The 50,082-nt window shown below is 48.8% G+C and carries 43 protein-coding genes and 4 pseudogenes; 35 read left to right on the forward strand and 12 right to left on the reverse strand.

Annotated features, from left to right (window positions below):
• The first annotated feature begins 332 nt into the window (after positions 1 to 332).
• From BWI93_RS00515 to BWI93_RS00525, 3 genes are all read left to right on the forward strand, one after another.
• A complete protein-coding gene (locus BWI93_RS00515; RefSeq protein ID WP_094808229.1) occupies positions 333 to 1,211 on the forward strand; it encodes a bestrophin family protein in 879 nt (292 codons plus the stop codon).
• A 205-nt stretch (positions 1,212 to 1,416) separates the two neighbouring features.
• A complete protein-coding gene (locus tag BWI93_RS00520; RefSeq protein WP_094808263.1) occupies positions 1,417 to 2,631 on the forward strand; it encodes a pyridoxal phosphate-dependent aminotransferase in 1,215 nt (404 codons plus the stop codon).
• A 183-nt stretch (positions 2,632 to 2,814) separates the two neighbouring features.
• Positions 2,815 to 3,315 (forward strand): hypothetical protein, encoded by a 501-nt coding sequence (locus tag BWI93_RS00525; RefSeq protein ID WP_094808230.1) that lies wholly within the window; start codon positions 2,815 to 2,817, stop codon positions 3,313 to 3,315.
• Here the strand turns inward: BWI93_RS00525 and BWI93_RS00530 are convergent, their stop codons facing one another.
• The 4 genes from BWI93_RS00530 to BWI93_RS00545 form a co-directional block, all read right to left on the reverse strand.
• Positions 3,316 to 3,738: an EamA family transporter gene (locus BWI93_RS00530; RefSeq protein WP_094808231.1), complete on the reverse strand. Its 423-nt coding sequence runs from the start codon at positions 3,736 to 3,738 to the stop codon at positions 3,316 to 3,318.
• 71 nt (positions 3,739 to 3,809) lie between these two features.
• The gene (locus tag BWI93_RS00535; RefSeq protein WP_094808232.1) at positions 3,810 to 4,901 is read right to left on the reverse strand and encodes a mechanosensitive ion channel family protein; all 1,092 of its coding nucleotides are present in this window, start codon (positions 4,899 to 4,901) and stop codon (positions 3,810 to 3,812) included.
• Positions 4,902 to 4,971: 70 nt separating this feature from the next.
• Positions 4,972 to 6,318, reverse strand: a complete 1,347-nt coding sequence (locus tag BWI93_RS00540; RefSeq protein WP_094808233.1) for a M24 family metallopeptidase — start codon at positions 6,316 to 6,318, stop codon at positions 4,972 to 4,974.
• Between the two features lie 127 nt (positions 6,319 to 6,445).
• Positions 6,446 to 7,843, reverse strand: a complete 1,398-nt coding sequence (locus BWI93_RS00545; RefSeq protein ID WP_094808234.1) for an MFS transporter — start codon at positions 7,841 to 7,843, stop codon at positions 6,446 to 6,448.
• A 188-nt stretch (positions 7,844 to 8,031) separates the two neighbouring features.
• On the opposite strand from BWI93_RS00545, the gene BWI93_RS00550 reads away from it, so the two are divergent.
• The 4 genes from BWI93_RS00550 (at position 8,032) to BWI93_RS00565 (ending at position 11,295) form a co-directional block, all read left to right on the forward strand.
• Positions 8,032 to 8,337, forward strand: a complete 306-nt coding sequence (locus tag BWI93_RS00550; protein ID WP_094808235.1) for a putative quinol monooxygenase — start codon at positions 8,032 to 8,034, stop codon at positions 8,335 to 8,337.
• On the forward strand, positions 8,337 to 8,873 hold the full coding sequence (locus BWI93_RS00555; protein ID WP_094808236.1) for a DUF1697 domain-containing protein: 537 nt from the start codon (positions 8,337 to 8,339) through the stop codon (positions 8,871 to 8,873). The genes BWI93_RS00550 and BWI93_RS00555 overlap by 1 nt, the downstream gene beginning before the upstream one ends.
• A 100-nt stretch (positions 8,874 to 8,973) precedes the next feature.
• Positions 8,974 to 9,951 carry a YafY family protein gene (locus tag BWI93_RS00560; RefSeq protein ID WP_094808237.1) on the forward strand — a complete coding sequence of 326 codons (978 nt, stop codon included), beginning with the start codon at positions 8,974 to 8,976 and terminating at the stop codon, positions 9,949 to 9,951.
• A 138-nt stretch (positions 9,952 to 10,089) separates the two neighbouring features.
• Entirely contained in the window at positions 10,090 to 11,295 is a 1,206-nt protein-coding gene (locus tag BWI93_RS00565) for a L,D-transpeptidase family protein (RefSeq protein WP_158242751.1), read from the forward strand.
• Here BWI93_RS00565 and BWI93_RS00570 read toward each other — a convergent pair.
• On the reverse strand, positions 11,244 to 12,023 hold the full coding sequence (locus tag BWI93_RS00570; RefSeq protein WP_094808239.1) for a murein L,D-transpeptidase catalytic domain family protein: 780 nt from the start codon (positions 12,021 to 12,023) through the stop codon (positions 11,244 to 11,246). The two genes, BWI93_RS00565 and BWI93_RS00570, sit on opposite strands and share 52 nt — an antisense overlap.
• A 658-nt stretch (positions 12,024 to 12,681) precedes the next feature.
• Between BWI93_RS00570 and BWI93_RS29295 the strand changes: the two genes are divergently transcribed.
• The 9 genes from BWI93_RS29295 to BWI93_RS00605 all read left to right on the forward strand — a co-directional run bounded on the left by BWI93_RS29295 (position 12,682) and on the right by BWI93_RS00605 (position 19,773).
• A complete protein-coding gene (locus BWI93_RS29295; protein WP_369679066.1) occupies positions 12,682 to 12,807 on the forward strand; it encodes a twin-arginine translocation signal domain-containing protein in 126 nt (41 codons plus the stop codon).
• Between the two features lie 2 nt (positions 12,808 to 12,809).
• Positions 12,810 to 13,601: a hydroxypyruvate isomerase family protein gene (locus tag BWI93_RS00575; protein WP_369679067.1), complete on the forward strand. Its 792-nt coding sequence runs from the start codon at positions 12,810 to 12,812 to the stop codon at positions 13,599 to 13,601.
• 247 nt (positions 13,602 to 13,848) lie between these two features.
• Positions 13,849 to 15,141: a DNA polymerase IV gene (locus tag BWI93_RS00580; RefSeq protein WP_094808240.1), complete on the forward strand. Its 1,293-nt coding sequence runs from the start codon at positions 13,849 to 13,851 to the stop codon at positions 15,139 to 15,141.
• A gap of 108 nt (positions 15,142 to 15,249) precedes the next feature.
• On the forward strand, positions 15,250 to 16,221 hold the full coding sequence (locus BWI93_RS00585) for an aldo/keto reductase (protein ID WP_094808241.1): 972 nt from the start codon (positions 15,250 to 15,252) through the stop codon (positions 16,219 to 16,221).
• Positions 16,222 to 16,487: 266 nt separating this feature from the next.
• The gene (locus BWI93_RS29300) at positions 16,488 to 16,646 is read left to right on the forward strand and encodes a hypothetical protein (protein ID WP_369679068.1); all 159 of its coding nucleotides are present in this window, start codon (positions 16,488 to 16,490) and stop codon (positions 16,644 to 16,646) included.
• Positions 16,601 to 17,494 (forward strand): PfkB family carbohydrate kinase, encoded by an 894-nt coding sequence (locus tag BWI93_RS00590; protein ID WP_369679069.1) that lies wholly within the window; start codon positions 16,601 to 16,603, stop codon positions 17,492 to 17,494. Before BWI93_RS29300 ends, BWI93_RS00590 begins: the two co-directional genes overlap by 46 nt.
• A 190-nt stretch (positions 17,495 to 17,684) precedes the next feature.
• Positions 17,685 to 18,353 (forward strand): bifunctional 4-hydroxy-2-oxoglutarate aldolase/2-dehydro-3-deoxy-phosphogluconate aldolase, encoded by a 669-nt coding sequence (locus BWI93_RS00595; protein ID WP_094808242.1) that lies wholly within the window; start codon positions 17,685 to 17,687, stop codon positions 18,351 to 18,353.
• Between the two features lie 122 nt (positions 18,354 to 18,475).
• Positions 18,476 to 19,060 carry a LysE family translocator gene (locus tag BWI93_RS00600; protein ID WP_255157665.1) on the forward strand — a complete coding sequence of 195 codons (585 nt, stop codon included), beginning with the start codon at positions 18,476 to 18,478 and terminating at the stop codon, positions 19,058 to 19,060.
• 80 nt (positions 19,061 to 19,140) lie between these two features.
• On the forward strand, positions 19,141 to 19,773 hold the full coding sequence (locus BWI93_RS00605; RefSeq protein WP_094808244.1) for a LysE family translocator: 633 nt from the start codon (positions 19,141 to 19,143) through the stop codon (positions 19,771 to 19,773).
• Here BWI93_RS00605 and BWI93_RS00610 read toward each other — a convergent pair.
• Positions 19,770 to 21,551, reverse strand: coding sequence for an ABC transporter ATP-binding protein (locus BWI93_RS00610; RefSeq protein ID WP_094808245.1), 1,782 nt, complete (start codon positions 21,549 to 21,551; stop codon positions 19,770 to 19,772). The genes BWI93_RS00605 and BWI93_RS00610 overlap by 4 nt on opposite strands.
• 297 nt (positions 21,552 to 21,848) lie before the next feature.
• Between BWI93_RS00610 and kduI the strand changes: the two are divergent.
• Positions 21,849 to 22,678 (forward strand): annotated as a pseudogene (gene kduI / locus BWI93_RS00615) (5-dehydro-4-deoxy-D-glucuronate isomerase).
• 60 nt (positions 22,679 to 22,738) lie between these two features.
• Here kduI and BWI93_RS00620 read toward each other — a convergent pair.
• On the reverse strand, positions 22,739 to 24,070 hold the full coding sequence (locus BWI93_RS00620) for an Nramp family divalent metal transporter (protein WP_094808246.1): 1,332 nt from the start codon (positions 24,068 to 24,070) through the stop codon (positions 22,739 to 22,741).
• 206 nt (positions 24,071 to 24,276) lie between these two features.
• Between BWI93_RS00620 and BWI93_RS00625 the strand changes: the two genes are divergently transcribed.
• The 6 genes and pseudogenes from BWI93_RS00625 to BWI93_RS00640 all read left to right on the forward strand — a co-directional run bounded on the left by BWI93_RS00625 (position 24,277) and on the right by BWI93_RS00640 (position 30,066).
• Positions 24,277 to 24,939, forward strand: coding sequence for a metal-dependent transcriptional regulator (locus BWI93_RS00625; protein ID WP_094808247.1), 663 nt, complete (start codon positions 24,277 to 24,279; stop codon positions 24,937 to 24,939).
• A gap of 153 nt (positions 24,940 to 25,092) precedes the next feature.
• The gene (locus BWI93_RS00630; protein WP_094808248.1) at positions 25,093 to 26,172 is read left to right on the forward strand and encodes an LptF/LptG family permease; all 1,080 of its coding nucleotides are present in this window, start codon (positions 25,093 to 25,095) and stop codon (positions 26,170 to 26,172) included.
• Between the two features lie 115 nt (positions 26,173 to 26,287).
• Positions 26,288 to 26,380, forward strand: a pseudogene (locus BWI93_RS28395) (EamA family transporter); the annotation flags it as partial.
• A 473-nt stretch (positions 26,381 to 26,853) separates the two neighbouring features.
• Positions 26,854 to 27,198, forward strand: a complete 345-nt coding sequence (locus BWI93_RS28400) for an EamA family transporter (protein ID WP_255157666.1) — start codon at positions 26,854 to 26,856, stop codon at positions 27,196 to 27,198.
• A gap of 388 nt (positions 27,199 to 27,586) precedes the next feature.
• Positions 27,587 to 27,748, forward strand: coding sequence for a hypothetical protein (locus BWI93_RS29305; RefSeq protein ID WP_369679070.1), 162 nt, complete (start codon positions 27,587 to 27,589; stop codon positions 27,746 to 27,748).
• Complete coding sequence (locus BWI93_RS00640) at positions 27,742 to 30,066, forward strand: prolyl oligopeptidase family serine peptidase (RefSeq protein ID WP_369679071.1); 2,325 nt, start codon at positions 27,742 to 27,744, stop codon at positions 30,064 to 30,066. Before BWI93_RS29305 ends, BWI93_RS00640 begins: the two co-directional genes overlap by 7 nt.
• A gap of 285 nt (positions 30,067 to 30,351) precedes the next feature.
• On the opposite strand, the gene BWI93_RS00645 is transcribed toward BWI93_RS00640, so the two are convergent.
• On the reverse strand, positions 30,352 to 30,762 hold the full coding sequence (locus BWI93_RS00645; protein ID WP_094808249.1) for a phage holin family protein: 411 nt from the start codon (positions 30,760 to 30,762) through the stop codon (positions 30,352 to 30,354).
• Positions 30,763 to 30,978: 216 nt separating this feature from the next.
• Positions 30,979 to 31,230 (reverse strand): DUF6582 domain-containing protein, encoded by a 252-nt coding sequence (locus tag BWI93_RS00650; RefSeq protein WP_094808250.1) that lies wholly within the window; start codon positions 31,228 to 31,230, stop codon positions 30,979 to 30,981.
• 136 nt (positions 31,231 to 31,366) lie between these two features.
• Between BWI93_RS00650 and BWI93_RS00655 the strand changes: the two genes are divergently transcribed.
• The gene (locus BWI93_RS00655; protein WP_094808251.1) at positions 31,367 to 34,129 is read left to right on the forward strand and encodes a TonB-dependent receptor; all 2,763 of its coding nucleotides are present in this window, start codon (positions 31,367 to 31,369) and stop codon (positions 34,127 to 34,129) included.
• Positions 34,130 to 34,373: 244 nt separating this feature from the next.
• On the opposite strand, the gene BWI93_RS00660 is transcribed toward BWI93_RS00655, so the two are convergent.
• On the reverse strand, positions 34,374 to 35,147 hold the full coding sequence (locus tag BWI93_RS00660) for a hypothetical protein (RefSeq protein WP_141217301.1): 774 nt from the start codon (positions 35,145 to 35,147) through the stop codon (positions 34,374 to 34,376).
• Positions 35,148 to 35,531: 384 nt separating this feature from the next.
• On the opposite strand from BWI93_RS00660, the gene BWI93_RS00665 reads away from it, so the two are divergent.
• The 6 genes and pseudogenes from BWI93_RS00665 (at position 35,532) to BWI93_RS00685 (ending at position 43,204) form a co-directional block, all read left to right on the forward strand.
• Positions 35,532 to 36,725 (forward strand): glycosyltransferase family 87 protein, encoded by a 1,194-nt coding sequence (locus BWI93_RS00665; protein ID WP_094808253.1) that lies wholly within the window; start codon positions 35,532 to 35,534, stop codon positions 36,723 to 36,725.
• A 37-nt stretch (positions 36,726 to 36,762) separates the two neighbouring features.
• On the forward strand, positions 36,763 to 37,470 hold the full coding sequence (locus tag BWI93_RS00670; RefSeq protein WP_255157664.1) for a glycosyltransferase family 2 protein: 708 nt from the start codon (positions 36,763 to 36,765) through the stop codon (positions 37,468 to 37,470).
• 132 nt (positions 37,471 to 37,602) lie between these two features.
• A pseudogene (locus tag BWI93_RS28405) lies at positions 37,603 to 37,782 on the forward strand (polysaccharide deacetylase family protein); the annotation flags it as partial.
• Positions 37,780 to 38,226 carry a DUF3473 domain-containing protein gene (locus tag BWI93_RS28410; RefSeq protein WP_369679072.1) on the forward strand — a complete coding sequence of 149 codons (447 nt, stop codon included), beginning with the start codon at positions 37,780 to 37,782 and terminating at the stop codon, positions 38,224 to 38,226. The pseudogene BWI93_RS28405 and the gene BWI93_RS28410, both read left to right, overlap by 3 nt.
• Before the next feature lie 432 nt (positions 38,227 to 38,658).
• Positions 38,659 to 41,730 carry an amidohydrolase family protein gene (locus BWI93_RS00680; protein ID WP_094808256.1) on the forward strand — a complete coding sequence of 1,024 codons (3,072 nt, stop codon included), beginning with the start codon at positions 38,659 to 38,661 and terminating at the stop codon, positions 41,728 to 41,730.
• Positions 41,731 to 41,908: 178 nt separating this feature from the next.
• Entirely contained in the window at positions 41,909 to 43,204 is a 1,296-nt protein-coding gene (locus tag BWI93_RS00685; RefSeq protein ID WP_094808257.1) for an amidohydrolase family protein, read from the forward strand.
• Positions 43,205 to 43,553: 349 nt separating this feature from the next.
• On the opposite strand, the gene BWI93_RS00690 is transcribed toward BWI93_RS00685, so the two are convergent.
• Entirely contained in the window at positions 43,554 to 44,495 is a 942-nt protein-coding gene (locus BWI93_RS00690; RefSeq protein WP_094808258.1) for an NAD(P)-dependent alcohol dehydrogenase, read from the reverse strand.
• Between the two features lie 146 nt (positions 44,496 to 44,641).
• Between BWI93_RS00690 and BWI93_RS00695 the strand changes: the two genes are divergently transcribed.
• The 3 genes from BWI93_RS00695 (at position 44,642) to BWI93_RS00705 (ending at position 47,624) form a co-directional block, all read left to right on the forward strand.
• Positions 44,642 to 45,181 (forward strand): RNA polymerase sigma factor, encoded by a 540-nt coding sequence (locus BWI93_RS00695; protein WP_094808259.1) that lies wholly within the window; start codon positions 44,642 to 44,644, stop codon positions 45,179 to 45,181.
• A gap of 267 nt (positions 45,182 to 45,448) precedes the next feature.
• Positions 45,449 to 46,132, forward strand: coding sequence for a response regulator transcription factor (locus BWI93_RS00700; protein WP_094808264.1), 684 nt, complete (start codon positions 45,449 to 45,451; stop codon positions 46,130 to 46,132).
• 100 nt (positions 46,133 to 46,232) lie between these two features.
• Complete coding sequence (locus BWI93_RS00705) at positions 46,233 to 47,624, forward strand: HAMP domain-containing sensor histidine kinase (protein ID WP_094808260.1); 1,392 nt, start codon at positions 46,233 to 46,235, stop codon at positions 47,622 to 47,624.
• 76 nt (positions 47,625 to 47,700) lie between these two features.
• Here the strand turns inward: BWI93_RS00705 and BWI93_RS00710 are convergent, their stop codons facing one another.
• The gene (locus BWI93_RS00710; RefSeq protein ID WP_094808261.1) at positions 47,701 to 48,174 is read right to left on the reverse strand and encodes a DinB family protein; all 474 of its coding nucleotides are present in this window, start codon (positions 48,172 to 48,174) and stop codon (positions 47,701 to 47,703) included.
• A gap of 191 nt (positions 48,175 to 48,365) precedes the next feature.
• Here BWI93_RS00710 and BWI93_RS00715 point away from each other — a divergent pair.
• Positions 48,366 to 49,621, forward strand: a pseudogene (locus tag BWI93_RS00715) (sulfite oxidase).
• 36 nt (positions 49,622 to 49,657) lie between these two features.
• Positions 49,658 to 50,050: a hypothetical protein gene (locus tag BWI93_RS00720; protein ID WP_094808262.1), complete on the forward strand. Its 393-nt coding sequence runs from the start codon at positions 49,658 to 49,660 to the stop codon at positions 50,048 to 50,050.
• The last annotated feature ends 32 nt before the right edge of the window (positions 50,051 to 50,082 follow it).

Consider the following 50,082-nt stretch of genomic DNA (forward strand, 5'->3'; position numbering starts at 1 on the left):
CCCGCATTGCATACGGGGCTAATCACATTGAACTCCTTGGGAGTTAGGAAGTCGGTTGAGGAAGGAGCTGCACGTTTTTAAACTGTACCAAACAGAATAGTCTTCCTGTTTCAATCACGAAAAATGAAACAGGGTCATGTAAGGGGAACGGGTTGTTCGTAGCATTCGCTGCGGACGTAAAAGTTAGTAGGCTGTGCCTGCCGGCTTAGTCGGTCGACACGATTTTTTTAGTAGAAGAATGGTGCAGGATAATGTACAAATCCTGAAAAATGATTAGGCTAGACGAACCAATCATACTGCAACGACAATAATCCTAAAATCAAAACCCCTTCATGGTTGAATACAATTCCAAAGACTGGTTTAAGGCCGTCTTTCGCGTTCACAAGGCTGAAACCATTCACCGACTGGCTCCGCTTCTCGTTGGAATGACGGTATACACAACGATAGTAGCCGTGCTAGTACTGGAATTCTGGCATCCGGGGCCGGACTCTGATCTGAGAAGTATTGCTACGGCTCATTCATTACTGGGTTTTGTGATGTCGCTTTTACTGGTTTTTCGGACCAATTCGGCCTACGATCGCTGGTGGGAGGGGCGGAAGCTCTGGGGAAGTCTGGTCAATAATTCCCGAAATCTGGCGATAAAACTGGCCCATATTATTCCACAGGAGGATACCGACGACCGGGCTTTTTTCCGACACATGATTCCCAACTACGCCTTCTCGCTGAAAAACCATTTACGCGGCGTCTTTGTACCAGAAGACTTAAAAGCCGCTCCCGGTTTTAACCCCACTGATCTGAATCCGGAGCAACACGTACCTAACCAGATGGCGATGCGGATTTTCAGTAAGATGGATGAGTTGTACCAGAAAGGCGTCATTCGGCCCGAACATTTGCTGGTACTCAATCCCGAATTTCAGTCATTTACGGACATTCTCGGCGGTTGCGAACGGATCAAAAAAACGCCGATCCCGTTTTCGTATAGTTTGTTTCTCAAGAAATTCATCTCCATCTACTGTTTGTCACTGCCCTTTGGGTACGTACTTACGCTACATTACTCCGTCATTCCGATGGTACTTTTTATTTTTTACGTACTGTCCAGTCTGGAAGAAATTGCGGAAGAAATTGAAGACCCTTTTGGCAAGGATTACAATGATTTACCGACCGATGATATTTCGACAGGTATACGTAAGGCCGTTGGTGATTTATTATGAAGAAAGCATTGAGAGTTTCAGGTTCTTATTTTTTTCATTTTTTCAAGGGAAAGAATCTTTTTTTAGCGGTCTTGTAAATAATCTAACTTTCCATTAAAAATCAGCCAGTTCGTAGTGCGTTCTTGTGTTGAAAACACGTACCTTTGCCGCCGATTTCGCCCTGTGGCGATTACAGGATTATTCTAATCAAAAATTACGTATTCAAATGGCAGTGGCAGAACTGGAAGTGAGACTCGCCGACCGTATCAACGCGTTGGAAGAGTCATCGACGCTGGGCATGACGAAAAAAGCCCGCGAATTGGCCGCCCAAGGACACAAGGTCATCAGCCTTTCTGTGGGTGAACCCGATTTCAAAACCCCGCAACACATTTGCGAAGCCGCCAAGAAAGCCATCGACGATGGTTTCCACGGTTATTCGCCCGTTGCTGGCTATCCCGATTTGCGGAAAGCCATTGCCGATAAGCTGAAGCGTGATAATAATATTGACTGGAAACCCGAAAACATCGTGGTTTCTACCGGAGCCAAACACTCGCTGGCCAACGTGCTGCAAGTACTGGTAAACCCCGGTGATGAAGTCGTCATTTTCGCTCCGTACTGGGTGAGCTACTCCGAAATGGTGAAGCTTGCCGAAGGTACATCCGTAGTAATTGACGGAGCTTTTGAGAATAACTTCAAGGTTACGGCCGAGCAGTTCGAAGCCGCTATTACGCCTAAAACCAAGGTCGTCATGTTTGCATCGCCTAATAACCCGACGGGTTCCGTATACTCGGAAGCCGAATTGCGGGCAATTGGCGAGGTCGTGGCTCGTCACGAGAACGTGTTCGTGGTCGCCGACGAAATTTACGAATACATTAACTTCACGGCGGAAGGTCATTTCAGTATCGGCTCGATTCCTGAAATCAAGGATCGCGTCATTACAGTCAATGGAGTAGCCAAAGGCCACGCCATGACGGGCTGGCGGATCGGATTCATCGGAGCCACCAAGTGGATTGCCGATGGCGTAGAAAAACTACAAGGGCAGGTTACTTCGGGTACGAATTCAATCGCCCAGAAAGCGGCGGTAGCGGCCTTTAACGGTCCTCTGGATGATGCCAAGAAAATGAAGGAAGCTTATCAGCGTCGCCGCGAACTGGTGGTTGGAAAGCTGAAAGAAATTCCCGGATTTAAAGTCAATGTACCCGATGGAGCATTCTATGCCTTCCCCGACATCAGTGCGTATTTCGGAAAATCAGACGGTACTACGACGATTAACAACTCAGACGATTTCTGCAACTGGCTGCTCGATCAGGCTCACGTAGCCACGGTAGCGGGTTCTGGCTTTGGTGCTCCAAACTGCATGCGGATTTCAACGGCGGCTGCCGATGAGCAACTGGCCGAAGCTTGTGACCGTATCAAAGCAGCGGTAGCCCGACTGAGCTAAGATTTTTGGATTTTATTGCCTGTTTGCGTACAGCCTGCGAGGGAAACCTTGCAGGCTTTTTTTATGGTTTAAGCAAACGACATTCACGCCTGAGACTATTGGATTATACGTTTCTAATTTGTAAATGCCAAAACGTACCTTTAGTTTCAGCCCGGGTTCTAAACCCATAACCTTTCCGCTACCATGAAAAACTTCCGCTACCTTCTGCTCGCCCTGGTATTCTTTGCCTGTAAAAAAGATAAAGACCCAGAAATCGAAAAACCTGAGGAACCTAAAAAGATTTACTTTACTGGCATCACCAGAACTAATACTAGTGGTATCATTATCAGTACGGATTCAACCGACTGGAAATTCAACGATACCTGGGTGGAACAGGAGGAAAAGTTGTTTTCAACCACAAACGAAACCGTATGCACAACTCCGCATACGCACAACATATTCGCGTACCCTAATCCCAGCGATGGTATTTTTAGCCTTTATGTGAAGAAAGATTCCGCAACTCACGTACAGATTCGACTGGTCGATCAGGATTTTAAAGTAATTCTTTCCCGCGATACGGTTTTCACTGGTATTTCACTGATCAATGTAAAAGCTACGGCTCCTAAGGATACCATCCGGATGTACTATAAGTTTATCGATGGTACGTGTGTTCGTAAGGGCCACGGCGATCTGCTCATTCAGTAACTACTCGCGGGCGGTGGCAATCATAACGCCGCCAATGGCCATGAGTACAGCTCCGGCAATTACGACCCAATTGATTTTTTCTTTCAGGAAAACGATACCGAAAATCAGAGCCAGTACGAAGGAAAGATTCGTAATGGGCGAAACCTTTCCTGCCTCACCGAGCTTGAGAGCCCGAAAACTGAATAGCGAGGAAAGACAGGTAATGATACCGGCTAAAATCAGAAACACCCAAGTACGACGTTCAATGCGGGTCACCTGACTAAGGCTGCCCTGCCAGGCGACTACGCTCCAGGCTACAATAATGATGAGTACGGACTGAATAGCGAAGGCCAGATTTGAATCGACGTCCTTGACTCCAATCTTTGAGAAAATAACCACAATGGCGGCCGAGAGTGCCGCCAGCAAGGCGAATACGATCCACATACAAGTCAGAGGATAAGTGCAGACCTGCTTTCCAAAAAGGAGCGTTCCAGCCTGACGTATTAGCCATTGAATCAGAAGGGATTACTACTGGAGGTATCCGGCGATTCCAGGACAATCCGGGTACGGGCCAGCGTCTCGGGGTAGTTGTTCTGAATGAATGTAATCAGGTGTTCGCGTACGTAACAACGTAAATCAAAAGCATCGCCGGAGTTACGGCAGCTCATCAGACACCGAATCTGCATACTGCGTTCGGTAAAGTCGGTTACCTGCAATACGTCTACCTTACCATCCCAGAGCGAATTGCTGCGTAATAAGCGACTGAGTTCTTGGCGAACGGGTTCGATGGGAAGGGTGAAATCCGTATAGATAAATACGACGCCCAGAATTTCAGCGGTGGTACGGGTCCAGTTCTGAAAAGGCTTTTCGATGAAATACGTAATGGGCAGAATCAGACGGCGTTTATCCCAGATGTTGACGACGACGTACGTCAAGGTAATTTCCTCCACCTTTCCCCATTCGCCTTCCACAATGACTACATCATCAATCCGGATGGGTTGGGTGAATGCAATCTGAAAACCGGCTAACAGGTTACCCAGAGACTTTTGGGCAGCAAAACCGATGATAATACCGCCAATCCCCACGCCCGTCAATAACCCGGCTCCGATCTTCCGCATACTTTCAAAGTTGAGTAGTACGGCTGCCGAGCATAAAATGACAATAAGCGAAATGACGAATTTCCGGATGAACTGAATCTGCGTACGGAGCTTCCGTTCGCGGAGGTTATCAATTTTATTGGAATCGAAAAAATGGTACAGGTAGTCCTCCAGTACCCGAACCAGCTTGATCAGAATGACGGCGAAGGCAATGGTAATGCAAATTTCAAGGATTCGGTTGATAGTTACGCGGGAGGCCCGTTCCAAATGCATGAGCGGAAAGAGCGTATTGAACACGAGTAGCGGAATCAGAAAAATCAGAATGGACTTGAAATGCCGGATCGACGAACGGAAAATAGAGTAGGGCAGTTCACGGGCCGTGAGCTTGCGAATGACGGGTACGACCAGATATTTCAGGATGACGCCAATCAGGATCGAAAAGACAATGACGCACAGATTCCAGAGATAATCCGGCATGTATTGTGATAAGTTCTGCAGGAAGGCATTCATGGGAAAACAAGTAAAGTACTAGCCAAGGTAACACAATTCAGGCGTGGAGTGTTTTTTAGAAACCCTCCACTTACTTCAGGTGCGGAGCCCGGCGGGGAATGGTAAAAATTTCCGTTTGTCGTCCGTCGATGTACCGAAAACCCGCCGCATCATAGTAGCCGTCTTCTTCGAGCATAATCCGAACCGTTTTATTCCACTCCTCCACGCGTACGGCTACGTTCAGTTCAATCGAATACCCCGTTTGTTCAAAAAGCGGGTAATCGCCTGTACCTTTTACCTGCTTCTGGTTGTCCCACATGCCAATGGCGGGACCAGCCGCGTGGCCGTGAAAGCCAATCGGGTGCGAGTAAATGCTGCCCATGATTCCCTCGCTTTCGGCCTGTTTGAGGGCCTCTTCCAGTAGGCCATTACCCGTTTTTCCGGCTTTAAAGCGTTCCGTTAAAATATCCTGTAGCCGATTACCCTGCCGAAAAGCTTTTTTCAGAAATTCCGGGACGTCGGTTTCCCCCGGCTTTAGTACGTAGGCGTGTTGCTGCTGATCCGTGTTGAGCCGTAAATAGGTAATCCCGAAATCAACGTGCAACAGATCGCCCGGTAAAATGACTTGTGTACCGGGACGTTTGGAAAACGTTCGCAGGTGATCGAAGCGTTGATCATCAGCTCGCTGAATGTCCACGGTCGGATGAAACCAGGTATCCAGTCCCAGATCCGTTACGCGTTGCCGCAGGTACCAGACCACATCGTCGGTGGTCGTTACGCCCGGCTGAATTACTTTTTCCGAAAACGCTTCCGCAATCAATTCGTGCGAAAGCCGACAAATCATCGGATACAACACCATTTCCTTTTCAGTACGGGTTTCGAGCCAGCTAATGGCCAGCCGGTCGGCCGATTGAATGCGATTATGAAACGTTTTGGGTAGCTTTTTCATGAACTCGCCCTGTTCGGTGTACGTCAGGCCGTCAGCATGGCCGAAGTACTGCGAGAAGTTAAGCCCGATTTTCTTCGGATTCTTTTGCTGAATTACCTTCACCAACGCATCCCACTGGTCAGGATTGGCACTCAGATCCCATTCGCCTTTCAGCAGCGTGCCTACGTCATAGCGGGCAATGGCGAGTTTTTCTAGCGGTTTGTTCGCTCCCGGATCGTAGAAAACCATGATGGTACGGCGGCGGGCCGAAAGCCAGGTACTCGGCAACATGGTTCGCATGACCGGGTCTTCGTTGTATTCCCGCGAGATCAATACCCAGAGATCAATACCTTCCCGACGCATCAGACGCGGCAACAGGTTTTCCAGACGATCTTCCAGTACGTCATCGATTGTAGCCGCACGGGCCCGTTCATTGAGAATGACCGTTTGTGAATGAACAGAACATAGGGTGAATACTAGAAAAAGGCTAAGCAGATAGCGTTTCGGCATGGTTTGATGGGAAAAATGAAGTACTACGGCAATCCTAGTTGCCGCTTACGTTTAAAAGACGAAGAATGGAATCTGTACGTGATTTTTGCTCTGGAATGGTGACGGACTCAACCTGGATCAAATCACACTAGCCATCCGTTTCGGCGTTCAGCTTGGACGTATATTTGGTATCTTTCATAAAGACGTACACCAGCAGTGAAGTAAAAACGGCCCCGGTAATGTACCAGTAGAAGTAGGATTCGTGACCCAGGTTTTTAAAAAGCAAGGCAATGTATTCGGCGGTGCCACCGAATATAGCGACCGTCAGTGCGTAGGGTAAGCCCACGCCCAGAGCCCGAATTTCCGCGGGAAACAGCTCCGCCTTCACGACGGCGTTGATGCTCGTGTACCCACTGACAATGACTAGGGCTATCAGTAGAAGGACGAAAGCTTCCCATGGTCCCGAAGCATGACTTAAAGCTGTAAGCAACGGTACCGTACCGAGCGTACCCAGTATACCAAAACCTAACAGGAGTGGCCGACGACCTATGTGATCGGACAGCAGGCCAAAGAGGGGTTGGAGCAACGCAAAAATGGCTAGGGAGAGAAAAGAAATCAGCGTTGATTCACCCTTGCTCAAATGCACGGTATTGACCAGAAATTTCTGCATGTACGTGGTATAGGTGTAAAAAGCCAGCGTACCGCCCAGCGTGAGTCCAACGACGGTCAGGACCGCTTTGGGATGCCGCAGTAATTCGCCGATGCTCCCTTTTTTCCGTTGGGGCGACGCTTCTTCAAAAGCCCGGGTTTCATCCAGATGCCGCCGCAGGTACAGAGCAATAACTGAAAGCAGGGCTCCAATTACAAAGGGAATACGCCAGCCCCAGTCATGGATTTGTTCTTCCATGAGTAAAAGCTTTTGTAGAATCAACTGAATACCCAGAGCCATCAGTTGACCGCCAATCAGGGTAACGTACTGAAAACTGGAATAAAAGCCCCGTCGCTGGGCCGTAGCCATTTCGCTCAGGTAAGTCGCCGATACGCCATATTCGCCACCTACGCTAAGGCCCTGAAGCAAGCGGGCCAGGACGAGCAGAGCCGGAGCCAGCAGGCCGATTTGCCGGTAGGTCGGAGTGGCCGCAATGAGAAGCGAACCCAGCGACATCAGTAACACCGAAAGCGTCATGGAGCGTTTGCGTCCCACGCGATCGGCCAGCGTACCGAATAGCCAGCCGCCAATGGGCCGCATCAGAAAGCCAATGGCAAAAATTCCTGCTGTATTAAGCAGTTGGGCGGTAGGATCGTCGGAAGGGAAAAAGGACGATGAAAAGTAGAGGGCAAAAGCTGAATAGGTATACCAGTCATACCATTCCACCAAATTACCAACGGAACCGCCAAAGATGGCCTTGAGCCTGCGTTTTGAAATGGAAGTCAAGAGAGCGAAGGGATTAATGAACGAGTCGACTGGCCGGAAAATACGGGGATTCAGGCAGATATAAAAATGAAAGATGGCCAAACGCCGGACCAATACGAAGAGTAGTTCCATACAGAGCTTTGGCAAACAACTACATGTAGAACTTCGGATAGATGGGTGAAAAGAAAAGCACGGAATGGGTTAAGCAATTTTCTGCAACGTATAGACTTAAAAATTTAAACGTTCCGATAAAAACTGCTAATTATTTAAGTTATTTGTGCTAGTCACTATCATTAGTATAACACTATCGTCGATTTATTATGGTAAATGTTGCCTTGTTAGTACGCCTGGAAGCAAAGCCCGGAAAAGAGCAGGAAGTCGCTGAATTTATTCAGGCGGCTTTACATTTAGCGGAGGAAGAAACGGAAACCATTAGTTGGTACGCTATTCAAATTAGCCCTTCGACCTTTGGTATTTTTGATACGTTTCCGCACGAAAGAGGTCGCCAGGCACACTTATCGGGTGAGATTGCTGAGGCCTTGGTTGCCAACGCTGCCGAACTGCTGGCGGGTCCCCCGATCATTGAGCAGGTGAATGTACTGGCTGCTAAAATGCCCCATGCGTAATGTTTCTCTTTGTTTCGTTGCTCAGAGGAATTAATGTAAGCGGACAGAAGAAGATTCCGATGAAGGAATTAAAAGCTCTGTACGAAGAACTATCGCTGAGCGAAGTGCGAACGTACGTCCAAAGCGGAAACGTCATCTTTGAAACGCGTGAAACAAACCGTGATACCCTGATTGAGGGTATCCAGCAGAAGATTTCGGAGAAGTACGGTTTTCAGGTGTCGGTAATATTACGTACCCTGGAAGAAATGCAAGAGGTAATAGTCAGGAAGCCTTTCCCAGGTTCAGAAGCCTCGCCTTCCTGGTATGTAACGTTCCTGGCTAAGCAGCCTGATCCAGCCCGGATTGAAGCGTTACAGCAGCTTGACCTACGGCCGGAATGGTTCCAACTTCTAGATCGGGAGGTGTATCTGAGCTGCCCCAAAGGTTACGGCAATACGAAGCTATCGAATGCCTTTTTTGAAACGAAACTGAAAGTAACCGCTACCACCCGCAACTGGCGGACGATAAACGAACTCGTTCGGCTCATGCAGGAATAAAGGGTTTCTTCCAGCGGGATTCAGCGGAGGATAGTATCTTTGAGTAAAGGATTGGTTCATCGAATCAATCCTTTTTTTTCAGCCAAGCCCCTTTGTTGTCATGAACCGTATCGACCGTGTAACGGCCATTCTGATTCAGTTGCAATCCCGCCGCATTGTAAAAGCCCAGGACATTGCCGAACGTTTTGGTATTAGCCTCCGCACCGTTTACCGTGACATCAGTACCTTGTGCGAAGCGGGGGTACCCATCTTAGGCGAGGCGGGTGTGGGTTACTCCATCATGGATGGATACCGTCTGCCGCCAGTCATGTTTACGAAAGAGGAAGCCATGGCTTTCCTGACCGCCGAAAAGCTGGTTGATAAGCTGACGGACCAGTCCATTCGGGAGAGTTACCGATCGGCCATGTATAAGGTGCGGTCCGTACTGAAATCTGCCGAAAAGTCGCTGCTGGAACACATGGAGCAGCATATTGAAATTCGTCAGACGTCTTCGCCCTTTCTGGAAGAAACCGATAACGCTTTTCTAAGTCCTATCTTAAAAAGTATTACCGAGCAACGTTGCCTGCACGTACAGTACCAGGCTTTTGGTACAGAAGCCCCTACGCAACGAATCATCGAGCCCATTGGTATTTTCTTTGCCTATGACCACTGGCATGTCATCGCATTCTGTCGCTTACGGAATGATTACCGCGATTTCCGTGTCGATCGCCTCCTGTCCGTACAGCCCACTACGCTGCCCTTTAGTACCGAGCATCCGGTATTGAAAGAATATCTGAATAAAATTACCGCTCAGCGAAAGCTGCATACCATCGTAATTGAAGTAGACCGGGACGTATTGAAGTACATAGACCGACAAAAATTCGTGTACGGATTTGTTGAACAAATCGACCGGGGTGCATGGGTTGAAATGACCTTTGTTTCAGCCTGGCCTGATATGTTTGTCCGCTGGTTTCTACTGTTTGCTGAAAAAGCCCGGATTCTCAGTCCGGCTTCCTTGCAGGAGGAGCTTCGAACCCGCGTTACCCAACTCTATCACCAGATACATCCCGTATCGGTAGAATCCTGGAAATCGTTTTAGTAAGGGGTGTTGGGGAAAAAAATCTACGAAGATTAATTACTTTTTAGTGAAATAGCTCTGATTGTCAATAGACAAGGACGAGTAAGGGGCTAGCATAACTATTTCATAAACTTCTGTTGAACATTGTTTATGAGAGCTATGAAAAGACTGCTGCGAATTAGCCTACCCTTGATCATTTGCATCCTGATTTTAAACTTAGTTTCCTGTAAGAAAAAATACAATCAGGCCTCGGAACGTACTGATGAAGCCCTGAATCAAGAACTAAGTGATCAGGAAGTACACGATCAGATTCTGCAATATGCCCGGCAAAACGGTATCAAAACTGATGCCTTTGATTCACCCGAGAGTTCAACGTTCAGCTTACTGGCAGAAATCGGCTTTGGTCATAAACCCAAATATATCAAACACGTTGAGCAGGTACAGCCTATTGATTCAGCAGCCGTTCGTACGGCGGGCTGGAGCATTGTACAGGGCGTTGCTGTGGAAGATGCCCTGAAATCACTGGAGCCAGGTTATCCGGCTTACCAGCAGTTAAAAAAGGAATACACCCGATTAATGACCGAGCAAAGCAAGTCGGATAGTGCTCAGTTGGTGGCGGAATCTATGAACGCGTATCGCTGGATACATCGTCAGGCTAAAGACGCTTCCCGATTAGTGCTGGTTAACATTCGAGGGGCCTATCTGGTGGGAATGGATGCAAACGGTAAGGAAGCCCTGCAAATGCGGGTCGTAGCGGGTAAGAAGGACAAAGCAACGCCGCCCATGGACACGTACGCTACGCAGGTTATTACGCACCCGTACTGGAATGTACCCCGAAGCATTGCCGTGAAAGAAATGCTGCCCAAGATTCAGAACAACGTAGCCTTCCTGGATAACAACAATATCGAGGTTATTGATAAAAAAGGAAATACCGTAGATCCAGAGTCGGTTGACTGGCAATCCCTATCCGTAGATCGGTTTCCGTACCGCCTCCGTCAGGATACGGGTGCGGATAATTCACTGGGATTACTGAAAGTAGAACTGAAAAATCCGCTGGCCATTTACCTGCACGATACCAATGCCCGCTACCTGTTTGCCAAAGAGCAACGCTGGCGGAGTCATGGTTGCGTTCGGGTGCAACGACCAACGGATTTAGCCAATTTTATGGCTGGAAAGCAACTTTTGGAGAGCGATTCACTCGATGAAACGGGAGCAGAAGCGTTACCTCCGACGTACTATGCCTTATCACCTAAAGTACCCGTTTTCCTGTTGTACTTGGGAGCGGATATCAACGATAAAGGACAGTTGGTATACTACAATGACGTATACGGATGGGATAAATCAGAAGCAATTTCAGCTCGCTGATCCGTCTGATGAACGCCCGTCAGGAGTTGGGATTGTTTCAGGTAATCTGCATTATTGGAATACAGAAATAAGCCCGCTCCGCCTTTCAACAAGTTGATCAAAATCTTATGATCGGCGTACGAAACGGCAGGACAACCCTGACTACGGCCCAGTCGGCCCGTTTGTTTGATGAAAGCTTCGCTTACGTAATCGGCTCCGTGCATTACAATAGCCCGACTGTAAACGTGGTCATTGATACCTTTTTCAAGGCCTTCGAGTTTCAGCGAAAGGCCATGTTTACCCTGATATGTACCCATGGTTTTGTAAAAACCCAGGCTGGATTGGTGCGATGAATCGTTGTTAGAAAAACGCTGAGCGAATTCCTGACCCGAATTCATGCCATGAGCCACGTACGTATTATAAATCAGTTTCTTTTTTAACAAGTCAATTACGTATAACCGTTTGTTACGGGAAGACTGGCTAAAATCGGCAATGGCTACTACGGGATGTTCCAGTTTCATTTGCTGGAAACCATGCCAGGCATAATGAAAAGCTTCAGAGGATAAGCCAAGGGATTGTAATTGTAACGAGTCATATAAACTAACCCACTCCTGATCAGGATTTAGGGGTTTAGTAGTGACAACAGGAGCTTTCTTTTCAGTAGTAAACGAGGAAAACGGGTTGATAAATCCAAAGGATAACGCAAGTACGATGGCCGTAACGGCCACTAACGTTAGGGACTTGTTCATTGAGTGTTCGTTTGGTTGGTGAAACTACTTTTGCATCAATGGCGAAGGTGGATGATCATTTATAGCATTATTAGAAAACGGCGAGAACGTCTCTTTGGTTCCATAGTATAGGCCTATTCTCTAAAACAACAACCTCAAAAATAGGTACTTTCTTGTAAACACTTGTAGTTTGTACTTCAAAAAGGTTGGTTGGGCAGATAAAATGATTATTGAGTCTGCGAGGGAAACAGCAATAAAATAAGGCAGCTCCATTTCCTTCATTTTTATTCCTGTACACCAATGGCAGATCGATAAATCAGTTATCATCATGCATCGTATCAGGGCCTTACCTAACCGAACTAATACATACGGTAAAAATTGTATAGAAGTAATAAAGATCTGCTATAAATTCTGTAAGTCACTGGTATTCCTTTACTAAACAAGAATTTATTTTCTCTTTTCTTAAGTTCTGGCTCGGTGATTACAAAACAAATGGATGTCGTAGCATCCTTCTGCCAAACGTTTCACTGATCGTTCGTTGCAAGCCTGTAAGAAGTAGTAAAAGTTCTGCAATCGATCCGATAGCCGTTAAATTCTTTTCCGAAAAGTCACCCGAATGTTTTAGTTGCGGTCAGGGTTTCGTTTTTTTGCGAGTAATCAATGCCTCTAACTACAAGACATGCTACGTCGAACGTTCGTTAAGAATTTATCTGCCGCCGCCGGAGTGGCAGCTTTAGGCGGTTTATCGCGGGTAACTGCTGCCCCCCCAAAAATACGTTTAAGCTCAGATACGCCCCGCACTTAGGGATGTTCGATAACCTGGGCGGTAAAGACCTATACAAGCAGATTGAATTTATGGCCGACCAGGGCTTCAGGGCTTTGGAAGATAACGGGATGACAGGTCGATCTGCCGAAGAGCAAACCAAAATGGGTGATTTGCTGAATAAGCTGGGTATGGAAATGGGCGTGTTTGTCCTGCACAAAGGGGGCAATGGAGCCAACACCCTGGCTGCGGGTAAGAAAGAACACCTGGATATTTTCCTGAAGGGTTGTCAGAATGCCATTGAAGTAGCCAAGCGTTGCCGTACGAAATACACGACCGTAGTACCAGGCGATTTTCAGCGGAATCTCCCCATCGGTATTCAGACCGGTAACGTAATTGATGCCCTGCGTCGGGGAGCCGAAATGCTCGAACCGCACGGATTGATTATGGTACTGGAACCCTTGAGCGATACGCCCGATCTGTACCTGCGAACTTCCGACCAGACGTATGAAATCTGCCGGGCTGTGAATAGTCCTTCCTGCAAAATTCTGTTTGACATTTACCACATGCAGAAAAACGAAGGCCATATCATTCCGCACATCGACTGGGCGTGGAATGAAATCGGGTACTTCCAGATGGGCGACAACCCCGGCCGGAACGAACCCGGTTCCGGAGAAATCAATTATCAGAATATCTTCAAGCACATCTATAAAAAAATGAAGGCAACCAACCGGGATTTCATTTTCGGTATGGAACACGGCATTTCCGTAGGTGGAGCGGAAGGCGAGAAGAAATTGATTGAAGCCTATAAATGGGCTGATAATTTTAAGGTATAAAATTAAGTTTCAATAAAGAAAAAGGTCGCTTATTCGGGCGACCTTTTTTATTGAAATCGGTTTGTCGATCGACTAATTAGAGGCACAAGAAGGCTGTCAAAAATTCCTAAATCTGTATAATAAAACCAGACAAAGTATACAAAATGTATATATTTTTCATTCAATAGATTTTTAAAAGCTCTGTTTTGGCTTTAAAATTTATCCAAAACACTTGTTTTTTTAATCATAAAGTACTGAATTTGAGTCCATGAACGAATTCAGTATACCTCCTGGAGCGGCCGTACTGTTCGTGGATATGAACAGTTTTTTTGCCAGTTGTGAACAGCAGGACAATTTCTACCTGCGGGGACGACCTGTGGCGGTATGCGTGTATACGGGCCAATACGGCTGCGTTATTGCTCCTTCCATCGAGGCGAAAAAACGTGGGATTAAGTTAGGGATGCGATTGAATGAAGCCGTACGCCTGTGTCCGGAGCTAGTGCCGCTCACGACTACGCCGGACAAGTACCGTGACTACCACACGAAGATCATGCAGGTCCTACGCCGGTTTTCGGATCAGGTCATCCCCCGGAGTATCGACGAAGCCATTGTCATTTTAAGTAATCACCGACTCATTTACCACGATCTCGAACCCGTGGCCCGGGCCATTAAAAAAGCCATTCATCAGGAAGTAGGCGATTATCTACAGTGTTCGATTGGCATTGCCCCTAATGCATTTCTGGCCAAACTGGGTTCGGATTTAATCAAGCCGAATGGACTAACGGTTATTTCTCCTGGTAACATTGATTTAATTCTCAGTCAGCTTGAACTGACGGATTTACCCGGTATCGGTCACGGCATGTCCCAACGTTTGCAAAAGGCCGGGATCGAAACGCCCCTCCAGCTTCGCTACGCGGATCCGGAGTTTTTGCGGGCGGCGTGTCGCAGTATTGTAGGCTGGCACTGGCATCTACGACTTAATTTCTACGAAGTTGATACCGAGTACACTTCTGCTTACAAGAGTATGCAGGCCATGCGGCAGCTCTCACGCAGCCAGCGGCGGTCGCCGGAGATCTTGCAGCAGATTCTGTTTATGCTTTGCCAGACCCTGGAGCGTCGGATGGTACAGCAAAGTGTCTTCTGTAAAACGGCCCATTTCTGGGCTAAATATGAGGAAGGCCGAACCTATCAGGATGATATGCAATTTCAAACGCCCGTGCAGGATGGGGTCGCTTTATTTAATCTGGTACTGAAACGGGCTCAAACCAAGGCCCAGTGGAATCACTCCTCCGAGTCGCTGTTCAATTCCGGATTGGTAGCCCTCGGAATTGGCGTACACCAGTTTATTCCCGATCAGCTGGTGCAGTATCAGTTGTTTGAAGACAACGTGCGAAAGGATAAACTCCGGAAAGTATACTACGAACTTCGCGATAAACACGGGTCCCGAAAAGTCATGCGGGGAGCTGAAGTTTCCGAGAACCCACCTATGCAGGATGTCATTGGTTTTGGTTCCGTCAAAGACCTCTACGGTAGAATCACACCCGACTGGATGAGCGAGTGAAAGATTGAGGCGTTGAAAACGTAAGTAACGCGGCTTTTACCCGTAAACCTGTATACCTTTGAAAAAACTTACGGATCACTATACGTTGATCATAACCTCTTTGTAACTATGAATTACCGCAGATTTGGCCGTACCGACTGGAAGGTTTCCGAGATGGGTTACGGCATGTGGGGGCTCGCGGGCTGGACGGGTTCCGATATTGAAGAAGTGAATCGTTCACTGGATCGCTCGGTAGAATTAGGCTGCAACTTTTTCGATACCGCCTGGGGCTACGGAGCTGGTAAAAGCGAAGAAATTTTAGGGGAGTTGTTGAAACGGAACCCCGAAAAACGATTGTACGCGGCTACGAAAATTCCACCCAAAAACTTCAAGTGGCCTTCCAAACCGGACTATACGCTGAATGAATGCTTTCCAGCCGAGCACATCATTGAATACACCGAAAAAAGTCTGAAAAACCTGAAGGTTGAACAAATTGACCTACAACAGTTTCACGTCTGGGAAGACGCCTGGGCTGATCAGGATGACTGGAAAGAAGCCGTTGAAAAACTGACGAAAGAAGGGAAAGTGGCCCACTGGGGCATTTCGGTGAATCGCTGGGAGCCGGATAACGTATTGCAAACCCTGCGTACGGGATTGATTTCTTCGGTACAGGTAATTTACAATATCTTCGATCAGGCTCCGGAAGATAATCTGTTTCCGCTTTGTAAAGAACTTGACGTCGCCGTAATTGCCCGGGTACCCTTCGACGAAGGCACCCTAACGGGTAATCTGACCAAGGATACTACGTTCCCGGCAGATGACTGGCGTTCGACGTATTTCGTTCCCGAGAACCTGAATGCCAGTGTCGATCACGCCGAAGCATTGAAACCGTTGATCCCGGAAGGAATGAACCTGCCCGAAATGGCTTTACGCTTTATCTTGAGCAATCCCGACGTTGGAACGATCATTCCGGGGATGCGAAAAATCCGTAACGTCGAAGCCAATATGGCTACTGCCGACGGCAAAGGCCTTTCTACGGAACTACTGGACGAACTCAAAAATCACCGTTGGGATCGTACGCCTACGGAGTGGAGTCAATAGCGTAATGCCTTGTTTAGTAGGGAAGTGTACCGTTCGTCAGGTATATACAATGGGCTCTGGACCGGTGTATGTACCCGACGAAAATGAATCCGGGGAATGGAACCTTCATAAATCTATGACTCGATTCTCCCGGGAACTCGGGGTATCTATCCCTTCCTAACGTCTTTTATCTATATCAGAAAAGGATTTAGTATCCGTTTGGGTCGAAGCAGTGTTAGGCTCCTACTAAATCCTTTCAGGACCTGTCCCAAGGATTGCTACCCTACATGAAAAAAGTTGTCACTTTTGGCGAGGTTATGCTCCGGCTCAGTACGCCGGGCTTCGCCCGTTTTGTTCAGACTACGAGTCTAAATGTGAATTTCGGTGGCGGAGAAGCAACGTGGCAGCCGCTCTGGCGTACCTCGGCATTCCAGCCAGTCACGTAACCCGGTTTCCCGATAACGATTGGGGCTACGCGGCGGCGGCGGCCTACCGTCGGTATGGCGTGGAAACGCAGGATATTGTATACGGCGGAGATCGTATTGGTACCTATTTTCTGGAAACCGGAGCCATGATGCGGGCCAGTCGTATTATTTACGATCGTACCAACTCAGCCTTCGCTCAACTTGACCCGAAGGAACTTGATTGGGAGCATATCCTCGCGGATGCTCAGTGGTTTCACTTTACGGGTATCGCTCCAGCAATTTCCGAAGGAGCTGCCCAGGCATGCCGCGACGCCATTGCCGTAGCGAATCGGATGGGTATCACGGTTTCGGCGGATGTCAATTCCCGGAAAAACCTCTGGAAATGGGGTTCGACTGCCGCTGAAGTCATGACCGAGTTAACGGCCGGTTGCGATGTCATTGTTTGTGGGAAAGGCGACGCAGAGGAGTTATTCGATATTACGCCCAACACGCAGGAAAAGGGCTTTATTTCCATTTGCCGACAAATTCAGGAGAAGTTTCCCCGCGTCAAAAAAATCATCAATACCAAACGGGGTTCTCTTTCGGCTTCGCACAACACCCTGCAAGGACGCTGCTGGAATGGCGAAGACCTTGTACAGACCATGACGCACGAGATGGTACCGATGGTGGACCGGATCGGTGGGGGAGATGCCTTCCTGGCGGGGTTCATATACGGACAAATTCAAGGCTTTTCCGATCAGAAATCCATCGATTTTGCGACGGCGGCTTCCGCATTAAAACACAGCATCGAAGGCGATTTCAATCTGGCCTCCGTAACCGAAATCGAAACCGTCATGAGCGGTGACACGAGCGGACGGCTAAGTCGATAGGTACAGTTAGCGTTTGGTGTTTAGGGTTTAGAGTTTTGAGTTAGATATCACAATGGATCAGTCAAAATTCTGCCTTAGCTGAAACGCTGACAGCGTTAAAAAGTAATTAGGATAACTGAGGTAGCAGAAAGGGCGAAAGGTTTGGAGCATATCGAACGCTAAACCCTAAACACCAAACTCAAAACTCTACATGGCAAGTTTCACCCGTTTGCAGGTTTATCAAACCTTACTGGAAAATCCGATTATGCCGATTTTCCACCATAATGATTTAGAAGTAGCGAAGAAAATACTGACGGCCTGCTACGAAGGGGGTATTCGGATTTGTGAATTCACGAACCGTGGCGATTACGCTCACGAAACGTACTCCGAACTGCGGAAATTCGGTAAGAAAAACTTCCCTGATTTGGTGGTTGGAGCGGGTACCATTGTAGATGCGGCTTCGGCTACGCTGTTCATTCAGCTAGGGGCGGATTTTGTGGTAGCTCCGGTATTACATCAGGATGTGGCTATTACCTGTAACCGTCGGAAAATTGCCTGGATGCCGGGTTGCTTTACCCTTTCAGAAATCTCCAAAGCCGAAGAGTGGGGTGCTGAAATTGTCAAGCTATTCCCCGGACAAGCGTCTTCGCCCGATTTTGTGAAAGCCATCAAAGGCCCCATGCCCTGGACGGATATTGTCGTAACGGGCGGCGTAGAACCCACCGAAGCTAGTCTAAAAAGCTGGTTCGATGCGGGTGCACGCGGTGTCGGAATCGGGTCACAGCTTTTCCCGAAAGCATTGGTAGAAGCCAATGAATGGCAGACCATCGCTGATAAAATTACGGAGGCCGTTCGCGTAGCAAAATCTCTGCAGGCATAAACTTACTGAACTACTTGTACCTGAAGATCGCTGGTTCCTGGCGATCTTTTTATTTTTGTGGCTGATTTGATTTTCCCTTGAAAACAGCCTGTATTTTTCTCGTAACATTCGTCATCAGCTTTTTGGGATCGGTCCATCCAGGGCCTGTGAATCTATCCGTAATACAAGCAGTATTGAGGAAAAATTTCTACGCTGCTTTGTGGATAGGTTTGGGTGGAGCAGTAGTTGAAATTCCGTACGGGTATCTGGCTTTGCAGGGCGTGCAATTTGTTGAGCGTTACCCCAGTTGGCTTAAATCCTTGCAGTTACTAGTCATCCCAGTTCTGTTTCTGTTAGGCATCGCTGCGTTATTGCGAAAACCCAATACTCAGCAAGAGCTTCCCCAATCTGGTACACCCCGCTGGGCCTTTGCCAAGGGCTTATTTCTGTCTTTTTTGAATGGACAACTGCCTTTGTACTGGTTTGCCATTCTACTCAACTACCAGGCTTACTACTGGCTCAAAGTACAATCCGGCTGGCATGAATTAGGCTTTGTCATGGGAGCCAGTTCGGGGGCTTTCGCCTTGCAATTCAGTTACGCAAAGCTGGCCTTACGCTATGAAAACCAACTGCTCAAACACATCAAAATTGAGTGGATGGAGCGAATCATCGGTCTATTGTTTATTGCCGTAGGGCTTTGGCAAACGTTCCTGTACTGGTGGAATTAAGAAAGGTGGTCTGGAATACCTTTTTGACAAATAGACCTACCTAGGGTTGCGAGAATACCCACCTCTCAGCCCCGACTATCATGAAAATTTTATGGATTTTTACAGTGACCTTTATCATCGGTTGTCTGGGTTCCATTTATCCAGGACCGGTCAAGCTTAGTATTGTACAGGTAGTGATGCAAAAGAACCTGCGGGTAGGCTTATGGGCTGCAATAGGAGCGTCTTTACCGGAAATATTAGGAAGTGCACTCGCCATTTACAGCTTTCGCTGGTTGCAACAGGTGCCCGATGTACTGATCTGGTTTCAATGGTCGGTCATTCCTATCCTGCTGATCATCGGATTTCTTACTTTACAAAAGAAGTCAACTCCTGATGTAGAGCAACAGGAAAGTACATCGCCCGCGAACCGATCTGCTTTTACGAAAGCGATGGTGTTGAATTTGTGCAATCCGCAGTTGGTACCCTTCTGGCTGGTGACTACGGTATGGTTCAATAGCAAGCCGGGCTTATCGCTGGACTCGTTTGGACACGAGCTATTCTTTATCCTTGGAGCTACGGGAGGTTCGTTTGCGATGAACTATCTGTATGCCAAACTAACTTCGGTAAATCGAGAGCGTATTCTGGATAAAATTCAGCCCCAAACCATCCGGTTACTGACGGGTTGGGGCTTCATCTTACTAGGGGTATGGCAGGCAGTACAGGCGTTCGCTTAAGCCTCTTCGCCCTGTAGCTGTTTCTCGTAAAGTTCCCGATACGCTCCGTTTCGCTTCATCAATTCTTCGTGCGTACCCTGTTCCACAATGGCACCGTCATCGAGCAGTACAATTTGATCGGCCAGTTTAGCCGACGAAACCCGGTGACTGATAATGACCGATGTACGGTTCGCCATGATGCCTTTCAGGTTATTCAGAATGGTCGCTTCCGTTTGTGTATCCACCGCCGATAAGCAGTCATCCAGAATCAGAATTTTGGGTTCACGAGCAATGGCTCGGGCGATACTGAGGCGTTGTTTCTGTCCACCGGAAAGCGTGATTCCACGTTCACCAATTTTGGTGTCGAATCCTTCGGGGAAGTCTACGATGTTCGCGTATAAGTCCGCATCCCGAATCGCCTGAACTACTTTTTCCTGCGAAAGATCCGGCAAGCCGAAGCGAACGTTGTTGGAAATTGTATCTGAGAACAAAAAGACATCCTGCGGTACGTAACCCATCTGACGACGTAGGGCCGGAATCTGATACGATTGAATCGGCGTTTGGTCAATCAGAATATCACCGGAAGAGGCGTCGTACATCCGCGTGAGCAAACTGGCCAGCGTACTCTTACCCGAACCCGTACCGCCCAGAATGGCTACGGTTTCTCCGGCTTTGATACGGAGGTTAAAGTTTTTCAAAGCCACGATCCCCGAATCCGGGTAAATGAACGTGACGTGTTTAAACTCCACATCACCCGCAATTTCTTTTTCCAGATTTTCCGTAGAAACCAGGTCCGTTTTCTGATTCAGAAACTCATTGATCCGTTCCTGCGAAGCCGCTGCCCGCTGGATTTGCGAGGTCGTCCAGCCCAGAGCCGTTACGGGCCAGGTTAGCATATTCACGTAGATTAGAAACTCGGCAATATTACCGGGTGTCAATCGGCCCGCAATCACTTCCTGCCCCCCCACGTATACGCAAAGAATGTTCGACAAACCCACCAGGACAAAAATCAACGGGGTGAACATGGAGTCTACTTTAGTCAGACTCAGGGATTTATTACGATAGCTCTCGGATTGCTTTTCAAACTGCCGGGTGGAAAACGTTTCCTGTACATACGCTTTCAGTACCCGGATACCGGAAAAAGCTTCCTGGGCGTTGGTTGAAAGTTGGGACAGATTCCGCTGAATTTCTTCCGAACGTTTGTTCATAACGCTCGACACGAAAAAAATACTGATCGAAAGTATTGGCAAGGGCAACAAGACATAAAAAGTCAGGTGCGGGCTAACGGACACCATGTAGCTGATTACCATGATGAACAGCGTAATCAGGTTGAGTCCGTACATGATACTGGGGCCTACGTACATCCGTACTTTCGAGACGTCCTCGGAGATACGGGCCATCAGATCACCCGTGTTGTGCCGCCGGTAAAAACTCAGGGGGAGGGTTTGGTAGTGATTGTAAATCTCATTCTTCAGATCATACTCGATCAGGCGGGACATGACAATGAGCGTTTGCCGAACCAGAAAGAGGAAAATCCCTTTCAGTAAGGCCATCGCCAGAATGAGCAGACCGTAAATGAGAATGTTATACGAGAAATCCTGGTAGATATTGGCCTGGACTTTGGTGCCATCGAAGAGGAAGTACAAATCCAGTGTTTCCTTAACCAGATCCAGCGAATGCCGGACAATCTGGGCGGGAATAATCCCAAAAAGGTTGGAAATAATGGTAAACAATGTCCCCAGAAAAAGGGTACCCTTATACTTCCAGAGGTATTTATTGAGATAAGCGAGGGATTTCAATGGATTCGATTTTCAGTTGCCAGTCTTCAGTTTACAATTTTCGGTTTGTCGTCTACAGTAGTTTAGTCATTAGCCATTGAAAGAAAACGAAGAATAGATGAGCTGCTAATCAAAATGCCTAAAAGCTTCAAATCTAGCCAATAAGGGTAGCATCAGCTAGTACAACTGAAACAGTAGACCGAAAACTGTAAACTGAAAACAAAGATAGTCAGGATTGGTTCGCTTCTTTGGGAATTGAAGGGTACGAATGCTTGATTCTCGTCTATTTCATATTCTGAAGCCATTATTATTCTACTCATGCAGACTCGCTATGCACACCACCCTGATGACGTTCGGCACTACGATACCGACCGTTTGCGGGAACAATTCCTGGTAGAGAACGTCATTGCCGACGATCAGATCCAGTTTACGTATTCGCACTATGACCGTTTTATTGTGGGCGGCGTAAAACCCGTTAGTCAGGAAATTTCGCTACCTACCTACGACGAATTACGTGCCAACTACTTCCTCGAACGCCGCGAACTGGGTATCATCAACGTCGGTGGCCCGGGCATCGTTTCGGCCAACGAAGAACGCTACGAGCTTAGCAAATACGAAGCATTGTACCTGGGTAAAGGTACCATGAACGTAACCTTTGCCAGTTCTGATCCGGCCCAGCCTGCGGTATTCTACCTGGCTTCAACACCCGCTCACCGGATTTGCCCTAATGCCAAACTAACGAAAGAAGGAGCTTCGCCCGTCAACGCTGGTTCGAAAGAAACGGCCAATGAACGGACGATTTACAAATACATTCACGCGGAAGGCCTGGAGTCCTGCCAGCTGGTTATGGGCCTTACGATTCTCAGTACAGGTAGCATCTGGAATACCATTCCGGCTCACGTACACGACCGTCGGATGGAAGCGTATTTCTATTTTGACGTTCCCGAAAATCAGCGGGTTTTCCACTTTATGGGTGAACCCCAACAGACTCGGCACTTGCTCGTCAACAACTACCAGGCGATCCTGTCTCCGCCGTGGTCCATTCACTCGGGAGCGGGTACGTCGAACTATTCGTTCATCTGGCAATGGCCGGAGAAAACTATACGTACACGGATATGGATCTGGTGGATTTGAAGAATCTGAAGTAAGCCATTCTTAATACGCAAAAGCCCGAATCCAAAATCTGGATTCGGGCTTTTGCGTACGCCCTAGAAGCTAGCAATAATCAAATACAGATTTAGCACAAAAATAATCGCCGCAATGATCCAGCTGGTGATACTCAGCCAGCGAGCATTGACAAAAGACCCCATCAAATCTTTTCTGGAAGTAAACCAGACCAGCGGAACTACCGCAAAACTCAACTGGATAGACAGTACCACCTGACTGAACACCAGCAGTTCAGACGTGCCTTTTTCGCCGTACAAAAGCGTAGCAACAAACGCCGGAATAATGGCAATGGATCGGGTGAGAAGTCGGCGAATCCAGGGTTTCAGACGTAAATTCAGAAAGCCTTCCATCACGATCTGCCCGGCCAGTGTACCCGTCACCGTCGAGTTTTGACCCGCTGCCAGCAGGGCTACGGCAAAGGAAATACCGGCCAGTTTTACGCCCAGAACGGGGTCGAGTAAACGATGGGCATCGGTAATATCAGCAACGCTCTGATTGCCCGTACTGTGAAAGGCAGCAGCGGCCACAATCAGGATAGACGCGTTGATGAAAAAAGCCAACAACAGCGAAAGGGTAGAATCAAGGGTCGCGAACTTCACCGCTTCCCGCCGACCTCTATCATCACGCGTGAAGCCTCGCGTTTGAACAATGCTACTGTGCAGGTACAGATTGTGCGGCATCACGGTAGCTCCCAGAATCCCGATGGCCACGTACAATTTATGCCGATCCATGACAATTTCGGGTCGGGGAATCAGGTTCTGAACAATGGCTGGCAAACTCGGATGGGATGCCACCATCTGGTAAATGAAACAGCAGAGGATAACGAAAATAAGCCCACCCACGATGCTTTCCAGGGCTCGAAAACCCCGGTTCTGAAAGTACAGAATCACCAGTACGTCGAGAATCGTAATGACTACGCCCACGGTGAGCGGTAACCCAAAGAGTAGATTAAGAGCAATGGCTGATCCCAGTACTTCCGCGACGTCGGTCGCAGCAATGGCAATTTCCGCCAATACCCACAAGGTTAAGCCAACCGGACGAGAAAACTGATCGCGGCAGGCCTGAGCCAGGTCACGACCCGTAGCAATGCCCAGTTTCAAAGCCAGGTGTTGTAATATCATCGCGAACAGGTTCGAAATCAGAATGACCGAAAGTAAGGTATACCCAAAACGGGACCCCCCTTCAATATCCGTGGCCCAGTTGCCCGGGTCCATGTAGCCCACGGCCACCATGAGTCCTGGTCCGGCAAATGCCAGAAATTTACGCCAGTTACTGGCTCCTTCCGGAATGCGTACGGAGGCGTGTGCTTCCGGCAGCGAATGTTCCAGAAAAGGTGAAGCTTTCGAATCTGACGTAGATAAAGGCGAATTCATACCAAATATAATGCGAGTTATGGTCCTGCTACCGGAAGTTTGGTGTATCCATTTTCAACGAAGCAGAAATCTAATATGCTGCAATCCAAGGTTAAACGAAGCAAATGTAAAGATGGTTTCGAAAAATCAAAACATTTTTTTAGGGTGCCCTAAATTTTTATTTTTGACTTCCTCAAAAGTACCTTTGTAGCCAACTGAATTTGCGAATGGCTTCATTAACGGAAGAAAACTATCTGAAACTGATCTACCATCTCTCAGGGCCCGGCTACGAAGAGGTGAGTACGAACGCCCTGGCGGAGCAAACGCAGACGAAAGCGGCGTCAGTGACGGATATGTTACGGAAACTGGCAGAAAAAAATCTGATCCATTATAAAAAGTATCAGGGCGTTCGGCTTACGGAAGAAGGTCAGCAGGAAGCCCTGAAGGTGATCCGACGGCACCGGTTGTGGGAGGTCTTTATGGTGGAAAAGCTGGGTTTTCGCTGGGATGAGGTACACCCGATTGCCGAAGAACTTGAACACATTGCTTCCGAAGAACTCATCAATCGACTGGATGCTTTTCTGGATTTTCCAGAGTCCGATCCACACGGCGATCCGATCCCGACGGCTTCGGGCCGAATGCCTTCCGCTGAATATGAGAAATTAGCCGAAGTGCCTGTTCAGCAGGAAGTTATCATGATGGGCGTATCGGAGCATACGGCTCCGTTTTTGCAGTTTCTGAGTAAATCAGGGCTCATTCCCGGAAGTCTGGTACAGGTACTGGAAGTCAACGAGTTTGACCGTTCGATGACGATCCAGATTAACGAAGCTCATCCTTCTTTTGTGAGCTATGAAGTGGCCCGTAATATTCTGGTGCAGACGAAGGTTTAAGCCAGAACCTGTTCACTAAAATTTCTGTTGCTGCTCATTAGCGTAGGGTCGTCCGTTTTTTTAGCCTACGTTATTTGCATTTTTTAAGAAGGGGCTTTGCGAAAGTAGTTTTAGTTTCGCGTACAGAATTCCCCGAACCGTGACCCCGGAGCCGTGAAAATACTCGACTGGTATATATTCAAGCGATTTCTGACGACCTACGTTTTTGTCGTTTCGCTGGTGACATTGATTATTCTGGTGATCGACTATACCGAAAAGGTCGAAAACTTTATTCGTAATAAGCCCTCCACGCACGATCTGTTGTTGGTGTATTACGTCAATTTAGCCATTTTCTGGGCCAACTACGTAAGTCCGCTGATGGTCTTCATTACGGTCGTTTTCTTTACGGCCAACCTGGCGGCTAAAACCGAGATTATTGCCATTTTTAGTACGGGCGTCAGTTTTCTTCGCTTCATGCGACCGTACCTGCTGGCGGCCTCGCTCATCGCGGGGGTGATTTTCTATCTGGTGGCCTATGTCATTCCGACAGCCGATAAAAAGCGACTGGCCTTCGAGCAGAAGTACGTGCAGGGAGGGACGTATTATTACGACAAACGCGATGTACACATCCAGGTTGGTCCGAACGTGTACGCGTACTTGGCGAGTTACAACAACAGCACCCAGCAGGGCGATAAGTTTACGCTGGAAAAATTTGAAGATAATAAGCTGGTACAGAAACTGGCAGCCTCGTATATTGTCTGGAAACCAGAGATTAACAAGTGGTCGGCGGTGGATTACAGCATCCGTACCATCACCGAAACCGGCGAACAGCTTACCTACGGAAAGCTGATTGATACGACCCTGGCCCTGGAACCCAAAGATTTTGGAAGCACGCAGGATCTGGAGAAAACCTTTACGCTAACCGAACTCAATGAGCATATTCAGAAGCTTCAGAGCCGGGGAGCGGAAGGAGTCGAACTATACCTGATCGAAAAATACCAGCGATTGGCTAGCCCCTTTGCCATTGTTATTCTGACGGCTATTGGCGTCATTGTTTCCGCCCGGAAATCGCGGGGTGGGGTAGGTTTCCAGATCGCTCTGGGTTTTGGGCTGGCCTTTATCTACATTCTGTTTTTCATGATGAGTAGCGGTATTGCCAAAAAAGGGGCCTTTGATCCCTTCCTGGCCGTGTGGTTACCCAATATCGTCTTTTCGGTAGTTGGACTGGTTCTGTATCGCACTGTACCGCGTTAAAAAAATACCGACGCCGGAAGAAGCCCCTTATCTTTACGGTTTAACTCCTTCATGCCTCTCACCGCCCCTATAACTCGGCCGATGGTCGAGCCGTATTTCTTTTGATCTGATTGCCATGAGGCCCACTGTTCGCGACTACTTACAATTACACTTTATTGTTCTGATTTTTGGTTTTACGGCCATTTTGGGAAGGCTGGTTACCATTCCTGCGTTGTCATTGGTATTCTGGCGTACGGGGCTGGCTACGCTGGGCATGTGGGCCTTTTTGCGTTGGCAGAAACAGGCGAAGCCCCAGCAGCCGATTCCGGTCGTGAAACTGTTACTGACAGGCACGCTCGTAGCAGCTCACTGGCTGCTATTTTTTGGCTCGGCCCGGGTTTCCAACGTTTCAGTGTGTCTGGCCGGTATGTCCACCGGTTCATTGTGGACGGCGGTGGTAGAGCCCTTATTTACCCGGCGTCGCATTAGTCCCATTGAAATTTTCCTGGGATTACTGGTCATGGCGGGTCTGTATCTGATCTTTCTGTTTGAATTCGATCACGCGTTGGGTCTAGCCATGTCCGTAACGGCGGCCTTCCTTTCGGCCCTGTTTTCCGTGTTTAACTCCATGTTCAGTCGTCAGGTAGAACCCCGCCTGATTACCGCTTATGAAATGACCGGGGCCTGGATCAGCACGGCCGTATTTCTGCCCCTGTACTATGGCGTACTGGCTCCGGAAGAACCCGTAGCGATTCTGCCGCAGGCTGGGACTGGCTTTGGGTCGTGGTACTGGCGGGCGTGTGTACCGTATACGCTTATGCGGCATTTGTGCGGTTGTTTCAAACCTTTACGGCCTTTGTGATGAACCTGACCGTAAACCTGGAACCCATTTACGGAATTCTACTGGCTTTCTTCATTTTTGGCGATGCCGAAAAAATGACGACGGGCTTTTACGCGGGGGCTTCCCTGATTTTAGGGGCCGTATTGTTGTATCCGGTTTTAAGCCGTTGGTCGAATCGGCGGGCGAAAGAGACGATAAACCCGTAAGCGATTCGCAGGAGTGGTTAAATTGGTTGGAACGTTTGAAAAGCGTCTGCGGGTAGCTGAGGGTTTGAAGCTTTTTCATGTTTGAAAATAGTTTGAGTGGTTTCAGGTTTGAAGCTGTTTGAGAGCAGTTTCAAGTTTGAAATCGGTTTTTGGTCTGAAGCGGTTTCAGGTTCATTTGTCTTTAGGGGAAAGTTCAAGTCGCAGGTATTTAATCGGCTGTTCCGGGATCAGTGCCCGGCACTCCTATCCTCTACGTAAACCTTAAACTTGACTCAAACTTCAAACCTTATTCAAACCAACTCAAACACCATTCAAACCCTAACCTGCCTTCGAACCTACGCTCATCCGCTATAAACACCTGTAAAATCTCTACATCATTCACTTTCCCATGAGAAAACCACTCCTTATTGTACTGCTGGCTTTGGGGATGGGGCAACTGGTATACGCCCAGGACGGCGGCTATCGTACGCCTCCCAAAGCCCTGGCTGATCTGGTCAACACGCCCCCCACGCCGGGTTTAATGTCGATTTCAAAGGCGACTGGGTGCTGATTACCGAACGAGCGGCCAATCCTTCCATCGCTGAATTGTCGCAGCCGGAATTACGGATTGCTGGCTTGCGGATCAATCCTGCCAACAACGGACCCAGTCGTGGCTTTCCGCTCATCAATCTGAAACTACGCAAACTGAACGGCAAGGAAGAAATGCAGGTGAAGGGACTACCCGCCAAAGCCGCTATTTCGAACCTGACCTGGTCACCGGATGAAACGAAGATTGCCTTCACGAATTCCAGCGAAAACAAAATTGAACTTTACGTAATTGACGTTGCTACGGCTACGGCTCAGAAACTTTCTGATCTGGCCGTAAACGCTGCTTTAGGTTCACCGCTGAACTGGGTTTCCGATTCCAAATCCCTGATCGTAACGACCGTCCCGAATGCTCGTGGAGCGGCCCCGGCCCTGAGTCGGGTACCTTCGGGACCGACCATTCAGGAAAACCTTGGTAAAAAAGGACAGGCTCCGACGTACCAGGATTTGCTGAAAAATCCTTCCGACGAAAAATTGTTTGAGTACCACGCCACGGCTCAGGTGGTGAAACTTGGACTGGATGGTTCGGTACAAAATATCGGTCAGCCCTTACTGGTAACGGATGCTACGCCGTCGCCCGACGGACAGTACGTGCTCGTGGAAAGCGTACACCGTCCGTTCTCCTACATCGTTCCGATGCGGTACTTCCCGACCAAGGTCGATGTATACAGCCTCAACGGTTCACTCGTAAAAACGCTGACGGATAATCCGCTGGTGGAAAATGCTCCCTGGGGTTCGGATGCCACGATTCCTTATCCACGCAATTACAACTGGCGGGCCGACGTTCCGGCTACTGTAACCTGGGTAGAACCTAAAGATGGTGGTGATGCCAAACGGAAGGTAGCCGTTCGTGACGTGCTGAAAACGCTGGATGCTCCATTCTCGGGCGAAGCCAAAGACTTGTACGCCAGTGCTCTGCGTTTTGGTGGCGTCACCTGGGGTAATGCCAATACGGCTCTCGTACAGGAACGCTGGTGGGCTACCCGAAAGCAGGTGACGAAGATTCTGAATCCTTCCAATCCGGCGAATCCGGTCGTATTGCTCGAACGTTCGTTTGAAGATAAGTACTCCGATCCCGGTCGGCCCGAGACCCGTAAAAACCAGTACGGTCGTCAGGTGCTCGACATCAATGCCAAAAATGAACTGTACTTTACGAATACCGTCGGTGCGTCACCCGAAGGCGATCGTCCGTTTGTAAGCGTACTGAATCTGGCAACGAAAGAGAACAAAGTCATCTGGCGTTCGGAAGCTCCGTTTTTTGAAATTCCGGTGAGTTTGCTGAGTGCGGAAAAGGGACTGCTGCTGACCCGTCGCGAAGCCGTAGATCAAAACCCGAATTACTTCATCCGCAACCTGAATTTCAACGCGAAAAAGAAGAAGAAAAATGAAACGGCGGTTACGCAGGTGAGCTTCTTCCCCGATCCGTATCCGCAATTGAAAGGCATTCAGAAACAGGTACTTCGCTACAAACGCAACGATGGCGTGGACCTGACGGCAACGCTGTATTTGCCCGCGGGTTACAAAAAAGAAGACGGTCCGTTGCCGACCTTCCTTTGGGCCTATCCCGCGGAATTCAAAAGCAAGGACGCTGCTGGTCAGGTCAGTGGATCACCCTACAAATTCAACGCCATTAGTTTCTGGGGTGCCGCTGCATTTGTGACCATGGGTTATGCCGTTCTGGATAACGCCTCTATTCCCATTATCGGCGAAGGCGACAAAGAACCCAACGATACGTACGTGGAACAACTCGTAGCTTCGGCGAAAGCGGCGATTGATGAAGGAGTAAAACTGGGCGTAGTGGATTCGAGCCGGGTTGGCGTAGGCGGTCACTCGTACGGTGCTTTCATGACGGCGAATTTACTGACCCACAGTAAATTGTTCAAGGCTGGTATTGCCCGTAGCGGTGCGTACAACCGTACCCTAACGCCCTTCGGCTTCCAGAATGAACAGCGTACGTACTGGCAGGCTCCCGACGTGTACAACCGCATGTCGCCCTTCATGAATGCCGACAAAATGAAAACGCCGCTGTTGCTCATCCACGGCGAAGCGGATAACAATACCGGAACATTCCCCGTCCAATCGGAGCGTTATTACAACGCTCTGAAAGGCATGGGAGCTACTGCCAAGCTGGTGTTTCTACCTTACGAAAGTCACCACTACGATTCGCAGGAATCGCTGATGCACATGCTCAGTGAGATGAATGGCTGGTTAGACAAGTACGTGAAAAATGCCGGTAAAGCAACGACGCCCGCTGGTTCAGTAGGTGGTAAAACCGAAAAATAAGATTTCATACTTGTAAAAGCGACCCGACAATTCCTGTCGGGTCGCTTTTGTAGATATATGGCTGAATAACCGGAGCTGATAAGGTAGCTCGCAGGAATGGAAGAGTACGGATCTGAACACCCGGATACCATGAATGGATGAAATACACCTGGTACGGCGATCGCTCGCCTGGAAAATTCATACAAATGGAGGTATGAATAGATTCCTTCCTGGTGGTCAGTAAAATCAAAAGAGCAGCGAACCCCGCTGCTCTTTTGATTTTATGTATAGTCTATCCGCTAAACGTTAGCTTCTAAGTAAAGGGGTTTGGGATATCCATTGTAGGGCTGTTTCCATGCGTCCATTGCCCGCGGGAGCTGGAGTCAATACCTGATCCAGAACCGCCCCGGCAACGGCTACGCCCAGAGCAATGACTACAGCGGGCCAGAAACCACGGATGGTCAGGCTGCTCATGAACGAATCGACCAGCTTGAGCAGTACCGCCGTCACAAGCAGACGGACGATGAATGACAGAAGAAAGAACGTAACCAGGTTACCAATGCCCCGGAGAATCCAGCCGATTGTAACGTTGAGAAGAGCCAGGATCACAGCGACGAGCAACGCTTTACCAAAACTTTTTACCTCAACCTGAGGCATGACATACGCTAAACCAAAAATGACGGCAGCGTCGAGCAGTAAATGCAGAATTAAATTCATACTAAGTAGTTATAGCTAGGGTTGAAATATCAGCTTCTCTACCAAAGGCATACCAAAATTCCACTTTGCATAATCTGAGTCATATTTTCTACACATCAATGATTTTGCAAACGTTCTGATTAAGTTTCAGAAAACTGAGTATGTCTATTGCTGTACCACAAGATCTTACCCATCGAAAGCTTTCTCGTATATACACTCTTAAAGGAATTAGCCCTTTCAATCATCTTCCAAACTAATGTCGTGCTTTTCAGCCGCCCGACGGATGCGGTCTTTGATGAGTTCGACCTCGTCGGAATCATACTTGGCTGCATTGTCTTTATGATGAATGTAGCTCCAGGCAGCCCGAATGTGTTCGGGGGTATCGATCGGATACTTATGATTGGTGGTATCAGCGAAAGGAACATCGCCGTATTTGCGTTCGCCTTCTTCAGGATTGACATCCTCCCGACGATCAATGTGCGTGCTCATGGTCTTTTCATGTTAGGGTGAAAATCATAACCTTGAGTAGTACAAAGGGCATGCCAAGGATTAGTTCAGGAACGTGCTAGTATAGTGTTTTTGCGAGTAACGAATAGGTATACGTTTTGCAACAAAACTCCATTCTATGAAACACCTAATTACTTCCAAACTCTTCTTTTTGCTCATTGGTATGCTGCTGCCGGGCCTGACGTTTGCCCAGCAGGCTACCTTACGTGGCAAGGTTACTTCCGGTGGCGAAGCCCTCGTCGGAGCGACGGTTACGGTAGGCCGCTCGGGAGCCCTGACCAATGCTAGTGGCGAATACAGCCTTTCGGTATCCCCCGGTACACTGACGGCGATGGCCGGGTTTGTGGGGTACAAGAATCAGACCCAAACCGTGACCGTAGCTGCGGGCGAAACGGCCACGCTTGATTTCGTACTGGAACCCGGCGTTGAACTCAACGAAGTGGTCGTGATCGGGAGCCGCTCACAACCGCGTACGCAACTCGACTCGCCCGTGCCCGTCGATGTACTCGACGTGAAGCGACTCACCCGCGATGCTCCGCAGGTGACGCTCAACCAGATTCTGAATTACGCCGCTCCTTCCTTTAGCTCCAACACGCAGTCGCTCGGCGATGGTACGGACCACATCGATCCGGCTTCCATTCGCGGGTTGGGTCCCGATCAGGTGCTGGTACTGATTAACGGCAAGCGGCGGCATACGTCTTCGCTGGTAAATGTGAACGGTACGGTAGGCCGGGGTTCGGTCGGAACGGATTTGAACGCGATTCCCGTATCGGCTATCGACCGGATTGAAATTTTGCGGGATGGAGCTTCGGCCCAGTATGGCTCGGATGCTATTGCCGGGGTCATCAATATTGTTCTGAAAAGTGCAGTCAACCACTTCGACGCCAACGTGACGACGGGCGGCTACATCACCCAGAGCAACGGAAAGAATATTCAGGATGGACAAAACGTGCAGGTCGCACTGAATTACGGGTTGCCGCTGGGTGAAAAAGGCGGTTACATTAACTTCTCCGGTTCGTTCGACCAACGCGAACCGACCAACCGGGGAGGGGTATATAATGGCGTCATTTACCCGACCTATCCCGGCGGCGTAGATGATACCGAAGGCTTTCTGACCCGCACCAACACCACGCGTGAAGATTATAGCCTGATTGTTGGACAGTCGCAGTTCCGGAGCGGACAGTTTTTCTTCAATGCTGCCGTACCGCTGGGCAACAACGCCGAGATTTATTCTTTCGGGGGCCTGGGGTATCGTCGCGGACTGTCGCCCGGCTTTTACCGGTATCCCAATGATGCCCGAAACGTACTGGAAGTCTACCCGCTGGGCTTTATGCCGTACATCGGGTCGGACATCTATGATCGCTCGGTCTCCGTAGGGATTCGGGGCGATGTAAACGACTGGCACATTGACTTCAGCAATACCCTGGGACAAAACCAGTTTGAGTTCCGGGTTGAAAATTCGATCAATGCTTCTTTACTGACGGCGTCGCCTACGGTATTCCGGGCAGGTGGTCCACGGTTTACGCAAAACACATTCAATCTGGATTTTACCCGAAAATTTGATGTCCTGAACGGGTTGAATCTAGCGTTTGGGAGTGAATACCGCTTCGAACGTTACCAGCTGCTGCCCGGTGATCCGAACTCGTATACGAATTACGGTACGGCCCGGCAGGTTGGCGTAGATGCCACGGGTAAACCCATTCTGATTCCCGATCCAGCCGGTCCGGTCAATACCCTGTTTGGACCCAATGGTTCACCACGTCCCGGTGGGGCTCAGGTGTTTCCGGGCTTCCGGCCGGAGAATGCAGTAAATGCCAATCGTACGTCGGTAGCGGCATACGGTGAGGTTGAATTAAATCTAAGTGAAGCCTTCCTGGTGGATGGAGCCATCCGGTACGAGAACTACAGCGATTTCGGCTCGACGCTGAACGGGAAAATCTCGCTTCGCTACAAAATCACCGATCAGATCGCCGTCCGGGCTTCGACCAATACGGGTTTCCGGGCTCCTTCGCTGCAACAGCGATATTACACAAATACGTCTACAGTCTTTACGAATGGAGTAGCGAATGAAGTAGGCGTATTTCCCAACAACAGCCGGGCGGCCCAACTGGTGGGTATTCCGAGTCTGCGTCCTGAGAAATCACAAAGTGTGAGTGCAGGTATAACGGGGAATCTGGGGTCGTTCAAGGTGACCGTAGACGGCTACTTCACCCGAATCAACGACCGGGTTATTTTCACGGATCAGTTTGCGGGAAGTAATGCCGCCAATGCTTCGGAAGCCGACCGGCAGTTGTACGACATTCTCTTACAGGCTAATGCGACCCGAGCCCAATTTTTCGCCAACGCTATCGATACGGAAACCAAAGGAATCGATGCGGTATTGACCTACAGCGAGCGACTGGGGCGGGGAACCTTGCGGGCGGATTTAGCGGGTTCTTTCTTCCAGACTCGGCAGGTCGGTGCGGTAAAAGCCTCCGAGTTGCTGCAGGGCAAAGAGGATATATACTTCAGTAATGCCAGCCGGATTTACCTGGAACGGGCCATTCCCAACAAAAAAGTGAATCTGACACTCACGTACAATCTGGGTAAGTTCAACGTCTTTTTACGGAATAATTACTTTGGTGGCGTAACCGAAGCCGTCAATGCGATTGAGCGGCAACAGTATTACACGCCTAAAGTTATTACGGATATTGGTGTAGGATACTCGATTGCCAAACCCGTTCGGATCACCATCGGATCGAATAACCTGTTTGATGTGTATCCTGACCGTATGACCGTCGCGGCGAACTCTAACAGTGGTCAGTTTCTGTATTCGCGTACGGCTAATCAGTTTGGTTTCAACGGTCGTTATGTCTTTGGCCGGGTAGAGATCAATCTGTAACGAAGTATCGAATCCTGCTTTGTAAGCTCCGGCTCTTTCTGGGTTTATGAAGCAGGATTTTTATTTTATATCTGCTTGCTGTTACCCCGTATTGCATACGGGGCTATTCCTGTTGGACCCCTGCGGGGTTGGCGAGGGTCAATGGATAGAGGTTTCTTACCCCCTGGTACAAGTTTGGAAACCTGCACCAGTATTCGCCTCTTTAAGCGAATAGCATTTACGACTAATTACCACGCAGGACAGCTTACGGCAACCGGTTTACCGATAACACAAAACTCTGCAAATCCTGATTTAGTGAACGAATGCTGGATTGCAACTGATTGAGCAAATCGGCCCGGTCGTGCAGATCATCGGCCTTGTACTTGCCGCCTTTACCGAAAAGCAGGTTTTGCTTCCGGCCTTCCGTTTCACCATCAAACTGTAAGGTCAGCCAGCGATCGCGAATGGAACGAATGATGCCTTGTTTGTGCTCGTTACTAAAGCTCTTTTCGTTCAGCATGTACCAGATGAAAGGCGTATAGATGGTGGATTGCTGGGGTACCTCCCAAATGTCTTTCAATACATTTCTCGGATGATTGAAGGGTACTTTCCGACCCTTAATCAAGCTACTGCCCCCCAGACCCCCACTCAACAAACCACCCACTAAACCCACTGCGTTTTGCGTAGCATCGGACGAAATGATAACGGTAGCGATGGTCGTAATGGCTCCCACGGCAATTGAGGCTACGGTAAGCACGTCGTTGCGGTTGTTGGCTCGTTCATCCAGGTACGAAGCCAGCTGATCGGCCCGTTCGCCTTCACAATCCAGCTCAGCCGAGAAAGAATTCAGTTCGGTGGTGACAAGCAACAGCCGATTCTGTAATTCATTCTTGATGTGCAGGCGTTCAACTTTTCCCTCTAGAGAAGTATCAGACTGATTGTGAACTAGTTTGTGTAGAAAAGACAAGGTTCCCGTAGCATTGGCCATCAAAATATCGTGGTCAGAGAAATAGGGTATTAAGTCCGTCGCACGACGCAAAAGAGAGTCCGCATTGGAGCTTGGAACATGCGTATTTTTTAGGTTAAAGGCTGGCGTACAATAACTAGATCGCACGGATGGATGAAACCGTGAACAACTAGTTGTAAGAAAGAATACTCCTAAGAAAAGTACAATAAAAATGTTTTTCATACGCAAGGTGCTTCAGGTTGATTGAGCTAATAGTGCACTGGGTTAGTGAGACGTATATAGGAATTTTTTGGTTGGAATGCCCTTATTAAGCGACGTTCGTAACGGAAGAATCAAAAGTGAGAAATGAATTAGATTAAAAATTACATTAAAATAATTTAATTCTTATTAAAGGAAAAAAATAGCGATTTATCAGACCTGAAAATACATTTGCTCAATTCGTTACTCACCCCATTTATGAAATCTATCAAAGCATTCTTTTCAAAAGAAGGAACGGTGCTTCTGAGTTTTTTGCTGCTTGGCGGAATTATTGGTTTGCAGCATATTTTTGAAGGCCCCAAGTCCTATAACAATTACCTGATTTTCAGGCAGTCTTTCCTGCACGTACTGGCTGGTACGAATCCCTACGTCGAGTATCCTTCCGAGTACTTCGATATTTTTCTGTACCATCCCAGTTTTACGCTGTTTTTCAGTCCGTTTTCCTATCTGCCCATCTGGGTTGGTTTAATAATCTGGACCGTAATCAGTTCCTACGTGCTCTTTTACGCGATTCGTTCGCTTCCCATTACGCATTCGCAAAAGCTATTTTGCTGGTGGTTTGTTTTCATCGAGCTCAGTTTCGCTCTGCATTACCAGCAAACCAATCCGCTCATTACGGCACTGGGTCTGCTGACCTTTTCAAATCTGGAAAACGGAAAAACGGGTAGGGCGGCTTTGTTTCCGCTGTTAGCCTTCTGTATCAAGGGCTACGGGCTCATTTTTGCGGCTCTGTTTGTCTTCTATCCCCGGCCCGGTCGGTACATCGCTAGTTCAATAGGCTGGTTTTTGTTATTAAACCTCCTGCCACTTCCATTACTGGGTTGGGATCGGTTTCTGGAAGTGTATCAGCAGTGGATTGCCTGTTTGCAGGCGGATTATAAAGTAAACTATGGCTTTTCAGTCATGGGTTTGCTGAAGCTAATCTGGCCCGCGTTTCAGGCCGTTAGCACCGTACAGATCCTGGGCGTGTTGCTACTGGCGGCAACCTGGAGTATCTACTGGCTGAAATCACGGGTTCAACCCTTGAATCTAACGATTCGTTTAAGCTTACTGGCTTATGTACTGCTCTGGGTAATTCTGTTCAATCACGCGGCCGAAGCACAGACGTATATCATTGCCGTTCAAGGTGCGGCCTTATACATTTTACTCGAAAAAGAACGGTATCCCCGTTGGGCGACTCTCTGCACGCTACTGGTATTTTTTCTAACCGTTCTCTCGGCTTCCGATGTTTACCCGCCCCTGTGGCGAAGAGCATTCTTCTACCCTTATCTAATTAAGGTGATCCCCTGCACGCTGGTCTGGTTTGTTTTACAATTTGAATTAATTAGTCGTGGGCTTCAACAACGTAAGCACCGAATCTCAGAAAGTCAGTATCGTTCTCCCGTGCTATAATCCGGCCCGTGGCTGGAGTGATCTGATTCTGAAACGTATGCAGGAACTGCGGGCAGTTTTACCAGCGTACGAACTTGAGTTTATCCTTTCCAATGACGGTTCCACCCGTTTGCAGACGGAAGAAGTCAATCGCATTACCCAGGAAGAAGGAATTATCTTTCTAAATCACCCGGTGAATGAAGGCAAAGGTTCCTGCATTCGGAAGGGGGCAGCGTATTCGCACGGTGAATTCATCGTGTATACGGATATTGATTTTCCCTTTGGTATTGATCCCATTGTACAAATGGTTTCGCTCTTGCACGATAATCCAGGCTGTCAGTTCGTATACGGAGCCCGCACGAAAAGTTACTTTAAACAATTACCGCTGAAGCGAAAGGTTATTTCGTACGGCCTCAAAATGCTGAATAGTTTGTTGCTATCCCCCAAAACAAAAGATACGCAAGCGGGTATTAAAGCGTTGAAACGCGAAGTGCTACAGGATTTACTTTTAACGCAAACCAATTCGTTTGTATTCGAAATCGAGTATATGTACAAATTGATGCGGAAAAAGGTGGGAATCCAATCCATTCCCGTACAGCCCGAACCGAATCTAGTCTTTACAGATTTTTCCAGTAAAACCATTTGGCGGGAGTTACTGAATTTAGTCTGGATCTATGCCCATCGCCGCGGAGCAGCGGTTCAGCAACCATCCATTCCTACCAACCATTCCTCCGAAACGTATGCAGGCGGTTACGCTGACTTTTGATCTCGAAGAATTCGATATTCCCGAGGAGTACGGTCAGACCGTACCTGATTCGGAGCAGATGGAAGTGACCCGACAAGGAACCGAGGCCTTACTGGCCTTGCTGGCGGCGTACAACATCAAGGCTACTTTTTCACGACCGGTCACTACGCACGGGTCAACCCGGACTTGCTACAGGCGGTGGCCCGCGATCATGAAATTGCTTCACACGCCTTGTATCATTCGCCCCGCCACACCTTTCAGATGGAGGATATCCGGCAATCCAGGGAAATTCTGGAAGAACTGACGGGTCAGCCAGTTACGGGTTTTCGTATGCCCCGTCTACAGCCCTTTGATCGGGGGAAATTGCGGGCGTATGGGTTTCAGTACGATGCTTCCGTCAATCCGACGTACTTACCCGGACGGTACAATCTGCTGCACGAAAATCCGCAACCACACGTGCGGGATGAGCTGATCGAATTGCCCAGTTCCACGACGCCCCTGTTGCGATTGCCCTTATTTTGGCTATCGTTCAAAAACCTGCCTCCGGCTCTGTTTCGGTACTGGGCTGTACGGACTTTGCAAAAACGTAAGGTGCTGATGTTGTATTTTCATCCCTGGGAATTCACGAATATTCAGGCATATCAATTGCCTGGGTACGTAAAGCGAGTGGATGGCAAGGCTTTGCTGGCCCGCCTTGAAAAGTTGATTCAGACGCTACAAAAGCAGGGAGCTTCTTTCATGACTTGTCAGGAATATATCCGGACAAGTATGGTTTGAGAATAGAGAATGTATGGAAGTGGTTAAGCGAACCGATGGAAGAGAGGCCGTCGGTTCGTTGCGTTTGTTGGAAGACATGATACCCCGCATTTCATACGGGGCTATGTGCATTGAACCCCTTTGGGAGTTATGAGTACTCAATTGAAAGACGCCGCTGGTGCAAGTTTCCAAACGTAACCAGCTTAAAAGTCAGTAAGTCATAATAACGTGTGTTGAGAGTTTACTGTGGAGAAGAATGCAAAGATGATTTGCTTATTCCCGATACAAATTTGGTTTTTCTATATAAAATAGCACGAAAATTAGGACTTCTGCCTGACGTCGCAACTTTTCTTTTACTCGTCGTCGGTTTAGATAATCTTTCTTTTGTCTTTTATCAAGAAGGTTATCTTTGATTTTTGTATCATTTTCCACATCAACATCCTTCATCTTCCCATGAAGAAACGAGTACTTTTCTGGCTATGCCTCGTCCTTTGCGGCGTCCGAAGCATGGCTCAAACGCCAACGTTCCCCACGAATGGCGTACAGGACGACCGCCCCAATCGGGTCGCGTTTACGAATGCAACCATAATGACCAATGCCCAGACTACGTTGGAAGGGGCTACGCTGCTCATCAAAGGTGCATTGATCGAGGCCGTAGGGAAAGACGTGAAAATTCCGGTGGGTACGCAGGTCATTGATCTCAAAGGCAAGCGAATTTATCCTTCGTTCGTGGAAGGATATGCCGCCTACGGGATGCCCGAAGTCAAGCGTGAAGCGGGCCGCATGGGTCGCGGAACGCCGCAGATGGAATCCAAAAAGAAAGGAGCCTTTGGCTGGAATCAGGCGGTATTGCCGGAACTAAAGGCCGCTGAAGTATTCACTACGGATGCCAAAGAAGCCGCTGAATTACGTAAAATCGGTTTTGGCTCCGCCATCACGCACTCCCAGGACGGAATCGTTCGGGGTACGTCCGCACTGGTGGCCCTGCTCGACGGTCGCGATCAGGAAGCTTTGCTGAAAGGCAACGTTTCGGCCCATTATTCGTATTCCAAAGGAACCTCGACGCAGGATTACCCCAACTCGCTCATGGGTTCGGTAGCCCTGATTCGTCAGACGTATTACGACGCTCAGTGGTACAAAGGGCTGAAAGGAAAAACGGAAACGAACCTTTCGCTGGAAGCTTTCAACCAGAACCAGTCCTTACCGCAGGTTTTTGAAGTAACCGACAAGCTGGGCGTACTGCGTACGGCGAAAATCGGCAAGGAATTTGGCGTGAATTACATCATCAAAGGTAGCGGCGATGAGTATCAGCGACTGCCCGAAATCAAAGCGACGGGACTATCGCTGATTCTGCCCGTAACGTATCCGACGGCTTTGGATGTAGAAGATCCCTTCGATGCCAGCGTGGTCGATTTAGCCGCGATGAAACACTGGGAAATGGCTCCCGCCAACGCGGGTTTACTGGCGAAAGAAGGCATTACGTTCAGCTTCACTTCGTCGGGATTACGCAACAAAGCCGATTTCATGGCTAACATTCGTAAAGCTATTGAAGCGGGTTTGGATGAGAAAGCGGCTCTGGCGGCTCTAACTTCCGTACCTGCTCAGTTGATGAAAGTGGAAGATCTGGTGGGTAGTCTAAAGCCGGGTATGCTGGCGAATTTTCTGATCTCTTCGGGTAGCCTGTTCAGCGAATCAAATACGCTGTACGAAAACTGGGTGAAAGGCAACCGCTACATCGTAACGGACATGAACGCCAGCGATTTCCGGGGTTCGTATGATCTCGCGGTAGGGTCACGTCAGAACCTGAAATTGAACATTACAGGTACGATCGATAAACCAACGTATCAGATTCTGGTGGATACGGCAAAGGTGACGCCGAAAGTGACTCGGCAGGGCGATCTGCTGACCCTTTCGTTTAAGTTCAACAAACAGGAAACGGGTGAAAACCGGATTGCGGCGTATTATGATGGCAAGAATATCAAAGGCGATGGCTTCGATGCGGCGGGTAATCCGTTGACCTTCGTAGCGACGTACCGTTCGGCTCCGCCCGTGGGTCGGCCCCGTCCGGATTCAGCTCGTAAAGCTATGGCTCCGATGGGTAAGCTGATTTTCCCCTTCACGGCGTATGGTGCCGAACAAAAGCCCAAAGCCGAAACGATTCTGATTAAAAACGCTACGGTCTGGACGAATGAAAAAGATGGAATCGTACCAAATACGGACGTTCTATTGCAAAACGGCAAGATTGCCCGCGTAGGCAAGAGCCTTTCTACACCTTCGGGTGCGAAAGTGATTGACGGTACGGGCAAGCACCTCACTACCGGAATCTTCGATGAGCACTCGCACATTGGTCTGTACTCGGTGAACGAAGGCACGCAGTCCGTTACTTCGGAAGTACGGATGGGCGACGTAGTCAACTCGGAGGATGTGAACATCTACCGTCAGTTGGCAGGTGGCGTAACGTCCTCGCAACTGCTGCACGGGTCGGCCAACTGTATTGGTGGACAATCGGCGGTCATCAAGCTAAAATGGGGTGAAACACCCGAAAACCTGCTGATTCCCGAAGCTCAGTTCATCAAGTTTGCTCTGGGTGAGAACGTGAAGCAGGCCAACTGGGGCGATGCCGCCCGCGTACGCTTCCCGCAAACTCGTATGGGCGTGGAGCAGGTGATGATGGATGCCTTCATTCGGGCGAAAGCTTACGAGAAGGAGTGGAAAGAATACAATGGTTCCTCGAAAAAAGCAGGTACGACGGCTCCCCGTCGCGATCTGGAACTCGATGCGTTGGTAGAAATCCTGAATAAAAAACGGTTCATTACCTGCCACTCATACGTACAGTCGGAGATCAATATGCTGATGAAAGTGGCCGATTCGCTGGGTTTTACCATCAACACGTTTACGCATATTCTGGAAGGATACAAAGTAGCCGACAAGATGAAAAGCCACGGAGCAAACGGTTCGACGTTCTCCGACTGGTGGGCGTACAAGATGGAAGTGAAAGACGCCATTCCGTACAACGCCGCGATGCTTTCGAAAGTGGGCGTGAATACGGCCATTAACTCGGATGACGCCGAAATGGCTCGTCGCCTGAATCAGGAAGCGGCTAAAACGGTACTGTATGGCGGTGTTTCCGAAGAAGAGGCCTGGAAAATGGTAACCCTGAATCCCGCCAAAATGATGCACCTCGAGAATCGTCTGGGTAGTATCAAAGCCGGTAAAGATGCCGATGTAGTACTCTGGAATAACAACCCGCTGTCGGTATACGCCAAACCCGAAAAGACCATCATTGAAGGAGCAATTTATTTTGACATTGAAAAGGATAAAACGCTACGGAAAGAAATCGATACGGAACGCAACCGTCTGATTCAGAAGTTACTGACGGCTAAAGCCAGCGGTGCCGCTACGCAACGCCCCACGGCACAGCGTCCGCGTCACTTCCACTGCAATACGCTCGGTGGTTTGTCGGAAGAAGAAGGCCACATGCGTTTCTTCGGTCAGTTTAACTGCGATGGTTCCTGCGGTTTTTAAAACTAGTTTGAGGTGGGATGCGGTTTGAAGTTTGAAAAGGGTTTAAGAAAGTTTGAAATGGGAGCGGGGCTACGAAAAGGTGCGAAGGACATATGTTGTTCGAACCTGACACCTATTCAAACTTGAAACCCCTTCAAACCTAAAACCCCTTCAAACGTCACTTTCCAACGATCTTTATATGAAAAAAATACTATTCACAGTACTGGCGTTCAGTGCTTTATTGAAAACGGCTCAGGCTCAGAATGAGGCGGCGGCCAAACCCCAGACGAATCCCATCGCTCTGACGGGCGGTACCATTCACGTGGGGACGGGCGAGGTTATCCAGAACGGAACCGTCATTTTTGAAAAGGGAAAAATTACGTACGTCGGCAGCGGTACGCCGAGCTTGCCCGCGGGTACGCAAAGCATTTCGATAACGGGAAAACACGTGTACCCGGGCCTGATTTCGCCTTCCAATCAATTAGGTCTGGTGGAAATTGCTTCTGTACGGGCGACTAACGATCAGGAAGAGGTAGGCGATTATACCCCCAACGTACGGGCTCTGATTGCCTATAATACTGATTCCGAAGTAATTCCGACGGTTCGCGGTAATGGTATACTACTCACGCAGGCGACGCCCGTGGGTGGCATAATCTCCGGAATGTCTTCAGTCATGCAGCTCGACGGCTGGAACTGGGAAGATGCCGTACTGAAGAAAGATGACGGTGTGCATCTCAACTGGCCGGGTTATTTCCGCCGGGGGTACAACTTCGAGACAGGCTCTTTTAGCGTGGGCAAAAATGACCGCCGCGAAGAGCAATTCCGGGAGCTGGAGAAGTTTTTCGGCGATGCCATTGCCTATGCTCAGGTTCCGGCCAATGATCCCGTAAATATGAAGCTGGAAGCCATGCGGGGCCTGTTTGATGGGTCGAAAAACCTGTACATCGCCGCCGATTATGGCAAGGAAATCATTGAAGCCGTACGCTTTGCCAAAGCCAAAGGGGTGAAAAAAGTTGTCATCATTGGTGGAGAAGAATCACTCATGGCGGCTGATTTCCTGAAAGAAAACAATGTACCGATTATCGTCAATACCACGCACCGACTGCCCAACCGTACGGACGACGACACGGATTTACCCTACAAACTGCCGTATCTGCTCAGTCAGAAAGGTTTGACGGTAGGTTTAGGTTACGTCGGACTCAACTGGCGTACGCGGAACCTTCCTTTTCTGGCGGGTACGGTAGGCGGTCATGGCATGACGCCCGAAGAAGCTTTGAAGCTGGTTACGCTCAATAACGCCAAAATTCTCGGGATCGATAAAGTGGTGGGTTCCCTGGAAAAAGGCAAACATGCCACCCTGATCGTTTCCGCAGGAGACATTCTGGATATGCGGACTGCGAAAGTGGAGCAGGCCTATGTACAGGGTAAATCCATCAATCTGGATGATAAGCAGAAACGCCTGTACCGGACATTCTCGGAGAAATACAGCAAGTGAGGGTAGTTTACCGTTTTCGGTTTGCTGTTTTCAGTGGCCGTTAGGGGTTTGGAATTTAGGGTTTTGAGTGGTGACCGCAGCCGTTTAGGATACACCGCTCATCGCTCGCCCCGATTTATAACCGTCATGGAATGACCGTCATAAATCGGGGCGGTGATGGTCTCGCGTCTTAGATGCGACATATCAAGTGAGAGATTTAGATAGATAGATTACAGAACTGGCCTGCGTCCCAATTGCAATCGAGGACGCAGGCCAGTTCTGTAAACTGAGAACCTCAAAGGGAAAGCCTGAATGGCTGCTGTCGCCACTCAAAACCCTAAACTCCAAACTGTAAACCCCAAACTGTAAACTAACTAATCTTTATCGCCACTTTCCCCACAAAATGTCCTTCTTCTAATTTATGATGAGCCTGAGCGATTTGTTCGAGTGGGAAGGTTTGGGCTACCAGGGGTTTGAGATGTCCGTCCTCCAGAAGAAGTTTGATTTTTTCCAAATCCTCGGCATTGGGCTTAGCCATAAACATTTTCATCTGTTTCCGAAACAGTAAATCGATACCCGTTTCTACAGCACTTCCGAAGTCTTTGGCGTCTGGTCGCGTGGTTACGTAATATGCATCGTCCTTCAGGTGGCCTTTCACTTCGGAAAAGGAGAACTTACCCGACGCATCAAAAATCAGATCGTATTTTTCGGTGGGTGGAAGGCTTTCTTTTTCGTAGTCGATCACCATATCGCAGCCTAATTCACGAGCCGTTTCCAGATTTTTCCCGCTGCACAAACCCGTGACCGTTGCTCCCCAGCTTTTGGCGACCTGTACGGCGATGCTACCGACACCACCGGTACAACCGTTGATGAGCACATGATCGCCCGCTTCAATTTTCCCTTCATCGACAAGCCCCTGCCAGGCAGTCGTAGCTACCAGCGAAAGGGAGCCCGCTTCTTCGTAACTAATAGTTTCCGGTTTAAGAGCAGCGACGCTGTCATCCACCGCTACGTACTCAGCGTAGGCCCCGCCTGTAATAGGGCTGACGTGGCCGAATACCTGGTCGCCAATTTTAAACTTAGGGGACTTGGTAGCCACGACGGTGCCGCTGAAATCGCTGCCAATAATTTGTGGTCCGAACAGTCCGGAAGCCAGTTTCAAACTGCCTGACCGTACCAGTGCGTCAACTGGATTAACCGATGAGGCTTCATTACGAATAAGAATTTGCCCTTCTTTGAAATCAGGGGTAGATACTTCCTTGATTTTGAACTGATCGGCGGAACCATATGATTCTAAAACTGCTGCTTTCATGGTAGGGATTGGTTTTAATCAAAGCCTTGACTCGTACTAAAGTTGTTCCAGACAGACTTTAATAGCGATTTAATGCCGCTTTAAATCCCCCTTAACGCTTAGAGCGGAACTTTGACCCAGTCAATCGGCGATCAACGCCTATTCTTATGCAAACGGTCACTTTCCAGCCTGAAAATCGTTTCGGTACCTTCAATGCCATCGTGAAAGTATACGAGCGTAAACTGAATTATCACATCCGCCGCTACGTTCGCGATCCGGAAGACGCCCGTGACGTTACGCAGGACGCCCTACTTAAGATATGGCAGGGGTTGCCCAATTTTCGGGGTGATTCACAACTGTTCAGCTGGATGTATCGCATTGCGACGCACGAGGCTTTAAATTTTTTACGTCGACAAAAGCATCAGGTGGGCATTCCAGCAGATACGGAGCTAATGGAAAACCGACCCGTATTTGCCGACGTAGATACGACCTGGAACGGCGAAGAAGTGACCATTTGGCTTAAGCAGGCCATTGACGCTCTACCCGAAAAACAGCAGATGGTTTTCCGTCTGCGGTACTTTAAAGAATTACCCTACGAAGAAATTGCTACCCAAACGGGAACGTCGGTAGGAGCCCTAAAGGCGAATTATCACCTGGCAGTTCAGAAAGTAGAACGGTTTATCTTAAGCCGTCGGAATGACTTTTAAGAAGACTAACGAAGGGAGATACTAGGTTTTTCGCCCTTCACTATAAAAGACGAGTAGGTGTTACCAGAACCGTATGTGAAAGCGAAACTAGGGGCTGAGCAACACCTATCACGGAACGAATACAAACCAGCGACTGGATTAAATGTAAGCTAATCGGGTCACTGGTTTCGCTGTTACTGAATGCATTCAATCAATAAATAGCAGAAACGGATGATGCTCTATCAAAATATTGCTACTTTCCGGGAAGAAAATGTACCAACGATACCGATGAAAGTACTAATCGTAGAGGATGAACCTAAATTGGCGGCTTTTGTCAAACGAGGATTGGAAGCGGAGGCCTTTGAAGCACAAGTTGCCTACGATGGATTGATTGGCCAGAAAATGGCCCTGAGTGAATCTTTTGATGTGATTATTCTGGATGTCAACCTGCCTTACGTGAATGGCTTTGACTTAGTAAAGAAAATCCGAAACGAAGGAATCAATACCCCCGTGCTCATGCTGACGGCCCTGGGCGAACTGGAGGACAAAGTCACCGGCCTTGATTCAGGAGCGGATGATTATCTGGTGAAGCCCTTTGAATTCAGGGAGTTACTAGCTCGTCTGCGTTCACTACATCGTCGCAGTCAGGCGGGCCCGATGACACAACATGTATTGCAGGTGGCTGATCTGGAGCTGGATCTGGAAGAAAAGGTAGCCCGCCGGGGTGGCAAGCGAATTGACCTTACTGCCAAGGAATTCAGTCTGCTGGAGTACCTGATGCGAAACCGGGGGCGGGTTGTTTCCCGGGTGGATATTGCCGAAAAAGTCTGGGATCTTCACTTCGATACCGGCACCAACACCATTGAGGTATACATTAACTTCCTTCGTAAGAAAGTCGATAAAGACTTTTCCCAGCGGCTCATTCATACCGTCATTGGTATGGGGTACGTGCTACGGGAAGAGGGGGTATAGTGATCTCTAAACGTGTTTATATTCCAATAGGAAAGTCGTAAGTCTGTTGCGTACGGATTTACGACTTTCTGTCTTCTGGCTCAGAGAAAGCTTCGTTCGCATGTTGATCCGTAACAAACTCATCATCCTCTTTACGCTTCTGACTATGGGCGTACTGGGGTTATTTTCAACGTTCCTGTATTCGACATTTTCGCTGTACAGGCAGGTCATTTTCCGCACCCGCCTGACTGAAAAAGCCCAGACAGCGGCGAGTCTGCTGATTAATCGTCGGCATCAGTTCGATGATTTTTTCGATCAGCTCATGCAGAGCGACATGCTTACCATTGTGGATGAGCACATCATGATTTTTGACGAAAGGGGTACGATGGTGTATACCAACCGCCGGGGTCGACCTACGTCGGGCGTACTGAATTTCATCAAAACGCTGAAAACGCCGCTACCGGTATACGTTGCTTTGGATGAAAACGAAGCCGTAGGGATGGTCTATCAGGACTCGAGTCGGGTATTCCGCGTAGTAGCGATGGGCTACGACCAGGTGGGATTTACGCGTCTGATCATGCTGCGTCAGTTGATGCTCTGGGGCAATCTGGGAAGTGTGATTTTGCTGGTGGCGGTAGGGTACGTGTTTGCTCGTCGGGTTTTACGGCCCATTTCCAAAGCGATGGACGAGGTAGACACGATCTCGGTGCAGCACCTGGACCGACGGCTCGACGAAGGGAACCGTCGTGACGAAATTGCCCGCCTGGCCATGACCTTCAATGAAATGCTCAATCGATTACAGAAATCGTTTGAAGCCCAGCGTAGTTTCGTGTCTCACGCCTCGCACGAACTGCGTACACCGCTGACGAATATGCTGGGTACCCTTCAGATTTCCCACGATTACGACGAAGATCCGAGGGAACTCAAGGCTTCGATGGCGTCGACGATGGAAGAAATCCGGCAGCTGATTTCACTGACCAATAGTTTGCTGTCACTGGCTCGTACGGGCGAGGGACTGGTGGGGCTGGAAGTGATTTCAGTGGATGACTGCGTAACCAACGCCCTGACCCATCTGCACAATAAGTACCCCAATCGTCAGATTCGTTACGATTTTGGCCTGTTGCCCGAGGATGCGACCACGTTTTTTGAAACGTATGGGAACATGTCTTTACTGACTACCTGTATTCTGAATGTGATTGATAATGCCTGCAAGTATTCCGAAGGACCCGTAGAGGTATTGCTGAGTCAGGAAAAGATGATTACGCTATCCGTACGCGATTACGGTCAGGGCATCAGCGAAACCGATCTGCCGCATTTGATGGAACCTTTCTTCCGCAGTAATGAGGTATCGAACGTCAGTGGGTTTGGCATTGGTCTGGCCGTAGTGCAGAAGATTATCGGCTTGCACGGGGGGACCATCCAGTTTCAGTCGCAAGTGGGCAAGGGAACGACGGTTACGTTAAAACTCCCCACCACGTCAAGTTTGAAAACTACCAATGAGGAAAAGCAATAACAGAAAGAGGTACGGAAACGTTAACATGCTACGTTGAACAAAGCCAGAGCACGTACTCTGGCTTTGTTCAATAAAATTAGACGAGCATTTTTTTCAGATGAGCCATCTGGCCGCTGTGGTAGGCTTCGTGATGTAGTAAACCGTGCAGCAGCGTATAGTAGTTATACCGCCGACCGGGTACGGGATCGCTAAGCTTGGGCGTATGGATACGACTGAGGGTTTCCAGCAATTCGTCCTGCGTATCCTGTAAATTTTCCAGCTTTTCCTGCCACTCTTCTTCGGTCAGTTCGTTAATGACGGGCCAGTCGGCTTCGGAGTTAAGAATAATATCGTAAGTAACCGAGTCCGTTAGTTTTTCCAGAGCGAATACTCGCCAGTTGGTTAGGTGAACCACCAGTTCGGCTAGGTTATGCACCTGAGGCGAGGGGCGATAGACCGCCATTTCGGCGGTTACGTCCGTCAAAATTTCACGGGTGCTGGGTCCGTGCCAGGCTTCTCCGTCATAGATCGCTTGTAATAAACCAGTAATACGTTCTACTTCTACTCGCATGATTGATGAGGCGTTTGTCGTAAGGTTATGATACGGCAACAATAGGATGGAAAATGAAGAAAAATAACCAGTTGGCGTCGATTCTTCTCAAAAAAGACCGTTTTTGAGTTTAGTTTATCAAGGCGGGCTGGGTAGTACTAGAGAAATGATTGGTTAGGGAAAAAGCTGATCCTGAGAGGCTCGGGAAACTCATGAATGACAATTTGAATAAAAATAGTATGCGTGTGAATAACCGTAGGAATTTCCTCAAAAAATCTGTGCTAGGCGTCATGGGTTCGGTATGGAGCAGTGAACTAGTATATGCACTGCCTAAGGGTTACGTACCGCTTGGAATACATCCATTGGATAATGACAAGGAAGCCCTGAAAGGGAAAAGTCCGGAGATGGTGGTACTCAACGACCGCCCCTGGAATGTGGAAGCCCCGGCTCATTTACTCGATGATGCCGTGACGCCCGCCGAGAAGATGTTTATTCGGAATAACGGCATCGTTCCCGAAACCATCGATAGCAAAAACTGGACGCTCACCATCAAGGGGGAATCGGTGAAGGCTACAAAAACGTACACCCTCGAAGACTGAAGAAACGCTTTAAAGTCCATACCTACCAACTCACGCTTGAATGCGGGGGAAATGGCCGGGCCGGGTACTTTCCCAGCACCTCGGGAAACCAGTGGACGCAGGGCGGCATCAGCTGTGCGGAATGGACGGGTGTACGGCTAAAAGATATATTGGCCGATGCGGGTATTAAAGATGATGCCGTCTATATCGGTTACTACGGAAAAGATATTCACCCCAGTCGGGAGCCGGGTAAGGTCGTTATCTCGCGGGGTGTACCGATCAAAAAAGCCCTGGAAGACGAAACGCTGATTGCCTGGGCCATGAACGGAAAGGACATTCCCGTCGTGCATGGCTTTCCCTTGCGACTGGTTATCGGTGGCTGGCCCGCGTCCGTATCCGGCAAATGGCTCCATACGATTGCGGTTCGGAATAAAGTACACGATGGCCCTAAAATGACGGGCAAGAGCTATAAGGTTCCCATTGAACCCGTAGAGCCCGGGGTTGATCCGCCGGAAAATCAGTTTCGTATCATCGAATCAATGCCGGTGAAATCGCTCATTACGTATCCCCAAACCGGAGCGATGCTGGAGCTAGGAAAAACGCTGCAACTGCGGGGCCATGCCTGGGCGGGTGATCTGGAAGTAAAAAACCTGGACGTGTCGATTGACTTTGGGGCCACCTGGCAAAAAGCTCAGCTACAGGCTCCGAAAAACCGTCTGGCCTGGCAACACTGGTCCGCTGACGTACAATTTCCCCGAAAAGGCTATTACGAAGTCTGGGCTCGGGCGACGGACTCGCAAGGGGTGAGCCAACCGATGGTCATGCCCCAGTGGAATCCAGAAGGCTACATCAATAATTCCTGCCACCGGATTGCGGTAAAGATTGTTTAACCCCAGTATACTGGGAATGTTGAAAGACTTGTGACTATGAAATACCTGCTCATTTTGTCCGCATTTGTGTTGCTGGGGAGCGTAGCCTTTACGACTCGGATTCCGGCGGAGGCTACTACAGGCCGGGTGTGGGCGGATTCTGTGAAGAAGGATACGGAAACGGGTCTGGCCGTTGATTCAAACCTGCCCCTGATTAAAGCCCATTGTACCGCCTGCCATTCCAGCAAGCTGATTACGCAGAACAAGTTTACCCGCACGGGCTGGGTGGACAAGATTCGCTGGATGCAGAAATACCATAAACTCTGGGATCTGGGACCCTCGGAAGTGGCCGTACTGGATTACCTGGAAAAGTATTACGGCCCTTCCAAACAAACCTTTGATGGAAGAAGGAAGCCGCTGGAGAAACCGAGTTGGTATAGGTTGAGGTGAGTTTTCAGTTTTCAGTTTTCAGTTTTCAGTTT

Source organism: Siphonobacter sp. BAB-5385 (assembly GCF_002261125.1).
Lineage (GTDB): Bacteria > Bacteroidota > Bacteroidia > Cytophagales > Spirosomataceae > Siphonobacter.

What these genes read in the sequence shown, in the direction of transcription:
- BWI93_RS00655 (WP_094808251.1), top strand. Translation starts at nt 31,367, where the DNA reads ATGAAACACCTAATTACTTCCAAACTCTTCTTTTTGCTCATTGGTATG.
- BWI93_RS00545 (WP_094808234.1), bottom strand. Translation starts at nt 7,843, where the DNA reads ATGGAACTACTCTTCGTATTGGTCCGGCGTTTGGCCATCTTTCATTTT.
- BWI93_RS00685 (WP_094808257.1), top strand. Translation starts at nt 41,909, where the DNA reads ATGAAAAAAATACTATTCACAGTACTGGCGTTCAGTGCTTTATTGAAA.
- BWI93_RS00650 (WP_094808250.1), bottom strand. Translation starts at nt 31,230, where the DNA reads ATGAGCACGCACATTGATCGTCGGGAGGATGTCAATCCTGAAGAAGGC.
- BWI93_RS00710 (WP_094808261.1), bottom strand. Translation starts at nt 48,174, where the DNA reads ATGCGAGTAGAAGTAGAACGTATTACTGGTTTATTACAAGCGATCTAT.
- BWI93_RS00575 (WP_369679067.1), top strand. Translation starts at nt 12,810, where the DNA reads ATGTTCGATAACCTGGGCGGTAAAGACCTATACAAGCAGATTGAATTT.
- BWI93_RS00700 (WP_094808264.1), top strand. Translation starts at nt 45,449, where the DNA reads ATGAAAGTACTAATCGTAGAGGATGAACCTAAATTGGCGGCTTTTGTC.
- BWI93_RS00580 (WP_094808240.1), top strand. Translation starts at nt 13,849, where the DNA reads ATGAACGAATTCAGTATACCTCCTGGAGCGGCCGTACTGTTCGTGGAT.
- BWI93_RS00605 (WP_094808244.1), top strand. Translation starts at nt 19,141, where the DNA reads ATGAAAATTTTATGGATTTTTACAGTGACCTTTATCATCGGTTGTCTG.
- BWI93_RS00695 (WP_094808259.1), top strand. Translation starts at nt 44,642, where the DNA reads ATGCAAACGGTCACTTTCCAGCCTGAAAATCGTTTCGGTACCTTCAAT.
- BWI93_RS29295 (WP_369679066.1), top strand. Translation starts at nt 12,682, where the DNA reads ATGCTACGTCGAACGTTCGTTAAGAATTTATCTGCCGCCGCCGGAGTG.
- BWI93_RS00565 (WP_158242751.1), top strand. Translation starts at nt 10,090, where the DNA reads ATGAAAAGACTGCTGCGAATTAGCCTACCCTTGATCATTTGCATCCTG.
- BWI93_RS00515 (WP_094808229.1), top strand. Translation starts at nt 333, where the DNA reads ATGGTTGAATACAATTCCAAAGACTGGTTTAAGGCCGTCTTTCGCGTT.
- BWI93_RS00550 (WP_094808235.1), top strand. Translation starts at nt 8,032, where the DNA reads ATGGTAAATGTTGCCTTGTTAGTACGCCTGGAAGCAAAGCCCGGAAAA.
- BWI93_RS00525 (WP_094808230.1), top strand. Translation starts at nt 2,815, where the DNA reads ATGAAAAACTTCCGCTACCTTCTGCTCGCCCTGGTATTCTTTGCCTGT.
- BWI93_RS00690 (WP_094808258.1), bottom strand. Translation starts at nt 44,495, where the DNA reads ATGAAAGCAGCAGTTTTAGAATCATATGGTTCCGCCGATCAGTTCAAA.
- BWI93_RS00720 (WP_094808262.1), top strand. Translation starts at nt 49,658, where the DNA reads ATGAAATACCTGCTCATTTTGTCCGCATTTGTGTTGCTGGGGAGCGTA.
- BWI93_RS00585 (WP_094808241.1), top strand. Translation starts at nt 15,250, where the DNA reads ATGAATTACCGCAGATTTGGCCGTACCGACTGGAAGGTTTCCGAGATG.
- BWI93_RS00520 (WP_094808263.1), top strand. Translation starts at nt 1,417, where the DNA reads ATGGCAGTGGCAGAACTGGAAGTGAGACTCGCCGACCGTATCAACGCG.
- BWI93_RS00555 (WP_094808236.1), top strand. Translation starts at nt 8,337, where the DNA reads ATGTTTCTCTTTGTTTCGTTGCTCAGAGGAATTAATGTAAGCGGACAG.
- BWI93_RS00625 (WP_094808247.1), top strand. Translation starts at nt 24,277, where the DNA reads ATGGCTTCATTAACGGAAGAAAACTATCTGAAACTGATCTACCATCTC.
- BWI93_RS00530 (WP_094808231.1), bottom strand. Translation starts at nt 3,738, where the DNA reads ATGTGGATCGTATTCGCCTTGCTGGCGGCACTCTCGGCCGCCATTGTG.
- BWI93_RS00665 (WP_094808253.1), top strand. Translation starts at nt 35,532, where the DNA reads ATGAAATCTATCAAAGCATTCTTTTCAAAAGAAGGAACGGTGCTTCTG.
- BWI93_RS00680 (WP_094808256.1), top strand. Translation starts at nt 38,659, where the DNA reads ATGAAGAAACGAGTACTTTTCTGGCTATGCCTCGTCCTTTGCGGCGTC.
- BWI93_RS00705 (WP_094808260.1), top strand. Translation starts at nt 46,233, where the DNA reads ATGTTGATCCGTAACAAACTCATCATCCTCTTTACGCTTCTGACTATG.
- BWI93_RS00540 (WP_094808233.1), bottom strand. Translation starts at nt 6,318, where the DNA reads ATGCCGAAACGCTATCTGCTTAGCCTTTTTCTAGTATTCACCCTATGT.
- BWI93_RS00535 (WP_094808232.1), bottom strand. Translation starts at nt 4,901, where the DNA reads ATGAATGCCTTCCTGCAGAACTTATCACAATACATGCCGGATTATCTC.
- BWI93_RS29305 (WP_369679070.1), top strand. Translation starts at nt 27,587, where the DNA reads ATGAGAAAACCACTCCTTATTGTACTGCTGGCTTTGGGGATGGGGCAA.
- BWI93_RS00645 (WP_094808249.1), bottom strand. Translation starts at nt 30,762, where the DNA reads ATGAATTTAATTCTGCATTTACTGCTCGACGCTGCCGTCATTTTTGGT.
- BWI93_RS00670 (WP_255157664.1), top strand. Translation starts at nt 36,763, where the DNA reads ATGCAGGAACTGCGGGCAGTTTTACCAGCGTACGAACTTGAGTTTATC.
- BWI93_RS00560 (WP_094808237.1), top strand. Translation starts at nt 8,974, where the DNA reads ATGAACCGTATCGACCGTGTAACGGCCATTCTGATTCAGTTGCAATCC.
- BWI93_RS00620 (WP_094808246.1), bottom strand. Translation starts at nt 24,070, where the DNA reads ATGAATTCGCCTTTATCTACGTCAGATTCGAAAGCTTCACCTTTTCTG.
- BWI93_RS29300 (WP_369679068.1), top strand. Translation starts at nt 16,488, where the DNA reads ATGAAAAAAGTTGTCACTTTTGGCGAGGTTATGCTCCGGCTCAGTACG.
- BWI93_RS00595 (WP_094808242.1), top strand. Translation starts at nt 17,685, where the DNA reads ATGGCAAGTTTCACCCGTTTGCAGGTTTATCAAACCTTACTGGAAAAT.
- BWI93_RS00570 (WP_094808239.1), bottom strand. Translation starts at nt 12,023, where the DNA reads ATGAACAAGTCCCTAACGTTAGTGGCCGTTACGGCCATCGTACTTGCG.
- BWI93_RS28410 (WP_369679072.1), top strand. Translation starts at nt 37,780, where the DNA reads ATGCCCCGTCTACAGCCCTTTGATCGGGGGAAATTGCGGGCGTATGGG.